This window comes from Phenylobacterium sp. (assembly GCF_041919955.1).
In the GTDB taxonomy this organism is placed as follows: Bacteria; Pseudomonadota; Alphaproteobacteria; order Caulobacterales; family Caulobacteraceae; genus Phenylobacterium.
This window is the reverse complement of the sequence record NZ_JAYRSU010000001.1, coordinates 167,260-221,805: the sequence shown is the minus strand read 5'-3', so window position 1 is coordinate 221,805 and position 54,546 is coordinate 167,260. Positions and strand designations below refer to the sequence as shown.

General features: G+C 68.5%; 58 protein-coding genes (2 of these 58 cut by a window edge). 27 read left to right on the top strand and 31 right to left on the bottom strand.

Translation table 11 applies throughout. The annotated features are described in order from the left end of the window. The 3 genes in view from ACE3T2_RS01065 to ACE3T2_RS01055 are tightly spaced (at most 46 nt apart) and all read left to right on the top strand, a layout consistent with a single transcriptional unit that may run on beyond the window. Positions 1–1,375 carry the 3' portion of a hypothetical protein gene (locus ACE3T2_RS01065; protein ID WP_374653776.1) on the top strand. Its footprint begins 44 nt before the window's first position, so only the last 1,375 of its 1,419 coding nucleotides appear in the window; its start codon lies off the left edge, out of view; it ends in the stop codon at positions 1,373–1,375. Beyond that, on the top strand, positions 1,375–2,262 hold the full coding sequence (locus ACE3T2_RS01060) for an esterase/lipase family protein (RefSeq protein ID WP_374653774.1): 888 nt from the start codon (positions 1,375–1,377) through the stop codon (positions 2,260–2,262). The genes ACE3T2_RS01065 and ACE3T2_RS01060 overlap by 1 nt, the downstream gene beginning before the upstream one ends. 46 nt (positions 2,263–2,308) lie before the next feature. Beyond that, positions 2,309–3,520, top strand: a complete 1,212-nt coding sequence (locus ACE3T2_RS01055; RefSeq protein WP_374653772.1) for a TIGR03862 family flavoprotein — start codon at positions 2,309–2,311, stop codon at positions 3,518–3,520. Here the strand turns inward: ACE3T2_RS01055 and ACE3T2_RS01050 are convergent. The 10 genes from ACE3T2_RS01050 to flgB all read right to left on the bottom strand — a co-directional run bounded on the left by ACE3T2_RS01050 (position 3,517) and on the right by flgB (position 12,377). Continuing rightward, positions 3,517–4,440: a mechanosensitive ion channel family protein gene (locus ACE3T2_RS01050; protein WP_374653770.1), complete on the bottom strand. Its 924-nt coding sequence runs from the start codon at positions 4,438–4,440 to the stop codon at positions 3,517–3,519. The two genes, ACE3T2_RS01055 and ACE3T2_RS01050, sit on opposite strands and share 4 nt — an antisense overlap. Before the next feature lie 50 nt (positions 4,441–4,490). Continuing rightward, positions 4,491–6,557: a cell cycle histidine kinase CckA gene (gene cckA, locus ACE3T2_RS01045; protein WP_374654049.1), complete on the bottom strand. Its 2,067-nt coding sequence runs from the start codon at positions 6,555–6,557 to the stop codon at positions 4,491–4,493. Positions 6,558–6,636: 79 nt separating this feature from the next. Beyond that, entirely contained in the window at positions 6,637–7,725 is a 1,089-nt protein-coding gene (gene flhB, locus ACE3T2_RS01040; protein WP_374653768.1) for a flagellar biosynthesis protein FlhB, read from the bottom strand. Positions 7,726–7,728: 3 nt separating this feature from the next. Next, positions 7,729–8,484 (bottom strand): flagellar biosynthetic protein FliR, encoded by a 756-nt coding sequence (fliR, locus tag ACE3T2_RS01035; protein WP_374653766.1) that lies wholly within the window; start codon positions 8,482–8,484, stop codon positions 7,729–7,731. A 19-nt stretch (positions 8,485–8,503) separates the two neighbouring features. Next, positions 8,504–8,767 (bottom strand): flagellar biosynthesis protein FliQ, encoded by a 264-nt coding sequence (gene fliQ, locus ACE3T2_RS01030; protein WP_183773444.1) that lies wholly within the window; start codon positions 8,765–8,767, stop codon positions 8,504–8,506. 77 nt (positions 8,768–8,844) lie between these two features. After that, the gene (locus ACE3T2_RS01025; RefSeq protein WP_374653764.1) at positions 8,845–10,389 is read right to left on the bottom strand and encodes a glycine betaine ABC transporter substrate-binding protein; all 1,545 of its coding nucleotides are present in this window, start codon (positions 10,387–10,389) and stop codon (positions 8,845–8,847) included. Further along, complete coding sequence (locus ACE3T2_RS01020) at positions 10,386–11,153, bottom strand: ATP-binding cassette domain-containing protein (protein ID WP_374653762.1); 768 nt, start codon at positions 11,151–11,153, stop codon at positions 10,386–10,388. Before ACE3T2_RS01020 ends, ACE3T2_RS01025 begins: the two co-directional genes overlap by 4 nt. A gap of 57 nt (positions 11,154–11,210) precedes the next feature. Next, on the bottom strand, positions 11,211–11,519 hold the full coding sequence (gene fliE, locus ACE3T2_RS01015) for a flagellar hook-basal body complex protein FliE (RefSeq protein ID WP_374653760.1): 309 nt from the start codon (positions 11,517–11,519) through the stop codon (positions 11,211–11,213). An 11-nt stretch (positions 11,520–11,530) separates the two neighbouring features. Continuing rightward, on the bottom strand, positions 11,531–11,950 hold the full coding sequence (gene flgC / locus ACE3T2_RS01010; RefSeq protein ID WP_374653758.1) for a flagellar basal body rod protein FlgC: 420 nt from the start codon (positions 11,948–11,950) through the stop codon (positions 11,531–11,533). 10 nt (positions 11,951–11,960) lie between these two features. Beyond that, entirely contained in the window at positions 11,961–12,377 is a 417-nt protein-coding gene (gene flgB, locus ACE3T2_RS01005; protein WP_374653756.1) for a flagellar basal body rod protein FlgB, read from the bottom strand. A 105-nt stretch (positions 12,378–12,482) separates the two neighbouring features. Between flgB and ACE3T2_RS01000 the strand changes: the two genes are divergently transcribed. Then, complete coding sequence (locus ACE3T2_RS01000) at positions 12,483–12,764, top strand: flagellar biosynthetic protein FliO (protein WP_374653754.1); 282 nt, start codon at positions 12,483–12,485, stop codon at positions 12,762–12,764. Next, positions 12,757–13,554, top strand: a complete 798-nt coding sequence (gene fliP, locus ACE3T2_RS00995) for a flagellar type III secretion system pore protein FliP (protein ID WP_374653752.1) — start codon at positions 12,757–12,759, stop codon at positions 13,552–13,554. The genes ACE3T2_RS01000 and fliP overlap by 8 nt, the downstream gene beginning before the upstream one ends. Here fliP and ACE3T2_RS00990 read toward each other — a convergent pair. The 6 genes from ACE3T2_RS00990 to ACE3T2_RS00965 all read right to left on the bottom strand — a co-directional run bounded on the left by ACE3T2_RS00990 (position 13,551) and on the right by ACE3T2_RS00965 (position 20,335). Then, positions 13,551–14,354 carry a transporter gene (locus ACE3T2_RS00990; RefSeq protein ID WP_374653750.1) on the bottom strand — a complete coding sequence of 268 codons (804 nt, stop codon included), beginning with the start codon at positions 14,352–14,354 and terminating at the stop codon, positions 13,551–13,553. The two genes, fliP and ACE3T2_RS00990, sit on opposite strands and share 4 nt — an antisense overlap. Before the next feature lie 10 nt (positions 14,355–14,364). Then, positions 14,365–17,307 (bottom strand): endoglucanase, encoded by a 2,943-nt coding sequence (locus tag ACE3T2_RS00985; RefSeq protein WP_374653748.1) that lies wholly within the window; start codon positions 17,305–17,307, stop codon positions 14,365–14,367. Between the two features lie 4 nt (positions 17,308–17,311). Continuing rightward, positions 17,312–18,127 (bottom strand): MotE family protein, encoded by an 816-nt coding sequence (locus ACE3T2_RS00980; RefSeq protein WP_374653746.1) that lies wholly within the window; start codon positions 18,125–18,127, stop codon positions 17,312–17,314. Beyond that, positions 18,127–18,630, bottom strand: coding sequence for a DUF6468 domain-containing protein (locus ACE3T2_RS00975; RefSeq protein WP_374653744.1), 504 nt, complete (start codon positions 18,628–18,630; stop codon positions 18,127–18,129). Before ACE3T2_RS00975 ends, ACE3T2_RS00980 begins: the two co-directional genes overlap by 1 nt. After that, positions 18,627–19,619, bottom strand: coding sequence for a flagellar motor switch protein FliM (gene fliM / locus ACE3T2_RS00970; protein ID WP_374654047.1), 993 nt, complete (start codon positions 19,617–19,619; stop codon positions 18,627–18,629). Before fliM ends, ACE3T2_RS00975 begins: the two co-directional genes overlap by 4 nt. A gap of 131 nt (positions 19,620–19,750) precedes the next feature. Beyond that, positions 19,751–20,335 (bottom strand): flagellar basal body-associated FliL family protein, encoded by a 585-nt coding sequence (locus ACE3T2_RS00965; RefSeq protein WP_374653742.1) that lies wholly within the window; start codon positions 20,333–20,335, stop codon positions 19,751–19,753. 218 nt (positions 20,336–20,553) lie between these two features. On the opposite strand from ACE3T2_RS00965, the gene flgF reads away from it, so the two are divergent. Genes flgF through ACE3T2_RS00940 form a run of 5 tightly spaced genes read left to right on the top strand, consistent with a single transcriptional unit; the run spans position 20,554 to position 24,112 of the window. After that, positions 20,554–21,291 (top strand): flagellar basal-body rod protein FlgF, encoded by a 738-nt coding sequence (gene flgF, locus ACE3T2_RS00960; RefSeq protein WP_374653740.1) that lies wholly within the window; start codon positions 20,554–20,556, stop codon positions 21,289–21,291. Positions 21,292–21,305: 14 nt separating this feature from the next. After that, the gene (gene flgG / locus ACE3T2_RS00955) at positions 21,306–22,094 is read left to right on the top strand and encodes a flagellar basal-body rod protein FlgG (protein WP_374653738.1); all 789 of its coding nucleotides are present in this window, start codon (positions 21,306–21,308) and stop codon (positions 22,092–22,094) included. Between the two features lie 5 nt (positions 22,095–22,099). Further along, positions 22,100–22,840 carry a flagellar basal body P-ring formation chaperone FlgA gene (gene flgA, locus ACE3T2_RS00950; RefSeq protein ID WP_374654045.1) on the top strand — a complete coding sequence of 247 codons (741 nt, stop codon included), beginning with the start codon at positions 22,100–22,102 and terminating at the stop codon, positions 22,838–22,840. A gap of 12 nt (positions 22,841–22,852) precedes the next feature. After that, a complete protein-coding gene (flgH, locus tag ACE3T2_RS00945) occupies positions 22,853–23,584 on the top strand; it encodes a flagellar basal body L-ring protein FlgH (protein ID WP_374653736.1) in 732 nt (243 codons plus the stop codon). 21 nt (positions 23,585–23,605) lie between these two features. Further along, on the top strand, positions 23,606–24,112 hold the full coding sequence (locus tag ACE3T2_RS00940) for a hypothetical protein (protein WP_374653734.1): 507 nt from the start codon (positions 23,606–23,608) through the stop codon (positions 24,110–24,112). Between the two features lie 3 nt (positions 24,113–24,115). Here ACE3T2_RS00940 and dxs read toward each other — a convergent pair whose 3' ends face one another. From dxs to ACE3T2_RS00915, 5 genes are all read right to left on the bottom strand, one after another. Continuing rightward, positions 24,116–26,032, bottom strand: a complete 1,917-nt coding sequence (gene dxs, locus ACE3T2_RS00935; RefSeq protein ID WP_374653732.1) for a 1-deoxy-D-xylulose-5-phosphate synthase — start codon at positions 26,030–26,032, stop codon at positions 24,116–24,118. 19 nt (positions 26,033–26,051) lie between these two features. Then, complete coding sequence (locus ACE3T2_RS00930; RefSeq protein ID WP_374653730.1) at positions 26,052–26,930, bottom strand: polyprenyl synthetase family protein; 879 nt, start codon at positions 26,928–26,930, stop codon at positions 26,052–26,054. A gap of 1 nt (position 26,931) precedes the next feature. Next, on the bottom strand, positions 26,932–27,174 hold the full coding sequence (locus ACE3T2_RS00925) for an exodeoxyribonuclease VII small subunit (RefSeq protein WP_312162449.1): 243 nt from the start codon (positions 27,172–27,174) through the stop codon (positions 26,932–26,934). A 67-nt stretch (positions 27,175–27,241) separates the two neighbouring features. Then, positions 27,242–27,859, bottom strand: a complete 618-nt coding sequence (locus tag ACE3T2_RS00920) for a histidine phosphatase family protein (RefSeq protein ID WP_374653728.1) — start codon at positions 27,857–27,859, stop codon at positions 27,242–27,244. Between the two features lie 36 nt (positions 27,860–27,895). Beyond that, positions 27,896–28,819, bottom strand: a complete 924-nt coding sequence (locus ACE3T2_RS00915; RefSeq protein WP_374653726.1) for a histone deacetylase family protein — start codon at positions 28,817–28,819, stop codon at positions 27,896–27,898. 33 nt (positions 28,820–28,852) lie between these two features. Between ACE3T2_RS00915 and ACE3T2_RS00910 the strand changes: the two genes are divergently transcribed. The 3 genes from ACE3T2_RS00910 (at position 28,853) to ACE3T2_RS00900 (ending at position 30,537) form a co-directional block, all read left to right on the top strand. Further along, the gene (locus ACE3T2_RS00910) at positions 28,853–29,392 is read left to right on the top strand and encodes an N-acetyltransferase family protein (RefSeq protein ID WP_374653724.1); all 540 of its coding nucleotides are present in this window, start codon (positions 28,853–28,855) and stop codon (positions 29,390–29,392) included. Positions 29,393–29,543: 151 nt separating this feature from the next. Beyond that, a complete protein-coding gene (locus ACE3T2_RS00905) occupies positions 29,544–30,038 on the top strand; it encodes a recombinase family protein (RefSeq protein ID WP_374653722.1) in 495 nt (164 codons plus the stop codon). 109 nt (positions 30,039–30,147) lie between these two features. Next, positions 30,148–30,537: a MerC domain-containing protein gene (locus ACE3T2_RS00900; protein ID WP_374653720.1), complete on the top strand. Its 390-nt coding sequence runs from the start codon at positions 30,148–30,150 to the stop codon at positions 30,535–30,537. Here the strand turns inward: ACE3T2_RS00900 and ACE3T2_RS00895 are convergent. Continuing rightward, positions 30,534–31,265, bottom strand: a complete 732-nt coding sequence (locus tag ACE3T2_RS00895; RefSeq protein WP_374653718.1) for an ABC transporter ATP-binding protein — start codon at positions 31,263–31,265, stop codon at positions 30,534–30,536. The genes ACE3T2_RS00900 and ACE3T2_RS00895 overlap by 4 nt on opposite strands. 194 nt (positions 31,266–31,459) lie before the next feature. Between ACE3T2_RS00895 and ACE3T2_RS00890 the strand changes: the two genes are divergently transcribed. Both ACE3T2_RS00890 and ACE3T2_RS00885 read left to right on the top strand, forming a co-directional pair. Next, positions 31,460–32,635 (top strand): VWA domain-containing protein, encoded by a 1,176-nt coding sequence (locus ACE3T2_RS00890; protein ID WP_374653716.1) that lies wholly within the window; start codon positions 31,460–31,462, stop codon positions 32,633–32,635. Positions 32,636–32,759: 124 nt separating this feature from the next. Next, positions 32,760–33,413, top strand: a complete 654-nt coding sequence (locus tag ACE3T2_RS00885; RefSeq protein ID WP_374653714.1) for a TetR/AcrR family transcriptional regulator — start codon at positions 32,760–32,762, stop codon at positions 33,411–33,413. Here ACE3T2_RS00885 and ACE3T2_RS00880 read toward each other — a convergent pair. Both ACE3T2_RS00880 and ACE3T2_RS00875 read right to left on the bottom strand, forming a co-directional pair. Continuing rightward, positions 33,410–34,840 carry a UdgX family uracil-DNA binding protein gene (locus ACE3T2_RS00880; protein ID WP_374653712.1) on the bottom strand — a complete coding sequence of 477 codons (1,431 nt, stop codon included), beginning with the start codon at positions 34,838–34,840 and terminating at the stop codon, positions 33,410–33,412. The two genes, ACE3T2_RS00885 and ACE3T2_RS00880, sit on opposite strands and share 4 nt — an antisense overlap. Continuing rightward, complete coding sequence (locus ACE3T2_RS00875) at positions 34,840–36,060, bottom strand: putative DNA modification/repair radical SAM protein (protein WP_374653710.1); 1,221 nt, start codon at positions 36,058–36,060, stop codon at positions 34,840–34,842. The genes ACE3T2_RS00880 and ACE3T2_RS00875 overlap by 1 nt, the downstream gene beginning before the upstream one ends. Positions 36,061–36,137: 77 nt before the next feature. Between ACE3T2_RS00875 and ACE3T2_RS00870 the strand changes: the two genes are divergently transcribed. From ACE3T2_RS00870 to ACE3T2_RS00825, 10 genes are all read left to right on the top strand, one after another. Further along, on the top strand, positions 36,138–36,869 hold the full coding sequence (locus ACE3T2_RS00870) for a hypothetical protein (RefSeq protein ID WP_374653708.1): 732 nt from the start codon (positions 36,138–36,140) through the stop codon (positions 36,867–36,869). Between the two features lie 153 nt (positions 36,870–37,022). Beyond that, complete coding sequence (locus ACE3T2_RS00865; protein WP_374653706.1) at positions 37,023–38,138, top strand: hypothetical protein; 1,116 nt, start codon at positions 37,023–37,025, stop codon at positions 38,136–38,138. Between the two features lie 77 nt (positions 38,139–38,215). Continuing rightward, on the top strand, positions 38,216–38,686 hold the full coding sequence (locus ACE3T2_RS00860) for a (2Fe-2S)-binding protein (protein ID WP_374653704.1): 471 nt from the start codon (positions 38,216–38,218) through the stop codon (positions 38,684–38,686). Continuing rightward, positions 38,683–40,932, top strand: coding sequence for a molybdopterin cofactor-binding domain-containing protein (locus tag ACE3T2_RS00855; protein WP_374653702.1), 2,250 nt, complete (start codon positions 38,683–38,685; stop codon positions 40,930–40,932). Before ACE3T2_RS00860 ends, ACE3T2_RS00855 begins: the two co-directional genes overlap by 4 nt. 286 nt (positions 40,933–41,218) lie before the next feature. Next, complete coding sequence (locus tag ACE3T2_RS00850) at positions 41,219–42,472, top strand: papain-like cysteine protease family protein (protein ID WP_374653700.1); 1,254 nt, start codon at positions 41,219–41,221, stop codon at positions 42,470–42,472. 14 nt (positions 42,473–42,486) lie between these two features. Continuing rightward, the gene (locus ACE3T2_RS00845) at positions 42,487–43,113 is read left to right on the top strand and encodes a hypothetical protein (RefSeq protein WP_374653698.1); all 627 of its coding nucleotides are present in this window, start codon (positions 42,487–42,489) and stop codon (positions 43,111–43,113) included. 234 nt (positions 43,114–43,347) lie between these two features. Further along, on the top strand, positions 43,348–45,609 hold the full coding sequence (locus ACE3T2_RS00840; RefSeq protein ID WP_374653696.1) for a TonB-dependent receptor: 2,262 nt from the start codon (positions 43,348–43,350) through the stop codon (positions 45,607–45,609). A 130-nt stretch (positions 45,610–45,739) separates the two neighbouring features. Next, the gene (locus ACE3T2_RS00835) at positions 45,740–47,074 is read left to right on the top strand and encodes an MFS transporter (protein WP_374653694.1); all 1,335 of its coding nucleotides are present in this window, start codon (positions 45,740–45,742) and stop codon (positions 47,072–47,074) included. 27 nt (positions 47,075–47,101) lie between these two features. Then, entirely contained in the window at positions 47,102–47,317 is a 216-nt protein-coding gene (locus ACE3T2_RS00830; RefSeq protein WP_374653692.1) for a hypothetical protein, read from the top strand. Between the two features lie 96 nt (positions 47,318–47,413). After that, entirely contained in the window at positions 47,414–47,881 is a 468-nt protein-coding gene (locus ACE3T2_RS00825; protein ID WP_374653690.1) for a carboxymuconolactone decarboxylase family protein, read from the top strand. Here ACE3T2_RS00825 and ACE3T2_RS00820 read toward each other — a convergent pair. The 7 genes from ACE3T2_RS00820 to pcaF all read right to left on the bottom strand — a co-directional run bounded on the left by ACE3T2_RS00820 (position 47,878) and on the right by pcaF (position 53,841). Then, positions 47,878–48,954, bottom strand: a complete 1,077-nt coding sequence (locus ACE3T2_RS00820; RefSeq protein ID WP_374653688.1) for a Glu/Leu/Phe/Val dehydrogenase dimerization domain-containing protein — start codon at positions 48,952–48,954, stop codon at positions 47,878–47,880. The two genes, ACE3T2_RS00825 and ACE3T2_RS00820, sit on opposite strands and share 4 nt — an antisense overlap. 62 nt (positions 48,955–49,016) lie before the next feature. Continuing rightward, positions 49,017–50,054, bottom strand: coding sequence for a lysophospholipase (locus ACE3T2_RS00815; RefSeq protein WP_374653686.1), 1,038 nt, complete (start codon positions 50,052–50,054; stop codon positions 49,017–49,019). Then, positions 50,051–50,635, bottom strand: coding sequence for a uracil-DNA glycosylase family protein (locus ACE3T2_RS00810; RefSeq protein WP_374653684.1), 585 nt, complete (start codon positions 50,633–50,635; stop codon positions 50,051–50,053). The genes ACE3T2_RS00815 and ACE3T2_RS00810 overlap by 4 nt, the downstream gene beginning before the upstream one ends. Before the next feature lie 16 nt (positions 50,636–50,651). Then, entirely contained in the window at positions 50,652–50,942 is a 291-nt protein-coding gene (locus tag ACE3T2_RS00805) for a DUF3253 domain-containing protein (RefSeq protein ID WP_374653682.1), read from the bottom strand. Positions 50,943–50,944: 2 nt separating this feature from the next. Then, positions 50,945–52,093, bottom strand: coding sequence for an acyl-CoA dehydrogenase family protein (locus ACE3T2_RS00800; RefSeq protein ID WP_374653680.1), 1,149 nt, complete (start codon positions 52,091–52,093; stop codon positions 50,945–50,947). 12 nt (positions 52,094–52,105) lie between these two features. Then, entirely contained in the window at positions 52,106–52,621 is a 516-nt protein-coding gene (locus ACE3T2_RS00795) for a hypothetical protein (RefSeq protein WP_374653678.1), read from the bottom strand. 11 nt (positions 52,622–52,632) lie between these two features. Further along, complete coding sequence (gene pcaF, locus ACE3T2_RS00790) at positions 52,633–53,841, bottom strand: 3-oxoadipyl-CoA thiolase (protein WP_374653676.1); 1,209 nt, start codon at positions 53,839–53,841, stop codon at positions 52,633–52,635. A 96-nt stretch (positions 53,842–53,937) separates the two neighbouring features. Here pcaF and ACE3T2_RS00785 point away from each other — a divergent pair, with 96 nt between their 5' ends. Then, positions 53,938–54,396: a PaaI family thioesterase gene (locus ACE3T2_RS00785; protein ID WP_374653674.1), complete on the top strand. Its 459-nt coding sequence runs from the start codon at positions 53,938–53,940 to the stop codon at positions 54,394–54,396. Positions 54,397–54,427: 31 nt separating this feature from the next. Next, a protein-coding gene (locus ACE3T2_RS00780) for a hypothetical protein (RefSeq protein WP_374653672.1) crosses the window boundary here: on the top strand, positions 54,428–54,546 show its beginning. 127 nt of this gene lie beyond the right edge of the window; the window shows 119 of its 246 coding nt (coding positions 1–119); it begins with the start codon at positions 54,428–54,430; the stop codon falls past the right edge of the window.

Below are 54,546 nucleotides of genomic sequence, written 5' to 3'. Positions count from 1 at the left end.
CGCGGGCCTGGAGACCGTCGGCCGTGAGTTCAATGTGCGTTTCCGGTTGTTCGGCGGCGCAGCATCTCGTCTGGCCATGGCGCTCTGGCACGACCGGCGCCTGTCGCGGACCCTGGTCGACCTGACCCCGTTCGCCAGCGACGTGGACCTGGAGCATTCCGGTGACGACGCTCGCACAGCCGAGATCCAGGCGGCCATCGACGCCTATGTCGTCGATGCGCCCTGGTGCCGCTGGTCCCTGGTCGGCCATCAGACCGCAGCGGTCCTGCGCGCCCGGCGTGCGCGGAGCACCCAAGTCCCCCTGCGCAACATCGTCTTCGAGTCCTGGCGTCCGTCCGAAGTCGACGACCAGGCGGTGGAAGACCTGCGGTCGCTGAGCGTCAGCATCCAGCCCCATCCGCGCTTCGCCGAAACCGAGGCCCGTCGGTCCGAGACCGACCTCGAGATCTTCGGCCTGCTGCTCGCCCTCAACGCCGCGACCGACCTTGCCTTCGCCGCCGACGCTCCCGTGAATGTCGACACCAATGCGGCGGCGCTCCTGCTCGGGCGATACATCCGCAGCGACGACGCCGCGGTCCTGGCCCGCCAGCCGCACCTGCGCCGGCGGCTGTACTATCTCACCGCCGCCCTGGTCGCCCGCAGCCCGCGAACGGACGGACCTCTCGGCCGCATCCTAACCTTGCTGAACGAGGCCGCGCCCATTGCGCAGCTGCCGCCGCGCGGGGAGGCGATGGTCGTGTCGGCCGCCTTGAAGGGCGATAGCTTCCGCGCCCCGCGGACGGCGGGGATGAGCCTCACCAGCGACCTCGGCGCGGATTTCGAGGCCGCCTACACGATCGACCCGGCCTTCGAGGTCCATGGCGTTTCACAGGCCGTACCGCTTCAAGCAGGGCCAGCGCCGTCCAGCGGCCTTGATCTCCTCGGCCGCCCCCGCGAGTTCCTGCACCTGGCCTGGCGCGCCGGGGGCGAGACGGCCGGCGTCACCACCGCCTTCGCCTTGGATCGAGCCAACGCACTGCATCAGGGCTTTGCGGTCGGCGGGCCGCTGCCCGCCGGCGGACGCTGGCTGCGCATGGACATCGGCGGCTTCCTGGCGTCGGAGAGCGCGCAGGCGATCCGCATCGGCGTCCTGCAAGGCGACGCCATCGACGAGGCCGACCCGGAAGAGGCCAAGGCGCCGTCGGCGATCGGTCCGGGCCCTTCCGCAGCGCGCCCCGAGAGCCGCGCCGCCGTCGTCCTCGAGGGTATGGAAGTCCAGGGCGAAATATCGCCCCAGCGCTACGCCGCCGACGAGCAATGGGGCGGGTTCAGCGCGTATGACGAGGGGCTGGCCGAACAACAGCCGCAAGTCCAGAACCTGATCGGAGAGGTGTGATGGACAAGCCGCCCCGCCTCGTCTTCCGGCGCACGCAGGATGCGCCGCACATCCTGGTCTTCGCCCACGGCATCACCCAGACAGCACGAGGCCTCTATGGCTTCGCCGATCTGGTCGCTGCTCATGCGCCGGAGGTCGACATCGCGATCTTCGACTATGATTGGAAGCAGCCGTTGGCCACCAGCGGCGCGCAGCTGGCCGCCCAGCTCGCCGACCTGCGTCGCCACCGCCACATCACTCTGGTCGGCTACAGCATGGGAGGCCTGATCGCCCGACTTGCGGTGGCCGATCACGCGCCGGCCAAGGTCCGTACGGTCCTCACGCTCGCTACGCCCAACCGTGGCGCCCTGACCCCCGCCCAGCTCGGTCCCCTCGCCCAGGACACGGTCGAAGGCGGCAAACGGTTGGTCTCACCCATCGCCCACTGCCCGGGCGTGCGGCAACTGGCCGAGGTCGATCCGATCATGCGCGGGCGGAGTCTGCGCGCCGACGTCCAGGCTGCGGTCCAGGACAAGCGCTACGGCAGCGTCCCGGCGCTGTACTTCCACCCGAACCGCTATTGGCGCGAGGCCAAGACTCCGATGCGCAAGGCGGGCCTGGCCATGGGTGCGATCAAGAAAATGCCCCGTCCTCACGACGGCATCGTCGCCGAGCCGTCGAACGATCTCGTCGCCCGCGCCCGCGGCGATTTCGCGGAGTTCCATCACGCCCGATATGACGGCGCCTCGCCCGCGCGATGTCATGCGATCCACGCCGAGGCGCTGGATCTCGACCACATCAGTATCTTGCAGTCCGAAGCCATAGCCGAGGTAGTGGCCGATCTCGCCCGCGCGCCCGATTGGGCGGCCTTCGGGCTGGGTCCGAGCCTCCAGGTTTTCGTCGGCTGACGACCGCAGGCTGGACATTTGCCGGCAACCGGCGTCTCAGGCGGACATGACCAACGCGCCCTCATCCGTCGCGATCATCGGCGGCGGCCCGGCCGGCCTGATCGCCGCCGAGGTCCTCAGCGCCGCCGGGCGGACGGTGAGCGTCTACGACCGCATGCCCAGCCTGGGCCGCAAGTTCCTGATGGCCGGCCGTGGCGGATTGAACCTCACCCACTCCGAGCCGCTCGACGCGTTCGTCTCGCGCTATGGTCCGGCCGCCGAGCAGCTCGCGCCGATGATCGAAGCGTTCAGCCCCAGCGACCTCACCGCCTGGGCCCAGGGACTAGGCCAAGAGACCTTCGTCGGCTCCAGCGGCCGGGTCTTTCCGCGCAGCCTGAAGGCCTCGCCGCTGCTGCGCGCATGGCTGGCGCGGCTGGCCGGCCAGGGCGTGACCTTCCACCTGCGTCACGATTGGCGCGGTTGGAGCGCCGACGGCGCGTTGTCGTTCGGGACGCCGGACGGCGCAGTCTCGGCAAGCGCCGACGCCGTGATCCTGGCCCTGGGCGGCGCAAGTTGGCCGAAGCTGGGGTCGAACGGCGACTGGTCGGCGATGCTGGCCCAGCGCGGTGTCGAGGTCGCGCCGTTCGCCCCGGCCAACAGCGGCTTCGACGCCGCCTGGAGCTCCGTCTTCGCCGGGCGCTTCGCCGGCCAGCCGCTGAAGAACATCGCCCTGAGCTTCCAGGGTCGAACCGTGCGCGGCGAGGCGATGATCGCCGCCTACGGCCTGGAGGGCGGCGCGGTCTACGCCCTGTCCTCGGCCCTGCGGGCGAGGATCGAGGCCGGTGACGAGGCGGTGGTCGAGATCGACCTTGCTCCAGACCTGACCCGCGCCAAGCTGACCGACCGCCTGCATCGCGCCGCGCCCGGCCAGTCCAGCGCCAGCCTGCTGCGCAAGGCCGCTGGCCTCTCGCCCATCGAGGCCAACCTGCTGCGCGAGGCCTGCGGCATGGCCCTGCCCCGGGACCCTGGAGCGCTTGCCCGGGCGATCAAGGCGGCTCCGGTCAGGCTGACCGCACCGCGGCCCCTCGCTCGCGCCATCTCCACCGCCGGCGGACTGGCCTGGTCCGAGGTCGACGGGGGCCTCAGGCTGCACAAGATCCCTGGCGTCCAGGCGGTCGGCGAGATGCTGGACTGGGAAGCCCCGACCGGCGGCTACCTGCTGCAGGCCTGCTTCGCCACCGGAGTCTGGGCGGCGCGCGCGCTGCTCGCCGGAGCCTAGTCCGGCGCCTTCAGCCGGTCGCGCAGGGTCGGGCGCTTGCGCTTGGCCTGCGTCCTGGCCGGTTCCTTAGGCTTTGGCAGGGTCGGCAGGTTGGTCTCTGCCCCATCGGCGATGAGCCGCCCGGCCAGCATCAGGTCGGCCTTGACGGTCGCGACGTCGCCGGCCTCGGCCCATGCACGGACCGTCAGCTCGACGAACACTTCCGACATGGAGGTGACCTCCACCACCGGCGGCGGGTCGGGCAGCACCAGCGGGTTGGCCGCTGCGCGGGCTTGGAGGGCGGTCATCAGCGCGTTCAGGTCGCGCTTGACGTCGACCTTCACAATAGCGTCGGCGCGGCGGCGGCTGTGATAGCTGAGGTTCACGATCACATCGCCGAAAATCTTGCCATTGGGCAGCACGACCTTGAGGTTGTCCGGAGTCGTCAGCTCGGTAATGAACAGGTCCAGGGAACGGACCGTGCCAGTGCGGCCCGAGACCTCGATCACGTCGCCCACGCGATAAGGGCGGAACAGCAGCAGCATGACGCCGGCGGCGACATTGCTGAGCGTGCCTTGCAGGGCCAGGCCGATGGCCAGCGAGGCTGCGCCCAGCACCGCCAGGATCGACGTCGCCTGAACCCCCAGCTGCTGGAGCACGGCGATCAGGCCGACGATCATCACCAGGTAGCGCGCCGCCGACCCGGCGAAGCCCTGAAGCGTCACGTCCGGCGGTCCGCCGCCATGCACCCGCGCGATCAGCCTGCGCACCAGGCGCGAGGCCCAGCTCGCCGCCCACCAGGTGACGGTGAGGATGATCACCGCCACGACGAGGTTCACGGCGAGGTCGCCGGCCGCGTCGATGAATTTGTGAAGGACGTTCTCGTCCGACGTGACCGTCTGGTTCAGACGGGTTGCGATCTCGCGTTCAAGTCCCTGCATGTCCGACGCTTAGCATTGACGCCCCCGCCCAGGCCAATCCGCGCCAAACGCTACGCGGCCTTTTGAAGTTCCTGCTTTACCCGTTCGGCCAGGGTTTTGATGTCGATCGGCTTGGGCAGAAACGAAACGTTCTCCTCGCCTTCCAGCAGGTTGGAGAACTCCGCCTCGGCATAGCCCGAGATGAACATCACCGGCGCGCCGGCCAGGTATTGCCGCGCGTGCTTGAGCAGATCCGGGCCCTGCATGCCAGGCATGACGACGTCGGAGATCATCAGGTCGATCTCACCGGCGTGCTGCTCGGCCAGTTCCAGCGCCTCCTCGCCCGAGCCCGCCTCGATCACCTCGTAGCCGCGAGCACGCAGCAACTTGGCGGCGACGCCGCGCACCGCGTCCTCGTCCTCGACGAACAGGATGCGGCCGGCGCCTGACAGATCGCGGGCCTTGGGCGGCGCCTTGGCGGTCATGGGCGTCGGCGCGGGGGCCGTGGCGCTGGGCACGTGCACCGGAAGGAAGATTCGGAAAGCGGCGCCCTCGCCCGGCTTGGAGGCGACGCTGATCCACCCGTCCGACTGCTTGACGATGCCGTAGACTGTCGCCAGGCCCAGCCCCGTCCCCTCGCCCACCGGCTTGGTGGTGAAGAACGGGTCGAAGATCTTGTCCATCACCTCCGGGGGGATGCCAGGACCGTCGTCCGAGACCTCGATCAGGGCGTGATCGCCGCGCGCCGCCGGATAGCCGGCCGCATGCGCCTCATCCTCGGTCAGGCGCGCCAGACGGATGCGCACCACGCCCCCGCCATGGGCGCGGACGGCGTCGCGCGCGTTGACGGCGAGGTTCATCACCGCGGTCTCGATCTGGCTGCGGTCGGCGCGCACGTGCGGCAGATTGCGGCCGTACTCGGTCTCGAGCTTCACATCCTCGTAGAGCACGCGGCGCAGCAGCACCTCGGACTCGCTGATCAGTTCGCCCAGGTCCAGGGTCTCGCGCTGGACGGTCTGCTTGCGCGAGAAGGCCAGCAGCTTGCGCACAAGGTCCGCGGCGCGCGTCGAGGTCGAACGGATCTCGTTCAGCCCCTCGTAGGACGGATCGCCCACCGGATGGCGCTGAGCAAGCACGTCGAGCTGGAAGAAGATCGCAGTGAGCAGGTTGTTGAAGTCGTGGGCGACGCCGCCGGCCAACTGGCCGATCGCCTGCATCTTCTGGCTTTGCGACAGCTGCAGCTCGATCTGCTTCTGCTCGGAGACGTCGACCAGATAGGCCACCCAGCGGCCGCTGCTCTTGGAGAGGTACAGGTGCGCGATGCGCGCGCGGTCATGAGCCAGTCGGACCTCCAGCGCGCCCACATGGCCCTCGGCCAGCTTCAAGGCGGCGTCGGCCCGCGAGGCCGCATCTATGAGATCGCCGAAAACGCCGCCGGCCGCGCCGCCGCCGGCCACAGCCGACAGGGCCGGGTTGGCCTCGAGAATGGTCGCCGTGAACGGGTCCTCGCCATCCAGCAGCGCCGCGCCGAAGGGCGAGGCCGCGGCGAAGGCGTCCAATACCTTGGGCGGCGGCGGACTGGCGTTATTGAAGGCCTGCAGCACTTCGGCCGCCGCGGACGGCAGGGCCAGCTGGGCAGGCTCGTTCAGGCGCACCAGGAACCGGCGCTCGCCCAGCGGCGCGACGGTGGCCGAATGCTCCGATCCGTTGTTGCGGATCGAGGCCTGAGCCGTCTCCCCGCGGCGCGCGGCGGTCAGCGCCGAGAACAGACTGGCCGCAGAGGGACCGCCCTTGGGCAGGCGCGCAGCAGCGCCCAGCAGCGCCCGCCAGGCGGCGTTGGCCGCATGAATGCGGCCGTCCGCGGCGGCGATGGCGGCAGGTTCGGCCAGGGCGTCGACCACCTGGTCCGCGCCGGGCTCGCTGGCGACGACCGTCTCGGTCGAGCTGCGCAGGGCGAAGAGTCCCAGACACGCGACGCCGAACAGGCCGATCAGCAGCATGACGCCAGCCCGCGTGGCGGGGCCGGCGTTGAACGCCGGCACGGCCGCGAAGCCGACCGCAGCCAGGAAGCAAAGCACCGCCATGCCCGTGATCGGGTCGAAGCGGCGGGCGCGATCCTGCGACTTCGGCTTTGCCATGGGGCGGTCCCGGTTGATCTCGAACGACGAGGCGCAAGCCTCCGGCGAATCAGTCACTGAAATCTTCTCACGGGAAATCTTAGTGGTGACGGGCCTTTGCGGCCACGCGCGCGCTGTTCTGCATGATGAAGCCGATCAGCTTGGCCACGGCTTCGTAGTGCGCAGGCGGAATGAACTCGTCGAGATCGACCGCCGCATAGAGGGCCCGCGCAAGGGGCGGATCCTCGATTACCGGCACGTCGTTCTCCTCGGCGATGGCCCGGATCTTGAGCGCCAGGGCGTCCATGCCCTTGGCCACGCATTGCGGGGCGGCGGTGTCGCCGGCCTCATAGCGCAGGGCCACGGCGTAGTGGGTCGGGTTCATGATCACCATGGTGGCGTCCGGCACCGCCGCCATCATCCGACGGCGCGAGCGCTGGATGGCGATCTGCCGTCGCTTGGCCTTGATGTGCGGGTCGCCTTCCGAGTTCTTGAACTCTTCCTTCTGCTCCTCCTTGGTCATGCGCATGCGCTTGAGGAAGCGCGCGCGCTGCCAGAACCAGTCGAGTCCGGCGATGGCCAGCATCAAGGCGGCGACGGCGAAGACCAGCTTGCGCAGGATCTCGACCATCAGCGGCAGCATGGCGGCCGGGTCCAGGGCGGCCAGTTCCTTCAACGGGTGCAGATAGGGCTTCATCACCACCCAGCCGACCCAGCCGACCATCACCACCTTCAGGAGGGACTTCACGAACTGCATCAGGCCGTCCGGCCCGAGAATCCGCTGAAAGCCGCTCATCGGCGAGACCTTCTTCCAGTCCGGCTTGATCTTCTCCGGACTGAACAGCAGGCCGGTCTGCACCAGGTTGCCGCCAGCGCCCATCAGGGCGGCGACCGCCAGCACGGTCAGCAGCAGCGGCGCTGCGGCGTGGGCCGCGCGGCTGGCCACGTCGACCGCGCCCTGCCCTTCCAGGTCGAAGGCGTCGGGATGGGCGATGAACGGCAACAGTTCGGCGGCGAGATTCCTCGACATCCAGCCCCCGGCGATGGCGATCACCGCGGCGGCTCCGACAAATGAAGCCAGCATTGCCAGATCGGGGGTCTTGGCGACGTCCCCTTTCTCTCGCGCCTTCTGGAGCTTCTGGGGTGTCGCCTCTTCTGTTTTTGACGCTGCGTCCTGTTCGTCGGCCATGGCCTAGCCCAGGAACTGCGAGACCAGCTCGCGGTAGCGATTGAGCCAAACCATGCCGATGACGCCGAGGCTGAGGGCGAAGATCGACAAGCCCAGCAGCACGATCAGCGGTGTGACGACGAAGAACACCTGGAACTGGGGCATCACCCGTCCGACCAGGCCCGCGGCGACGTTGAAGATCACCGAGAACACCACGACCGGCGCGGCGAGTTGCAAGCCCAACCGGAACGAGCCCGCGACGGTCTGGATCGCCAGCTGCGCGCCGTCCGAGATCTGGATCGGTCGGCTGAACGGAAAGATCGAATAGGATTTCACGATCGCGGCCAGAAACATGTGGTGCAGGTCCGTCGCCATGATCAGGGTGATCCCGATCAAGCCAAGGAAGGTGCCGAGCGTGGTCGAGGGCTGCGCCTGACCCGGGGCCGCGGTCTGCGCGAAGGAGAGGGTCGTCTGGATCGAGATGATCTCGCCCGCCGTCGCCAGGGACGAGAGCAGCATGCGCAGGATCGCCCCGATCATCAGGCCGATCATCAGCTCCTTGACGACTGCTCCGGCGACGCCGGAGACGTCGCCTGGCACCGGCATGCCCTTGGCCACCACAGGCATCAGCATCAGGGCCATCAGGAAGGCGAAGGACAGACGAATGCGCGGCGGCACGCTGGTGTCGCCGAAGCCGGGCAGCAGCATGACGATCGCGCCCACCCGGGCGAAGATCAGCCCGGCGGCGTAGACCTGAGAGGCGGCGGCGTAGCTTTCCATGGGTGGGCGCGCGGCCCCGTCACATCGCCGCGATGCGGGCGGCGATCTGGCGCATGAAGCCGCTCATCAGCGCGCCCATCAGGGGCAGGAACAGCAGCAGCGACAGGAAGATCGCCACGATCTTCGGCGCATAGACCAGGGTCGCTTCCTGAATCTGGGTCAGGGCCTGCATCAGGCCGACGCCGACGCCGACCACCAGGCCTACGATCAGCACCGGCGCGCAGAGCTGGATGGTGAGCCAGATGGCGTCGCGACCGACGTCCAGAACTTCGGCGCCGCTCATCGGAAGGCCTTTCGAGGTACGCGTGAACCGCTGGAAACCAGCTAGGTCAAAATTGCCCAGTTATGGTTAACGAAGCGCTACTTCCCGGCGGCGAGCGCCCTGGCCGCCTCCCCCGGCGTCACCTTGTCTCGGTCGCGGTCGACGCTGAAATTGGCCGCGCGCATGGCCTCGACCGAGATCGAGTCGACCAGCGGCCGCAGCGCCGCCAGCAGGCGCTCGTCCCCCGCCCGCTTAGGCGAGATGAGGATCACCGCGTCGTAAGGCGGCAGCGCGCCCTTCGGATCCGACAGCACCACCAGCTTGTCGGCGGAGATCCGGCCGTCCGACGAGAAAGCCGATATCACGTCGGCCTCCCCGCCGGACAGAGCGCGGTACATGAAGGTCGGTTGAAACGAGCGCTCGGCCTTGAAATGGAAGCCGTAGGCGGCGTCGACCGCCTTCCATTCCGGTCGCGACAGGAATTCCAGGTCCGAGCCAAGCGTCAGGCGCGGCGCCTGGCGGGCGAGGTCGGCGAGGCTGGCGACGCCCAGCGCCTTGGCCCGGTCGGCGCGCATGGCGAAGGCGTAGGCGTTCTCGAAGCCCAGCGAGCCCAGCACGACGACGCCGTCGCGGCGCTTCAGCTCCGACGTCAGCTCAGCCAGCACCGCCGCTCGGCCCGGATTGTCCTGCCGCTTCAGCACATTGGTCCAGAGCGTGCCGGAGTAGTCGACATAGGCGTCGATCTCGCCGGCCGCGAGCGCGCGGTAGGCCACGGCCGAGCCCAGGTCTTCCTTGCGCGAGACCCGCGCCCCGCGGTCTTCCAGGCGCTGGGCCATCAACTCGGCCAGGATGTACTGCTCCGAGAAGTTCTTGGCGCCGACCACGTAGCTGGCCGGCTTGCCGATCGCCGCCAGCGGGCTGATCGCGGCCAGAGCGCCGACCGCCAGCAAGGCCCCGCCCGCCAAGATCAGGCCTCGACGACGCCTTGCCGCGCCCGTCTCGATCAGGCCCAGCAGTTGGTCGACCGCGAGGGCCAGCACCGCAGAGGCCGCGCAGCCGAACAGCACGAACACCCAATTCTCGGTCTGGAGCCCTGCGAAAATGTAGTTGCCCAGGCTGGTCTGGCCGACCGGCGTCGAAAGCGTCGCCGCCCCGATGGTCCAGACCGCCGCAGTGCGCACGCCGGCCATGATCACCGGCATGGCCAACGGCAGCTCGACCTGGAGCAGCTTTTGACGCGCGGTCATGCCAACACCGTCGGCGGCCTCACGCACCGCCGGATCGACGCCGAGGATGCCTGTGGTCGCGGTCCGCAGGATCGGCAGCATCGAGTAGAGGGTCAGGGCCAGCAGCGACGGCAAGAAGCCGAGCGCCGAGAAGCCTTTCCCCAGCAAGGCCTGACTGGCCGCCGAGAGGCCCAGCAGCACCGGATAGAACAGCGCCAGCAGCGCCAGGCTCGGGATGGTCTGGATGAAGCCGGCGAAGGCGAGCAGCGGCCAACGCAGGCGCGGACTACGGCTGGCGGCCACCGCCAGCGGCAGGCTGACGGCGATCCCCAACGCCAGGGCGCTGGCGCTCAGCAGGACGTGCCAGGCCAGATAATCGGGAAGCAGGGCCAGGGCCTGGGCGATCTTCGGGTTCATGCCCCGCCCCCTAGCCGCGCGCGCAGCCGCTCGGCCTGGCGGCGCGGCGCCTCCAGCAGTTCGCGCACGGCGTCCGGCCGCCCCGGCGCCAGAAGTTCGCGTGGAGCCCCGTCAGCGAGAATGACGCCGGCCTCCAGCACCACGATCCGGTCGGCCAGCAGCACCGCCTCGGCCATGTCGTGGGTGACCATGACGGTGGTGAGCGCCAGCCTGTCGTGCAGGGCGCGGTAATCGGCGCCGAGCGCGTCGCGGGTCAGGGGATCGAGCGCGCCGAACGGTTCGTCCATCAGCATCAGCCTGGGCTCGGCGGCCAGGGCGCGGGCCACCCCGACGCGCTGGCGCTGGCCGCCGGAGAGCTGAGCCGGCGCGCGACGCGCCACCTCGCGCGGCAGGGCGACGAGGTCCAGCAACTCGTCGACCCGCGCGGCGATCCTGGCTGGCGCCCAGCCCAGCAGGCGCGGCGTGACACCGATGTTCTCGGCGACACTGAGGTGGGGAAACAGCCCAACCTCCTGGAAAACGTAGCCGATCTTCCGGCGCAGCTCGTGCGGCGGCGGGCCGCGCGCATCCAGGCCCTCCACGCGGATCGCTCCGGAGTCGGGCGGGACGAGGCCGTTGATGGTCTTCAGCAGCGTGGTCTTGCCGGATCCCGACGCGCCGACGAGGGCCACGAACTCCCCCGCCGCGATGGCGAGGTCTACGCCGGCGAGGGCGACATGCGCCCCAAAGCGCTTCTCGATGGCCGAAAGCTCGATCGCCGACATGCCGCTAGGCGTAACACGGGCAGGTGGAAGTGGAACCCCTGTCTCGCCGGCGCGCCGTCAGATCGGCATGCGCATGATTTCCTGGTAGGCGTTGATCACCTGGTCACGGACGGCCATCACCGTCTCCAGGCTGGCCTCGGCGGCCGAGATCGCCGTGACGACGTCGATCAGCTCGGCCTTGCCGGCCGCCTGGGCGGCGATCTGATACTCGGCCTTCTTAGTGTTCTGCAGCACGTCGCCCATGGCCGACTTCAGCACCGAACCGAAGTCCAGCCCCTGCTCGTCCTGGGCCGGGGAGGCGGGACGCGCGATCGCGGTGTTCTGGGTCGCGGCATAGGCCTTGGCGGCGGCGAGCGCGGTCATCATGGCCTAGGCGCCTACTTTTTCAGGATGTCGAGAGTGCGCTGCTCCATGGCCCGCGCGGTCTCGATGACGTTCAGGTTGGCCTCGTAGGCGCGCTGCGCCTCCTTCATGTCGAGCGCCTCGACGAGGGTGTCGACGTTGGGCAGCTTCACATAGCCCTTGGCGTCGGCCGAGGGGTGGCTGGGGTCGTAGACGCTGCGGAAATCCTTGCGGTCGGGCTCGACGCGGGCGACCCGCACGCCCTGGCCGGCGTCGGTCTTGTAGGGCGTGAACACCGGGATCTGGCGGCGATAGGGGTCGCCGCCCGGCTGGCGCGACACCGAATTGGCGTTGGCCATGTTCTCCGCGATGACCCGCATCCGCGCCTGCTGGGCGCGCAGGGCGGTTGCGGCGATGGCGAGCGGCGCGGTCGAGGTGGATTTGATGTCGGCCATCTAGCGTCTCCTAGCCGCGACCGGGCGCGCGGGAGGCCAGGCGCAGCATGTTGAGCGACTTCTGATAGAAACCGATGGCCGCGTCGTAGTTCATGCGCGCCTCGGTCATCTTCATCATCTCCTCCTCCAGCACGACGGAATTGCCGTCGAGCGTGGTCTCGGAGTCCTTGGCCTTGACCGCCTTGTAGGGCGTGCGGCGCTGCGAGGCGGGCGTCATGTGGCCCGGCTGCGTCACCGCCTGCGCCGAGGCGCCTGCCGCTTGCGCCGCCTGGACTTTCGCTTCGAAGGTGAAGGGCTTGAGGTCGCCCGGCGTGTAGCCTGGCGTGTCGGAGTTGGCGACGTTTTGCGAGATCAGACGCTGGCGCTCGTTGAGGTGGCCAAGCCGCCCCTTGAGCATCGCGAACAGAGGAATCTCGTTCAGGTCCATGATCCGATATGGTGAACAAACAGGGTTAACCGCGCCTTAAGACCCTTGGGCGCACTCCATGGCGGACGGCGCAGTGCGCCACGCCATTCCCTTTCGAATCCACCGATGGAACTGCCTGAATTCCTCCGCGCCGTCTTCGCCCTGGCGCTGACCCTGGGGCTCGTCGGCCTTGGAGCCGTGGCGCTGCGCAGGTTCGGGCCGGACGCCCTGGCGCGCTTCGTACCGATGAAGAAGGAGCGGCGCCTGGCGGTGGTCGAGACCCTCATCCTCGACCCGTCGCGCCGCCTGGTGGTGGTCTCGTTCGACGGCGAAGAGAAGCTGCTGCTGCTCGGCGAGGGGCAGGTCCTGCCCACCGAGGGCAAGCCCGGAACGGACGCCCATGCGTAAGGTTTTCAAGGCCATCTTCCAGGATCGCGCCGATGACTGGCGCAGGGCCCTGCGCCTCTCGGCCGCCGCGACGCTGGTCAGCCTGATTTTCCCGGCCGTGGCCCTAGCCCAGGCGATCAACGTCAACCTCGGCACCGGGGCGGGCCTGTCCGAGCGCGTCGTCCAGATGGTCGGCCTGCTGACGGTGCTGTCGCTGGCGCCGTCGATCGTGATCATGACAACGTCGTTCGTGCGGATCGTCGTCGTGCTGGGGCTGCTGCGCACGGCGCTGGGCCTCCAGCAGAGCCCGCCCAACGCGGTGATCATCAGCCTGGCCCTGTTCCTGACCGCCATCGTCATGGGCCCGACCTTCCAGAAGTCCTACGAAGACGGCATCAAGCCGCTGATGGACCAGCAGATGGAACTGCCCGCGGCCTTCGACGCCACGGCCGCGCCGGTGAAGACCTTCATGCTGAGCCAGGTCGACCAGGAGGACCTCGCGCTCTTCATCCGGCTGTCGAAGATCCAGCGACCGGCCACGGCCCAGGAAACGCCGCTGACGGTCGTGACCCCGGCCTTCATGATCTCGGAGCTCAAGCGCGCCTTCGAGATCGGCTTCCTGCTCTTCATCCCCTTCCTGGTCATCGACCTGGTCGTGGCCAGCGTGCTGATGAGCATGGGTATGATGATGCTGCCGCCGGTGGTGGTGTCCCTGCCGTTCAAACTGATCTTCTTCGTGCTGGTCGACGGCTGGCGGCTGGTGGCCGGCAGCCTGGTCGAGAGCTTCCAGCGCGGCGCCGGCGGCGGCTAGAAGCGGCGCGCGATCCCAGCGCCGATCTCAAGATCCGGCGTGTCGCGGGTCAGGCCGCCATAGACGCCGATGTCGAACTGCAAACCGTCAACCGGCGTCCATGCCAGGGTCAGGTCGACGGACGCCTGGCGGCTGTCGCCTGAAGGATCATCGTCGAGGCCGCCCCAGAGTTCGAACGCCACGTTCATCGGACCGAGCGAGCGGCTGACGCCGGCCGCCAACGACCAGGAAAGATGCGTCCCCTCGCCGTCGGCGTCGCGCACCACGTCGACCTGCGGCGCCAGACCGAGGGAGACCTCGTCGGTCAGGGGCGCGGAGATCGGCACGATCAGGCCGCCCTGCCAGCCCCCGGCCCCGATCCCGCGCTTGCCGGTCGGGGCGCTGACATAGGGCTGCAAGGCCACCGACAGGCCCGAGCCGTCCGGATTGCGCAGCGAGCGGCGCAGCGTGAGGCTGAGGTCGCCGACGCCGGAGGTTCTCGACGTCGCTCCGCCGTCGCGGGCCCGGACCTGGGCGTAAGGCGTCCAGGCGATCTGGCCCTCCAGGTTCGGCGTCAGGCCAAGGCGCAGTTCGAGGGCGCCGACCGCATAGGTCTCGCTGGATCCGGGGCCCGAACGCTGGAAGCTGGCGTCGACCGCGCCCATTTCGGCCTGGAACACCCCGACGTCGATGACGCAAGGCGGCGAGCCCTTGCCGGGCCGGTCGGCGCAGAAGTCGCGCAGGCTGCTGCGCTCCTGGGCATGGGCGCCGGCGGCCATGGCCAGGGCGCCGAACACGATCATGCCGAACGCCGGCCGCACCAGGTCTCGCCTATCCTTTGGCCGCGGTCGCCGCAGCGGCCTGCTTGGCCGCCGGCTTCGGCGCGGGCTTAGCCGCCTGGGCCGGCGGCGTGGCCGGACCGACTGGGGCGGGCTTTTCGCGGAAGCGGACCTTCATCTTGGCGACCCAGCCGGCGAAGGCCTCGTTGTCGGCGGTGACGCGGCCGAAGTCGCCCACGCTGAGCTGGCCCTGCTGCACGCCGGTCAGGGCCACGCGAAGGGCGTCGGGGTTTCGGGCCTGGTCGTAGAAGCCCGAATAGCGCTGCTGCAGCCGCGCCAGAGAGGCGTCGTCGCCCGCAAGGCTGTACGCCACGCCGGTGCGCAGCAGCTTGCCCTCGTCCTCGGAGCTGAGCGGGCCGGCCTGCTTCCAGCGCTCGCCTAAGCTCTTTTCCAGCAGGGCCGCGGCCGGGCCCCAGTTCTTCTGCTTCCAGTAGATCTCAGCGCGCAGGTCCTGGGCGTCACGGCTGTTGTCCCGGTCCAGCACTTCCAACGCATGGTCGTAGCGGCCAAGGCCGCTGAGGGCGCGGGCCTCGACGACGCGGCGCTCGGCGTTCAGCGCGGTGGGCAGGATGGTCGTGCGCGAGGAATTGATGGCGATCAGCGCCTGCTCGGGCTTTCGGTCCATCAGGTAGATCAGCGCGAGGTCCGTGGCGACCTGGGCGCGCGGCACCCCGTCCAGGCGGTTGTCGGCCTGATATTTCAACAGATCGGCCGCCTGGTCCAGCAGATCGACGTCGACCAGGCGGCGAACCAGCTTGCGCACCATCAGGTCGCCGTCGGCGCCGAGCGGCGTCAGCTCGCGGAAGTCGTAGAACATCGCCACGGCCTGGACCGGCTCCAGCCCGTCGGCGGCGCCGTCCAGGAAGAGAGCCCGGAAGGCGGCGGCGAGGTCGGACTGGAGCTGCACCGACTCCGGCAAATCCGGCAACCGGGAGCCCGCGCCGCGCAGCGCCTCCAGCGCCTCGCGATAGCGGCCCTGGCTGAGATAGAGGTGGCCGAGCGCGCGGATCGTCTCCAGCTCGGTCGCGTCACCGCGCCAGCGATAGCGCAAGGCCGCAAAGGTGTTGGCGGCCTCGACCGGAGTGATCTTGGCAAGCTCCAGCCGGATCTTGGTCGCCTTCAGCGTGGCCGGGGTCGAGACCGACTCGATCGGCGCCTTGGCCACCGCCGCATAGATGCGCAGGGCGCGGTCCTTGTAGCCCATCGCCTCGACTACCTGGGCCTGGACCAATCGCGTGGCCAACTCCTCCGGCGGGTCGGTCTTGTCCATCAGGGCCAGCTTGATGCGCGCCTCGGCCCCGTTGACGTCGCCCAGGGCCAGGGCGGCGAGCGCGTCGGAGCGCGCGAACCGCGCCTTCCAGACCGGCGAGAACTGGTTGAAGGCCTCGGCCCCGGCGCCGAACTGGCTGCGCGCCTCCGGCCATTGGGCGAGTTGCGCGGCCGCATACGAGCGCCACAGCGACACCGACGGATCGTCCGAGAGGATCGGGACCGAGAAATCGGCCTGAGCCTCCTTGTAGCGTCGCGCCATCACCCGGGCGATGCCGCGCAGGGCGCGGAATTCCGGATCCTCCAGCACCTGCGGATTGCGGCGCGCGGCCTCGTTCAGCACGCCGATCGCTTCGTAGGACAGCTCCGAGCCGACCAGGAAGCGGGCAAGCGACATGCGCGCAGCCATGGGCGCGTCCCGGCCGGTCGCGGCCTCGTCGTTGGCGGCCGACAACAGGGCGTTGTAGCGGGCGAGGAAGCCACCCGAGCCGGTCTTCGGCCAGTTCTGGTAGTCGATCAGGCCCGGCATGCCGGCGGCCTGGGGCGCGCCGAGCATCGCCTCGGCCCGTTCCGTTGTCGCCGAGGCCGGCGAGAGCGTCAGACCCGAGGGACGCCCGATCTGGACGAGGTCGCCGTCCTGGCTCACCGCCAGGTCCTCGATATAGGATTCCGCCGCCAGGCCCTGGGCCGAGGGCAGCAGCGCCATCTGCACGAACTCGCGCCGCGAGGGCAGGCCCTTGGCAGGCCCCAGCGCCGTCACCACCGACAGAGTGTCGCCGACAACCGGATCGCCGACCCGCAGCACCTTGGTCGCGCCCGCAACGGCGGCCTTGAGGCCCGCTGGCCCGCCGGCCTGGTCGCGCACGACGCGGATCTGGCTGGCCGCCTCGACCTGGGCGCCGGGCCCGAGGATCACCGTCCAGGTCGCCCCTTGCGACTGGGCGAAGACGGGGGTGCCCGGCGGCGAGTCGATGCGCACCGCGGCGTAGTCGGTCCCGCGCACCGCGCCCATCCGGGTCAGCTGGCGCAGGCCGCGCGGGGCCTTGGAGACATCGATCGTCGCTGGCGCGTCGAACACCACCCAGACCGCCTCGCCCCGACGGAAGACCGCCGCCCCTGCCGGGTTGGCCCACGGGAAGACCAGCTGCACCTGGCCGGCGCCGATCCTGGTCTCCATGCGGACGACACCGCCCGCCGGGATCGGGTTGGGGCGCGGCGGTTGAGGCGCCGCTTCGGCGGGCGCCGCCGCCTGCGTGATCTCGGCCGGCTTGGCAGGGGCCGGCGGCTTCTCGAAGAGATTGATGAAGGTGGCGCCGTCGGCGCTGCCGATCTTGGCGTCGGCGTTGTCGGCGAGGGTCAGGACCACTTCGAGGCCGCCGCCTGCGCGGCGCGTCTCGGCGGACTTCAGCCATTTCGGCGGCGCGACCTTCAGTTGGGTGACGTCAGGCGCGGCGCTTTGGTTCAGGCGCAGCACCAGGGTCTGGCCATCGCGCCGGACCACGGCGCGACCGGCGATCTCGATGCGCGAGAAATCCTTGGCCTGCGCGACGCGGACCTGTCCGCGAGGCGCGGTCTCCAGCGCCGGAGCGGCCAGACCTGCAGGCGCGGCGACGCTGGCGATGGTGATCGCCGCGACGCTCGACCGCAGGGCCTGGCGCAGTTTCATCGGATCAGCCGGCCTTGGCCGGCGGGGTCGCAGGTTTCGGGACGGGCGGCGCGGCGGCCTGGGCGCCGGGCTTGGCCGCGCCGGCGGCCGGCAGCGGCCCTGCGGCGGCCTGAGCCGCAGCGGCGACCTTCTTGACCTCGGCGAAGCGGCTGGCCAGCGCCTCGGTCAGCTTCTTGGCCTCGACCGGCGGCATGTTGGCGAGGATCGGCGAGAGCGCCCGCTCCTTCATCTTGGCGGCCACCGGCAGGCGCACCGCGTCGTCCAGCAGCACCATGCGCGGCGCGGCGTCCTTGGGCTTCATCAGCTCGAACACCTTCACCAGGCGATCGATCTCGGCCTGCTCCTTGGCGTCGGCGTCGACCATCAGCTTGGCGATGTCGCCTTTCATGCCGGTCAGGGCCTGGAGCTTGGCGTCGAGCTTGGCCTCGGCGGCGGCCAGCAACGCAAGCTGCACGTCCAGGTCCTGCTCGCGCTTGTCGAGCTGGCCGCGGCGCGCGCCCAGACTCTGCAGCACCTGCAGCTCGGCCGGCGACAGCCCTGCTTCCTTGGCCAGTTCGGCCGCGGTCGGCGCGCAGACCGCGGCGGGCTTGGCGGCGGCCGGCAGGGTCGGAACCTTGGCGGCGGTGTCCTTGGCCTCGCCTGTCGAGGCCTTCTCGTCCGATTTGGCTGCGGACTTCACGCCCTTGGCCGCCTCTTCAGCGAAGGCGCGGGCGCCCGAGACCATGTCGGGCAGGGTCTGAGCGCCGGACAGCGCATTGACGCCGATCACGCCGGCGATAGCGACGCCCACCAGCGGCAGGATGCGGGGCATGTTCTGCATCAGCGGACTCCAGCCCGGGCGCGCAGCGGCGCGCGCTCTAAGGGCGCATCGAAGAGGTCGTCGTCAAAGGTCGGACGGGCGCGGGGCGCGACCGGCTCCCGGCGCGGCGTTTCGCGCTGCGGACGCGGCTCGCGTGCGGCCGAAAGCAGCGAGCCGAGGCGCTGGGTCACCCGCTCCACATCGGTTTCCGAAACCGGCTCGGCGGCGCGGCCGGCGAAGCTGGGGGCGCCCTGGAGCTGGCGATCCAGCTTGGCGGTGAGGGCCCGGGCCTTCTCGATCCGGTCGGCCAAGGCGTCATGCGCCTCGTCAGTGGCCGCGCGCAGGTCGGCCAGACCCTGCTCGGCCCGGCTGGCGGCGGCGTCAAGGTCGGCGACCGCGCGAGCGAAGCCCTCGTGGCTTTCACGCAGGGCCTTAAGCCGCGCATTGAGGCGATAGCCCATGACGAGGGCGACGGTCAGCAGACCGGCCAGCATCAGGTTCATTCCGATGGCGATGGCGCTCATTTGAACCTCGCAATGGCTTTCTTGGCGTGCGGCGACAGGGGCGCGTCGACCCGCACGGCGATGTGGTGGTTGCGGCGGCCCATGCGGCCGCGGGTCAACGGAATGGCGCCGGCGCGCAGCTCGATCTGACTGTCGGGCGTGGCGTTGAGCAGCAGGGTGTCGCCGACTTTCAGTTCAAGCACCTGGCGCAGGGGCAGCTGCTGTTCGTCGAGCACGGCGCGCACGTCCATCTGCGTGGTCCAGAGTTCGGTCGCCAGATGGCTTTCCCAGATGTTGTCGCGGCCGAACTTCTCGCCCATGAACTGCTGGAGCAGCATCTTGCGGATGGGCTCGAGCGTCGCGTACGGCAGCAGCAGTTCGATGCGCCCGCCGCGGTCTTCCATGTCGATGCGCAGCTTCACCAGGATGGCCGCATTGGCCGGCCGCGCGATGGCGGCGAAACGCGGATTGGTCTCCAGCCGGTCGAGGGTGAAGCTGACGGGGGTCAGCGGCTCGAAGGCGGCGCGCGCGTCGGCCAGCACCACCTCGACCATCCGCTGGACCAACACGCGTTCGATGGTGGTGTAGGGACGCCCCTCGATGCGCATGGCCGCGGTGCCGCGGCGACCGCCCAGCAACACGTCGACGATCGAGTAGATCAGGTTGGAGTCGACCGTCAGCAGGCCGTAATTCTCGAGCTCCTCGGCCTTGAAGACCGACAGGATGGCCGGTAGCGGGATCGAGTTCAGATAGTCGCCGAAGCGGATCGACGAGATGTTGTCGAGGCTGACCTCGACGTTGTCGGAGGTGAAGTTGCGCAGGCTGGTGGTCATCAGCCGCACCAGGCGGTCGAAGACGATCTCCAGCATCGGCAGGCGTTCGTACGAGACGAGCGCCGAATTGATGATCGCGCGGATGCCCGAGCGCTCGGCCGCTTCCTCGTCCGACAGATCGAAGCCGAGCAGGCTGTCGATCTCGTCCTGGTTCAGGATACGCTCGGCGCCGAGCATCCCCTCGATCTTGGAATCGTCGGGGTTGTCCCACGTAGCCGGATCGTCGGGATTAATCCCGCCCTGCATCCCGCCGATGATCTTGGGTTCGTCGTCTTCCATGCGTCACGCGTCGACCAGGCCCTGGGGGCCTAGTTGATCAACATCTCCTCGATCAGGACGGCGTTCACCTTGGCGGGGGCGATGACCATGTTCACCCGGCGCTGGATCTCCATGCGCAACTGGTAGGATCCCTGCGACCCTTGCAGATCCTCGGGGCGCAGTTCGCGCAGGAAGGTCTGGAACATGTCCTGGAGCCTGGGCATGTTCGGCTCCAGGGCGTCGACCGTCTCCTGGTCCGGGACCTCCAGGGTCAGCTTGAGCTTCAGGAAGGTCGCGCGGCCATCGGCCGTCTGCATGTTCACGACCACGCTGGGGATGGTGTAGAACAGCACGCCGTCGGGTCCCTCGCGAACCTCGCCGACCGGCTTGTCGCCTTCGCCCTTCTTCTTCTCGTCCTTCTTTTCCTTTTTCTTTTCGCCCTTGCCGGCGGCCGCCTCGGGCTTCGGCTTGAGCAGGAAGAACGCGCCCGCCCCGCCGCCGCCCAGCACCAGGACGGCCGCCGCGGCGGCGATGATCAGGATCTTCGGGGACAGCTTCTTCTTGGGCGCGCCCTCGCCGTCTTCGCCTTCGGCGGAGTCGGCTTCCGGAGCCTCCTTGACCTTGTCCTTGGCCACGCGCGCGCGCTCCTTAGAATCTATCCCTGTCTCATGGCCCAGGCATGGTTAAGGACAAGTTTTTAACAGGTGTTAACGGGCGCGATTTTCGTGCCGGGCAAAATCCGCCGGGCGACCGCCGTTAACTTTATTTCCCGTTGATTTTGCTGGATTTTCATACTGGCCCGATCCTTGCAGCCAAAACCGCCGACGAAAACGCCGCAGGTTAAGGCTTCGCCATGGACAACGCCCTCTACGTCGGACTCTCGCGCCAGATGACCTTGCGCCGGGAACTCGACATCGTGGCCAACAACATCGCGAACATGGACACCACCGGGTTCAAGGTCGAGAACCTGATGGTCGAGACCCAGCCCCAGGCGCCGGCCCAGACGGCCAGCGCGCCGCGGCCGGTGAAGTTCGTGATCGACCGCAGCGTCGGCCGCGACTTCGGCCAGGGCGTGCTGCGCTCGACCGGCGCGACCTTCGACCTCGGCATCCAGGGCGACGGCTTCTTCCGGGTGCGGACCGCCGACGGCGAACAGTTCACCCGCGACGGCCGCTTCCACATGGACGGCGACGGCCGGCTGGTCACCGAGGACGGTGCGGCCCTGCTGGACGAGGGCGGCGGCGACATCGTGATCGACCCCAAGCTCGGCCCCGTGACGATCGCCAAGGACGGCGTGGTCAGCCAGGGCCAGGAGCGCCTGGGCAAGGTGGGATTGTCGAAATTCCCTGAGCTGTCGGTGCTGGAGAAGGTCGGCGAGAACCGCTTCCGCAACAGCTCGAACGCCCAGCCCGTCCCCGCCACGGAATCCGTGATCCAGCAAGGGATGCTGGAAGGATCCAACGTCAAGCCGATCTCGGAGATCACCCGGATGGTCGAGATCACCCGCGCCTATGAGTCGATCACCAAGATGATGGACTCGAACTCCGAACTGTCCCGCCGCTCGATCGAGCGGATGGGGAAGGTGAACTAAGGAAGAGCTGACCGATGCAAGCGCTCCGCACCGCCGCGACGGGCATGGCCGCCCAGCAGCTGAACGTCGATGTGATCTCCAACAACATCGCCAACATGAACACCGTCGGCTTCAAGAAGCAGCGGGCGGAGTTCCAGGACCTGCTCTACCAGACCATCGAGCGGGCCGGCGCGCAGTCGTCCGACCAGGGCAACGTGGTGCCGACGGGCGTGCAGGTAGGCGGCGGCGTCAAGGCCGGCTCGGTCTATCGCATCACCGAGCAGGGCAACATGACCGCCACCGGCGGCAAGTTCGACGTCGCCATCTCGGGCCGCGGATTCTTCCAGGTGATGATGCCCGACGGGGTCATCGCCTACACCCGCGCCGGCAACTTTTCGCCCAACAACCAGGGCCAGTTGGTGACCGAGGACGGCTATCTGATCGAGCCGGCCATCACCATCCCGCAGGACGCCACGGACATCTCGATCTCCAAGTCGGGCCAGGTCCAGGCGATCCGTCCGGGCCAGACCCAGCCGGAGATCGTCGGCAACATCGAGCTGGCCACCTTCGTCAACGAGGCCGGTCTGGACGCGATCGGCGACAACCTGCTCAAGGAAAGCGCCGCCTCGGGCGCGCCGACGACCGGAACGCCGGGCGTCGACGGCGCGGGCGTGCTGAATCAGGGCTACACCGAGGCCTCGAACGTCGATGCGGTGAGCGAAATCACCGCCCTGATCGTCGCCCAGCGCGCTTACGAGATGAACTCGAAGGTCATCACCTCGGCCGACGAGATGCTGCGCACCGCCAGCAACATCAGGTCCTGATCATGATGAAACGCCTGCTGATCGCCGCCGCCGCGGCCCTGATCGCCGCCCCCGCCCTGGCCGCCACGCCGGTCACGCTGAAGGCCGATCCGACCGACAGCGACGGGATGATCACTCTGGGCGACCTGTTCGACGGCGCGGGCGCCGCCGGCAAGGTCCCGGTCGCCGCCAAGCCGGGCGCCTCTGCGGTGCTGGATGCGGCCGCCGTGCAGGGCGCGGCCCGCCGAGCGGGCCTGGAATGGGCCAACGCCGAAGGCTTCCGACGCATCGTGGTGCGCGGCGCGCCGACCGCCGGGCCAGCCGCCGGCTCGGCCCGCGCCAATGTCGAGGTGCTGACCTACGCGCGCAGCCTCCCGGCCGGCGAGATCGTCCAGCCGCAGGATCTGGTCTGGGCCAAGGTCGCCGCGGCCCCGTCGGACGCCCCCGGCGACGCCGACGCGGTGATCGGCCTGGCGGCCCGCCGGCCGTTGCGGGCCGGCGCGGCGGTTTCCGCCCGCGACGTCTCCGCGCCCCAGGTCATCAAGGCCGGCGAGATGATCACCGTCACCTACGACAACGACGGCATATCGTTGGCGCTGCAGGCCAAGGCCATGGCCGGGGCGGCGCTCGGCGACAGCTTCGCCGTCCAGAACACCGCCTCGAAGAAGGTCATCCAGGCCGTGGCCAGCGGCCCCGGCCAGGCTCTGGTCGGCCCCGCCGCCGATCAGCTCAAGGCCCTGCCCCGCACCCAGTACGCGCTCCGTTAGGGAACAGCCCCCATGCGTATCTCGCTTCTCGCCGTCCTCGCCCTCAGCTCCCTGGCCGCCTGCTCCACCGTCAAGGAAGCCGTGAAGGGCCCAGAACTCGCCCCGGTCGGCTATCCGGCCGCCCTGGTCGGGCGCGAGCAGCCGACCTTCGTCTCGGCCCGCGAGCCCTCGCCGCAGCCGGCCTCGGCCAACTCGCTGTGGCGGACCGGCGCGCGCGCCTTCTTCATCGACCAGCGCGCCAACCGGGTCGGCGACATCCTGACCGTCCAGATCGACATCGACGACTCGGCCCAGACCAAGAACACATCGACCAGCAGCCGCACCTCCGGAATGAAGGCCGGCGTCGACAACTTCCTCGGCCTGGAATCGAGCCTGGGCAGATTTTTCCCGGGCGGGTTCGATCCCGCCAACGCGGTCAACACCAACTCGGCCACGAACAACACCGGCACTGGGGCGGTCACCCGCTCGGAGAAGATCTCTCTGACCATCGCGGCGGTCGTGACCAACGTGCTGCCCAACGGCAACATGGTGATCCAGGGCACCCAGGAGGTGCGCACCAACGCCGAACTGCGTCAGCTCACCGTCGCCGGCATCGTGCGGCCCGAGGACATCTCCTCGGCCAACACCATCAAGCACACACAGATCGCCGAGGCGCGGATCAGCTACGGCGGCCGCGGCGACATCAGCCGGGTGCAGAAGGTTCCGGGCGGCCAGTCGCTGGTCGAGCGGTTCCAGCCCTTCTAGGCAGATGCTAGCTTGGCCGGCATGAAGCTCGTCCTGCCGCTCGCCGCCCTCGCTCTGTCGCTCGCCACCGCCGCCGGCGCCCAGGACACGGATCACGTCTGGACCGTGGAGACGCCGAAGGACGGCGAGGCGGCCCTGCGCTTCGGGACGCCGAACACCGACGACCAGCCGCTCGCCTTCTTCTGCACACGCAAGTCGGGCCAGGTGAAGCTGCTGGCCGACCTCGCCAAACAGCTCGGCGTGCGCCAGATCGGGGAGACCTGGGTCGACCGGGCCGGCGTGCGCGAGCCCTGGCCGATGAGCGTGACCCTGGTTTCGCAAGGCGTCTCGCTCAGCCTGCGCGGACAGGGCAGCGCCAACGAGATCACCCACGGGACGACGGCGCAGGCGGAGTTCTCGACTCTTGCGCCTTTCGCCGCCGCCTTCCGCAAGAGCGGCGAGGTCACCCTGACCGCGATCGGCCAGACGCTTCAGCCGGCGCCCGCCCCCAAGGGCCAGGTCCGCAAGTTCCTGGGCTTCTGCAAATAGGGCCTAAGCCCGACGGCCAGCGGTCGAGACGTTGTCGACGCCGAGCGCGGCCAGGGCGCCGGCCATGATCCCCTCGGCGTCCAGGCCGGCCTGGGCGTACATCGCCTCGGGCTTGTCCTGGTCCTGGAAGACGTCGGGCAGCACCAGGGTGCGGACCTTCAGGCCGCGGTCGAGCGCGCCATGCTGGGCAAGCGCCTGAAGCACAAAAGCGCCGAAGCCGCCCATGGCGCCTTCTTCCACGGTGATCAGGGCCTCGTGCCCGCGCGCCAGCCGCAGCAGCATTTCGATGTCGAGCGGCTTGGCGAACCGGGCGTCGGCGACGGTGGCCGAAAGGCCGCGGGCGGCCAACATGTCGGCCGCCTTGAGGCTTTCGGAGAGCCGGGTGCCGAAGGAGAGGATGGCGACGGCCGACCCCTCGCGCACGATGCGGCCCTTGCCGATCTCCAGCGGGTCGGCGAGGTCCGGAATGGAGACGCCCAGGCCCTCGCCGCGCGGATAGCGGAAAGCGGAGGGGCGGTCGTCGATGGCCGCGGCGGTGGCGACCATCCGGGCCAGCTCGGCCTCGTCGGCGGCGGCCATCAGCACCATGCCCGGCAGGGCGCCCATGAAACCGATGTCGAAGGAGCCGGCGTGGGTGGCGCCGTCCGCGCCGACCAAGCCGGCGCGGTCCATGGCGAAGCGCACGGGCAGGCCCTGGATCGCCACGTCGTGGACGACCTGATCGTAGCCGCGCTGCAGGAAGGTCGAATAGATGGCGCAGAACGGCTTCATGCCGTCGGCGGCCAGGCCCGCGGCGAAGGTCACCGCGTGCTGCTCGGCGATGCCAACGTCGAACATGCGCTCGGGGAAGCGCTTGGCGAAGAGGTCCAGGCCGGTGCCCGAGTCCATCGCCGCGGTGATGGCGACGATCTTGGGATCGACCTCTGCCCGCTTGATCAGCTCCTGGGCGAAGACCTTGGTGTAGGTCGGCGCGACGGGGGCGCTCTTGGCTTGCTGGCCGGTGATGACGTCGAACTTCGCCACCGCATGCAGCTTGTCGGCTGCGCTCTCGGCCGGGGCGTAGCCCTTGCCCTTCTGCGTGACGACGTGGACCAAGACCGGCTTGTCCTTGATCTCCCGCACGTTCTTCAGCACCGGGACCAGAGCGTCCAGGTCATGGCCGTCGATCGGCCCGACATAATAGAAGCCCAGTTCCTCGAACATGGTGCCGCCGGTGACCATGCCGCGGGCGTATTCCTCGGCCTTGCGGGCCGCTTCCTGCAACGGCTTAGGCAGCACCTTGGCCACCGACTTGCCGAGGTTGCGCAGCGACTGGTAGCCGCCGCCAGAGACCACGCGGGCCAGATAGGCGCTCATCCCGCCCACAGGGGGCGCGATCGACATATCGTTGTCGTTGAGGATGACGGTCAGCTGGCCCGTGGTGGCGTGGGCGTTGTTCATCGCCTCGTAGGCCATGCCGGCGCTCATCGAGCCGTCGCCGATGACCGCGACCACGCTGTTGGACTTGCCGGCCGCGTCGCGCGCGGCGGCGAAGCCGAGGGCGGCGCTGATCGAGGTCGCCGCATGCGCGGCGCCGAACGGATCGTATTCGCTCTCGCTGCGCTTGGTGAAACCGGACAGGCCCCCGCCCTGGCGCAGGGTGCGGATGCGGTCGCGGCGCCCGGTCAGGATCTTGTGCGGATAGGCCTGGTGCCCCACGTCCCAGATCAGGATGTCGTCGGGCGTCTCATAGACGTGGTGCAGCGCCACAGTCAGTTCGACGACGCCCAGTCCGGCTCCGAAGTGCCCGCCGGTCTGGGACACCACGTCGATCATCTCGGCCCGCAGTTCATCAGCCAGCTGGCGCAGTTCAGGCGCACTGAAACCCCGCATGTCACGCGGGTATTTGACCTTGTCGAGCAGGGGTGTGACTGGCGCCATATTGTGGAGTTTTCTTGAATTAGCTCTGGCGATCTAGCACGAAATCGACGCTAGCCCGCAGGAAATCGGCGCGCGGACCGAACGGTTCCAGGTGCGCCTTGGTCTGTTCCTTCAGCACGGCGAGCCGCTCGCGGGCGGCCTGGGCCCCCAGCAGGGTCACGTAGTTGGCCTTGCCCCTCTCGGCGTCCTTACCAGCCTTCTTGCCCATGGCGGCGCTGTCCCCCTCGGCGTCGAGCAGATCGTCGACGATCTGGTAGGCCAGGCCGATGTCCTGGGCGAAGCCCATCAAGGCATGGCGCTCAGCCTCTCCGGCGTGGGCGATGATAAGGGGCAGCTCGAAGGACACGGCGATCAGAGCCCCGGTCTTCAGGCGCTGCATGCGCGCGACCGCACCCAGGTCGTCGCGCACGCCCAGCATGTCGATCATCTGGCCGCCGCACATGCCCCGCGCGCCCGCCGCCTGCGCGAGCTTCAGCACCATGTCGGCGCGGACGTTCCCGTCGTGATGGGTGTCAGGATCGGCCAGGATCTCGAAGGCCACGGTCTGCAGGGCGTCGCCGGCCAGGACGGCGGTCGCCTCGTCATAGGCCTTGTGTACGGTCGGCCGGCCGCGGCGCATGTCATCGTCGTCCATGCACGGCAGATCGTCGTGGATCAGGCTATAGGCCTGGATGCATTCCAGCGCGCAGGCTGCGCGGAGCACCGGCCTATCCTCCAGGTCGAACATCCGCCCGGTCTCGATGGCGAAGAAGGTGCGCAGCCGCTTGCCCGGGCCGAGCGCTGCGTAGCGCATGGCTTCCGTCAGCCGCTGCTCGGGCCCTTCGGCCCGCGGCAGGAGCTCGTCGAGCGCCACCGTCACCAGATCGGCGGCCTCGGCCACGCGCTGGGCCAGCGACATCTCAGTTGAACTCGGCCGGCTCGACGCCCGCCTGTCCGTTCTGGCCGACGACGATCTTCTCGACCCGCAGACGCGCCGCCTCCAGGCGTTTCTCGCAGTGGGCCTTCAGCAGCGCCCCGCGCTCATAGAGCTCAATGGACTGTTCCAGCGGCGCCTGGCCGGATTCAAGCTGGCCGACGATGCGTTCCAGCTCGGCCAGGGCCTGCTCGAAGGAGAGCGCGTCAATATCGGCGGCGTCGGCCATGCTTCAGGATTCCTCGAAAGCGGGCAAGTTAGTGACCGAGGGCGCCCCCGGCAATGCGGCAACGTCCCTAACGCCGCTCGTACCGCCGCGTGGACCAGTACTTCCAGCCCTGATTGGCGGTCAGACGCCAGCCCCGGCGGCGCAGGGCGCGGCCGACCATGAAGTTGAAGAAGCCGTGCGCAAGAACGACGACATCGTGCCCCTGGCCGGCGTACTCCACGATCATGTCGGCGGCCTGTTCGGCCCGCGCCTCGGCCTCGCGCCGCGTCTCCTGGCCTTCGTGATGGTTGAAGAACCACCACCAGAAGCGGGCGATGAAGCCCCAGACTTTGGGCGACATCCTCACGAAGCTCGGCCAATGCGGCGGCGGCAGCGGCGCCTCGACGAACAGGGCGTTGCGCGCGAACTCCCGGCCCGCGGCCAGGGCCAAGGCGCTCTCGATGGAGCGGTTGCGGACCGACGAGATGATCACGCCGGCGCGCGCGGTCTGCTCGACCAGGGCGAGCGGCGGCTTCTGGCCCGGCCGGATGCCGAGCTGCTCGTAGCGGCTCCAGTAATCCCGATAGCCGTGTGCGTTCAGCATCACCTTGCGGTGAATGTCCGGTTCGCCATGGCGCGCCAGAACGATCGCGCCAGGGCGTACGGCAGCGCCTTTCGGAAGGTCGGCGGTCAAAGCGTCGGCCATTTCGTCTGAAGGCCTGGGAAACTCCCGGCCTCGCCCTTACCCCTGCGAGAGAGCCTGAACATGCGCAAGCGCCGACTGGCCTAGAGCCTCTAGGTCGTACCCGCCCTCGAGCGAGGAAACAACCCGCCCGCGTCCGTGAGCGCGCGCAACTTCCAGGATCGCCCGGCTGGCCCAGGCGAAATCCTCGGCCTCCAGGTTCTGGCTGGAATCGCTGACCGGATCGCGCGCATGGGCGTCGAAGCCGGCCGAGACGATGATCAGGTCGGGGCGGAAGGCGTCGACGTGGTTCATCAGACCCGAGAATTCGCGCCGCCACGCCTCGCGCGTCGCGCCGGGGGCGACGACGGCGTTGCGCACGTTGGCGGGGACGCTTTCCGATGGATGGCCGGTGCCGGGCCACATGGGCCACTGCTGGACCGAGGCGAAGAAGAGGTCGTCGTGACCGCCGAGCGCGGCCTGGGTGCCGTTGCCGTGATGGACGTCGAAGTCGACCACGGCGACCCGGCGCAGGCCCGCCTCCTGGGCCGCGCGTGCGGCGACCGCCACGTTGGAGAAAATGCAAAAGCCCATCGGCAGGGCCGGTTCGGCATGATGCCCCGGCGGGCGCACGGCGCAGAAGGCCCGCTCGACCTGGCCGGCGGCCACGTCCCGTACCGCCTGGACAACGCCGCCCGCCGCGCGCAGGGCCGCCTGCAGGCTGCCAGGCGACATGTAGGTATCCTCGTCCAGCTTCAGCAGGCCGGCCCGGGGCGCCGCGTCGATCACCGCCTGGACATAGGCGCTACGGTGCGCCAGCAGCAGGTCGGCCTGGGCGATCGGCGGCGCCTCGCGCCGCTCGAGGACGAGGGTCGTATCGTCCAAAGCGCCCAGGACCGCGCTCAGCCGCTCCGGCCGCTCGTAGTGCCAGTCGCCCGGCCGGTGGTCGAGCATATCGGGATGGGTGTAGAGGGCGACGTCCATTGGAATCGTAGAATAAACACGCGAAGCTTCCGAATGCAGCAACCAGTGATACGCCGCGCGACGCTTTCCGACGCGTCCGCCCTGGCGGAAATCGGCGCCCAGACCTTCAGCGAGACCTTCGCCCATCTCTATCCCCCTGCCGATCTCGCCGGCTTTCTTGGCGAGGCCTACAGCCTGGAGCGCACGCGGCGGGACCTCGAAGACCCCGCCAAGGCCCAGTGGATCGTCGAAGCGGACGGTCAAGTCGTGGGCTACGCCCTGGCAGGCCCGTGCGAGCTTCCGCATGCGGACGTCACCGCGAACTGCGGCGAGCTCAAGCGGTTCTATCTCCTGAAGCCCTGGCAGGGCGGTGGGGTGGGCGGACGGCTGTTCGCCGAGGTGATGGCCTGGCTTGAGGCCGCAGGACCGCGCGACCTTTGGATCGGCGTGTGGTCCGAGAATTTCGGCGCCCAGCGATTCTACGGCCGTCACGGATTCGAGAAGGTCGGAGAGTACGGTTTCCGAGTCGGAGGGACCGTCGACCGCGAGTTCATTTTGAGGCGTGTCGCGCACGCTGATTCCACCTTCGGGTGAAAAATAGGCGAAGCCTTGCCAGCTTCGCTAAATCTCTCATCTCGCTTAGAGAAATATTGCTGCGAATTAACATCCCGGTCTTTGACGCTGCGGCCGGGTTTTGCCAGTTTCCCCCCCAATCATCGGCCTAGCTGGATTGGCGACGGGTGGGATGCTGAAGATCGGATATGTCCGCCTGCGCGACCCGCGCTCGACGGAGGATACGGCGAGCCTCAAGGCCGCTGGTTGTCACGTAGTTCGCGCCGAGGAACCGGCCGGGCTCGCGTTCGACGATTCGTCGGTCCTGAACTCCATCATCGACTTCATCGCGGAAGGCGACCAACTGGTCGTCACGCGGCTCGGCCATCTGGGCTCGTCAGCCCGCGACCTGCTGGACGTGCTCGACCGGCTCGAGTCCCGCGGCGCAAGCCTGATGATCGCCGACGCCGAGATTTGCAGCCTGGGTGAAGGCGGTCGAGCCCTGCGCGCAGCCCTCGGCGCCGTCGCAGCCGTCGAGCCGCCCTGGGCAGGACGCCGCCGCAAGGGCGCGCCCGCCGAGGACATCCGCGCGCTTCAGGCCGCCGGCGTCGGCCCCGTCGAGATCGCGCGCCGGCTCGGCGTCTCGCGCATGACCGTGTGGCGCAAGCTCAAGGAAGCTACCGCCTGATCGCCTGAAAAAGACGCCAGCGGCGCCCTTGCGATCATTACGTTATAATATTACATCCCTCCCGTCGCGACGACGGCGGCCGAGCGTGTCCGCGTATCTGGAGGGTCTTTTGAAAGCTGCCCCAAGCTCCCTTCTGGACGCCTCGGCCGTCAGTTTGTCAGGCCTCTGCCTGGCCCATTGCCTGGCCCTCCCCCTTGTCGCCGCCTCCTCCCCCCTGTTGGCGACCTGGGCGGAGGCTGAGTGGATCCACGCCGCGGCGGTGGCGCTCGCCGCGCCGATGTCGGCCCTGGCGCTCTGGCGGCGTGGCCAGTCGCGATGGGTGCTGGCGCTTTCCTTGCTGGGCCTGGCCATGCTGACGCTAGGCGCGTTGCATTGGCCCTCGGCGCGGCTGGAAACGCCGATCACGGTCACGGGCAGCCTGTTCCTGGCCGCCGCGCACGTCCTGAACTGGCGCCGCCGCCACGGTTGCCCCGCGACGCCCTGCCCCAAGGAGTCTTAGGCCGCCATCAGTTCATCGAACTGACCGATGTCGACGATCGGCGAGGCGACGCCGCGCTCGATCCTCATCACCTTGTTGCAATAGGCGCGGATGGTCGTCGGATCATGCGACGCCAGAACCAGCACGCCGGCCCGATTGACCAGTTCCAGCAGGCGCTGGTGGGCGTGACATCGGAAATCGGCGTCGCCGACCGCGATCCATTCGTCCATCAGCAGCACGTCGGCTTCGACCGACGTCGCCACCGCGAAGGCCAGACGCGCCTGCATGCCCGCCGAGTAGGTCTTCAACGGCATGCGCAGGAACTCGCCCAGGCGCGAAAACTCGATGATGCCGGGCAGCCGCTCCTCGATCTCCCGACGCGACAGCCCGGCGATCAGCCCGCGCAGGCGGATGTTGTCGAGACCCGTCGCAGTCGGGTCGATGCCCAGGCTGAGGTCCAGGAGCGAAGCGATCCGGCCATGGACGCTGACCAGCCCCTCGTCGGGCTCGTAGGCGCCACAGAGCGTGCGCAGCAGGGTGGTTTTTCCCGAACCGTTGTGGCCGACCAAACCCAGCCGGTCACCCGCCTCAAGCGAAAAGCTGACATCGTGGAGCGCCGTCACCACCTTGCCGCCGCGGCCGAACGCACCGCCCACCGCGGCCTTGGCCAGGTGCTTCTTCAAGGATCGACCGTCCGCCCCGAACACTGGAAACCGCAGGGTCAGGTTCTGAACGCGGACCGAAATCATGCAGGGCTCACACGCCGACGGGACGCCTGCCGCGGGCTTCGCCCGCCGGCCGGTGATTACCCATAATACGACTCATTATTACTTGTTAAGTAAAAACTGTATTCCATGACGTAAGGGCGTGCTGGACAACCGCCGTTCGCGCCTCCATCTTTGCAAGTCAAACGACTGTTCGTCTCGCGACTGGAAGCCCCGCCATGTTCATGCGCTTTTTCACCGAGCTGCGCGAAGCCAAGGTGCCGGTGACGCTGAAGGAGTACCTCATGCTGATGGAGGCGCTCGACAAGGTGGTGATCGATCGGTCGGTGGAAGACTTCTATTTCCTCTCGCGCTCGGCGCTGGTGAAGGACGAGAAGAACCTCGACAAGTTCGACCAGGTGTTCGGCCATGTGTTCAAGGGCCTGGACAAGGTCGAGGGGATCGGCACGGCCGACATCCCCGCCGAATGGCTGCGCAAGATCTCCGAGAAGTTCCTCACCGAGGAGGAGAAGGCCCAGATCGAGGCCATGGGCGGCTTCGACAAGCTGATGGAGGCCCTGGCCGAACGGCTGAAGGAGCAGAAGGAGCGTCACGAGGGCGGCGACAAGATGATCGGCACCGGCGGCACCTCGCCGTTCGGCGCCAACGGCTATCATCCCGAAGGCGTGCGCATCGGCCAGGACAAGGGTCGCCACGGCAAGGCGATCAAGGTCTGGGACAAGCGCGAGTACAAGAACCTCGACGACAGCGTCGAACTCGGCACCCGCAACATCAAGGTCGCCCTGCGCCGCCTGCGCAAATGGGTTCGCGACGGCGCCGCCGACGAGCTGGACATGCCGGGCACAATCCGCGGCACGGCCGAGAAGGGTTATCTCGACATCCAGATGCGCCCCGAGCGCCGCAACAAGATCAGCGTGCTGATTTTCTTCGACATCGGCGGCTCGATGGACAGCCACATCAAGGTCTGCGAGGAGCTGTTTTCGGCCGCGCGGTCCGAGTTCAAGAACATGGAGTTCTACTACTTCCACAACTGCCTCTATGAGAGCGTGTGGAAGGACAATCGCCGCCGTCACAACGAGAAGCTGAACACTTGGGACATTCTCCACAAGTACTCCAGCGACTACAAGGTGATCTTCGTGGGCGACGCGACCATGAGCCCCTACGAGATCACCTATCCGGGCGGCTCGGTCGAGCACTGGAATGAGGAAGCCGGCGCCGTCTGGATGGACCGGGTAGCCCAGATCTACGAGCACATGGTCTGGCTGAACCCGACCGCCGAGCGGCACTGGGACTACACGCCCTCGATCGAGGTGATGAAGCAACTGGTGAACGACCGGATGTTCCCGCTGACCCTCGAGGGACTTGAAAAGGCGATGAAGGAACTCGCGCGTTAGAGCCCCTCCCGCTCGCGGTGTTTCATCCAGCGGACTGGAAGGACTTCAAACCAAAGACGACGCGAGCCGCATCGCGGATCTCCCTTCGCCTGCTAAGGTGTCGGGACATTTGAGAGATTCGCCCGTGGACCCCGCCCAGGCCAACGAACCCGAAGAAACCAACGAAGCCGCCACCAAGGCCGCCGTGTTCTGCGCCGCCGAGCGGCTTTTCGCCCTGCATGGGTTCCAGAACGTCTCGGTGCGCGACATCACCGCCGACGCCGGCGTGAACCTCGCCTCGGTGAACTACCACTTCGGCTCCAAGGACGCGCTGCTGTTCGAAATCTTCCGTCGCCGCACGGCGGAACTGAACCGCGAACGCGCCCGGATGCTGCACGAGGCCAACGACCGCCACCAAGGCGACCCGCCTGTGCGCGAGATCCTGGAGGCGCTGTTCGCGCCGCCGCTGCGCTGGGGCTCGCCCGACAACGACCGGCGTATCTCGATCCAGTTCATCATTCGCTCGCGCAGCGAGGGCACCGCCGAGATGCGCGAGGCCCTGGCGAAGGACGTCAGCCACCTGGCCCGCTTCGCCGACGCCCTCATCAAGGCGCGCCCTGACCTGCCGCGAGAGACCGTCTACTGGCGGCTGCACTTCTGCCTCGGCATGGTCCACAACAACCGCTTCGCCGAGTTCGACCGCCTGCACGTCCTGTCGGACGGGGCGACCCGCGAGGGCGACACCGATGGGCTGCTCAAGCGCATGCTGGACTTCGCCGAAGCAGGCTTCCGCGCCTAGGCGGCCAGGCTCCACGCGAACTTCAGATCCTGGACGAAGGCCGCATAGGCCTGGTCGCGCGCGTCCTGATCCGGAACCCGGAGCAGGTATGACGGATGATAGGTCACCACGCCCTGCGCCTCGTCCGTCAGCTGGAACGCCTGACCGCGCGACTTTCCAATCGGCATGGCCTTGCCGAACACCCCCAGCGCGGCGTTGGCCCCCAGGCTGACGATCACCCGGGGGCGTACGATGCGCCGCTCGGCGTCCAGCCACCAACGACAGGCCGAGACATGAGAGGCAGAGGGGTTCTGGTGGATCCGCCGCTTGCCGCGCAATTCATGACGGAAGTGCTTCACCGCGTTGGTGACATAGGCCCGATCGCGTGGAACCTGCGCTTCCGCCAGGGCGCGGTCGAGCATCTGGCCGGCCGGTCCGACGAAGGGCCGCCCGACCAGATCCTCCTGGTCGCCGGGTTGCTCGCCCACCAGCATCAGCGGCGCGGCGGCGGGCCCCTCGCCCGCCACGCCCTGGGTGGCGTCGCGCCAGAGCTCGCAGCGGCGGCAGAAGTCGACCCCGGCGGCGATCTCCTCCAGGCTGGAGGGCGCGCCTTCCTCGAAGGACGCGTCGCGCGACAGGCGCTGGGCCTGACGCACGACCCGGCGGTTCGGCTCTGAGGGCGCTTGTCGGACCATGACGTCGGTGCGGCCTTCGGCGGATTGGATCAGTTCCGGAATGAGCCGCGCCTCCGGCAGGTTCCTCCAGTAGCGCTTGGGCATCTCGCGCTGCATGGTCGCAACCTTCAGCCGGGCCGGATTGAAGGTCGCTGCGTAATAGGTGCGCCAGTACTCTTCCAACGTATCCCCTGACGGGGCGTCGGCCGGATCGGCGCCAGCGGTGAGGCGAAGCTGCGCCTTGTCCCAGTGGATGCAGACGTCGGGCGTCAGGATCGACCAGTTCATATTCGCGAACCGCCGCGCGAAGAACGGAGCGACCTGCTCGGTCACCCGGTGGGCCGGCTCGAACCAGGCCACATAGGTCTCCTCGGCGGCGTCCTCGACCAGCCGCAGGCGGACGAAGGCCTTCATCTTGTGGGCCGCGCGCGACACGGCCTGCGCCATATGACGAGCCCGCGCGACGTCCGGGTCCGAGGCCAGCTCCATAAGGTTCGCCTCCCGCTCGAGCCGCCAGAGCAAGCGGTAAAGCAGGGCGAACCGCTCGCCCGAGCGGTGCAGCGCGACCTCCCGGGCGAGATCCACGAAAGCGCGCGGCGCGGTGAAGCTGGGCGGCGAAGGGGCCGGCGTCTTAGCCTCATCGCCGAACAGGTCGCCTTCGCCGTCGACGGTCCAGAGCACCTCGTCGGGCGCCTGGTGCTCGGCGCGCAGCCGCCGCGCGGCGGCCCGCCAACCGGCGAAGTCGATCTCCGAAGCCAGGCGCACGATACGCATCAGAAGAGGCTCAACTGCTGGGGCGCAACGCGGCGGCGCAGGTCGGCCGCATCGGTCAGGGCGCCTGGCCGCCAGTCGTCGACCACGATGAAGGGGCGCGACTTCGCCAGTCCCCGGCTCAGGCGCTTCACGTCCTCGAGGCGCAGGCGCTTGTGGCGGCGAAGTGCGATCAGCCGATCCACCGCCGTGACGCCCAGCCCCGGCGTACGCAGCATCCGCTCGCGGTCGGCGGTGTTGAGGTCGACAGGAAACTCGCCGCGGTTCCTCAGCGCCCAACCGAGCTTCGGATCGACCTGCAGGTCGAGGTTCTGGTCACCGCCTGCGATCTCGGACGCCGAGAAGCCGTAAAACCGCATCAGCCAGTCGGCCTGATAAAGCCGGTGCTCGCGCACCAGCGGTGGGCGTTCGGGCGGCAGGCGCTTGGTCGTGTCCGGGATCGGGCTGTAGGCCGAATAGTAGACGCGGCGCAGGCCGTAGGCGCCATAAAGCCCGGCGCTGCGGGCCAGGATTTCTCCGTCGCTGGCGCCGTCCGCGCCCACGATCATCTGGGTCGACTGGCCGGCGGGGGCGAAACTGGGCGGAGCCGCCCTGCGAGCCGGCTCGGAGACGTTTTCGATCCCCAGCCGTACTGCGCCCATCGCCTTGCGGATACGCCGCCCATCCTTCTCGGGCGCCAGGTCGCTGAGGCTCTCCTCGCGCGGCAGTTCTATGTTGATCGACACCCGGTCTGCATAGAGCGCGGCCTCGTTCACCAGCTCGGGCGAGGCCTCCGGGATCAGCTTCAGGTGCACATAACCGCGGAAATCATGGTCGAGGCGCAGCGAGCGCGCCACGCGCACCATCTCCTCCATGGTGTAGTCGGCGCTGCGCACGATCCCAGAGGAGAGGAACAGGCCCTCGATATAGTTGCGCTTGTAGAAGCCGAGCGTGAGGTCGACCACCTCCTGCGCCTTGAACCTGGCGCGCGGCGTGTTCGAGCTGACCCGGTTCACGCAATAGGCGCAATCATAGACGCAGAAGTTGGTGAGCAGGATCTTCAGCAGGCTGATGCAGCGCCCGTCCGGCGCATAGGCGTGACAGATGCCCATCCCCTCGGTCGATCCGACGCCCCGGCCGCCCATGGAGCCGCGCTTGGAGCTTCCCGACGAAGCACAGGAGGCGTCGTACTTCGCCGCGTCGAACAGGATGGAGAGCTTTTGCTTGAGATCGAGAACGGCCATGCGGCAAGCCTAATGTTCTCAATTTGTTCTTACAAGCCGCCTCGACGTGCGGCCTGTTTGCGCCCTAGCCTGCGGACATGGATCTTATCGACCCCTTCGCCCAGGCCAGCCCGCGCTTCCTGACCCGCTTGAAGTCGGGCGAACCGCACCAGGTGTTCTCCGGGTTCCTCTATCACGTGGAGGGCGACCACTACCTGATCCTCACCGCCCTGCACTGCCTGCTGCGGCCTGGCGCCTTCTACTTCAAGAACCGCGGGACCGAGGACAACTGGTCCGAGATCTACGGCTACACGCTGGAATGCGAAGCGCTGGACCTGAAGGTTCCGCTCTACGACGACAAGACGCCGCGCTTCCGCTGGCATCCCGATCCGCTCAACGCCTCGCTCGACGTCGCCGCCGTACCAGTGCGTCTGCCGGCGCGCCCGCAGGCGATCAACTGGGCCGGACGGTTCGGCGACTACGACGTCGTCACCGAGGGCCTGCCGCTGACAACCGGATCAGCCGGCATGATCTACGGCTTTCCCGGCGGGGCGGCGATCCTGAAGAGCGCCCCGATCGCGCGCGGGTTCACGCTCGCCAGCGACTACCGGATCAACCCCTTCGCGTTCCACGTCGACGGCATCGGCGGCGCGGGCTGCTCGGGCGGGCCGGTCGCGCTTAGGGCCGAGCGCGGCGACCGCACCCTGCTGCAATGGATCGGAATCTATGTGGCGACCTACGAGGCCGAGCGCCTCGGCCGCTGCATCCCGCTGGGCCCGGTCATGGAGGTCGTGGATGCGGCGGCGGGCGAGCCGGCGCTCTGGGGGTAAAGGGCGGCGTTCGGTCACACCCACCCTTAAGGGAACATTGGTATTCCAGGCGCATCGCGGACGGGATCACAAGCGGAGCCTGTTCATGACCGAGGCCGACAGGGAAACGCCGTTTCAGGGCGCGCCGACCGGCGCCTGGCGGGAGGCCGCGCGATGATCGACCGGACGCTTCGCCGCCTGACCGCCCTGGAACACAGCGCTTCGACCGCCCGAGTGCTCAACCTTGTCGCGGCGCACCGCAAGACGGAGGACGAGGAAGCCCTCGCGCAAGCGCCGTTCTTCCAGAACCGCGTCCTGAACCGCTGCATCATCGTCAAGCATCGGGTCCGCCTGAACGAGTACGAGCTGTTCGGACGGGTCAGGGCGAACGCTACCAAGATCATGGCGCCCATCGACGGCAGGGACCTGCGTCTCGGCGCGCGTTTTCTCATGATCGGCCAGAGAGATTTCGACGAGACGGCCGCCGAGATGTTCGGCGAGGCGTTGCGCCCCGGGCAGCCCGACCGTCAGGTTCTCGATCTGATCGACGATCTGCCTTCGCTGGATCCGTTCCTGCTGCGCGAACACCTGAAGCGTCACGGCTTCACGCCGGCGCGCGCCTACTTCGCGATCACCGACGCCGACATCCAGCGGATGTACGACTTCGTCCGCAGCGAGATTCTCGCTCTGGTCTCGATGTCGACCGGCGACGCCGCAGGCCAGTCCCACGCCGCACGCCTGGCGGACAAGCTGCTGTCCAATGCACCGGAAAGCGGCTTCGAGCCGTTGAAGGAGACGCTGAAGCTCAGCGACAAGGACTATCAGGACGGCGTCTTCGCGTGGCGCGGCTTCCTTTACTATAAATGGGTCTTGCACGACCTGACCCCGGCGCTGGGAGAAGTGCTGGTGCAGTTGGCGACCCTTCACCCGCGCGGTCCACGCGACCCCGAGGCGACCAGCTATATTCCGCCCGCGCGCAAGCGCCTGCAGACCGCCATCGGCCGCGCCGTGGCCGGCGTCAACGCCATGCTGGGGGTCTACGACAACGCATATCGCTCGCTCACTCATGACGGCCAGCCGACCGCCTTTCGCGACTTCCTGCTGGCCGCGCCCGACATGTTCATGAAGCTCGGCGAGCAGCTGGGAGCCGTCCAGCACATCGTCAGCTTCTGGCGCTACCGGTTCCCGCAGGAACGGGCCTCGGCCATCCCGCCCGACGAGCTGATGGACATCTTCCTCGACTTCGAGGACAGCCTCTCGTTCCTGCGGGCGAACGCGCAGGCTTCCTAACTCCAAAAACCGGTTGCGCAGCGGCCACGGTTGTCGTCCGGTAGCCGAACCGGGACTGCAAGGGAGGCTGGATCGGCATGTCGACGACGTTCAAGCTCAATGGCCGCGACGTGACCGTCGCGGGCCCCGACGATTCCCCGCTGCTCTGGGCGATCCGCGACGAGATTGGCCTGACCGGCACCAAGTTCGGATGCGGCATTGGCGGATGCGGCGCCTGCACGGTGCATCTCAACGGCGACGCCGTCCGTTCGTGCGTAACCCCGCTCAGCGCCATCGCCGGCCAATCGGTCGTCACGATCGAAGGCCTGGATCCGAAAGGCGTCCACCCGTTGCAGACCGCCTGGGTTGAAGCCCAGGCGCCGCAGTGCGGCTACTGCCAGTCCGGCCAGATCATGCAGGCCGCGGCGCTGCTCAAGTCCACGCCCAACCCGACCGACGAACAGATCAACGAGGCCATGAACGGCAACCTCTGCCGCTGCATGTCCTATGTACGCATCCGCAAGGCCATCAAGCTGGCCGCCGCCAAGACCGCGGGGGTGAAGGCATGAACGCGATCGCCCCCCTCTCCCGCCGCGGCTTCCTAATCTCGGCCGCCGCCGCCGGCGCGGCTATGAGCTTCTCCGTCGCCCCCGACGAGGCCGCCGCCGCGGGCGGCTATGAGCCGACCATCTGGTACTCGATCGGCCGCGACGGGACAGTCACCGTCAATGTCATCCGCGCCGAGATGGGCCAGCACGTGGGCACGGCGCTTGCCCGCATCGTCGCCGACGAATTGGAGGCCGACTGGTCGAAGGTGCGGATCAACCACGTCGACACGGCCGCCAAGTGGGGCCTGATGGTCACCGGCGGCTCGTGGTCGGTGTGGCAGAGCTACCCCCTCATGAGCCAGGCTGGGGCGGCCGGCCGCATGGTGCTGATCGAGGAAGGCGCCCGGCTGATGGGCGTCGATCCCAAGGCCTGCACGGCGCGGAACAGCATGGTCAGCGGCGGCGGCAAGTCGATCTCCTATGGCGACATCGTCGCCCGCGGAAATCCCAGCCGCAGCTTCACGGCCGACGAGTTGGGCAAGCTGCCGATCAAGAAGGCCGCAGACCGACGCCTGATCGGCAAGGCCTCGCCCCAACTCGACATCGCCGCCAAGGTCGACGGCTCGGGCAAGTACGGCCTCGACGCCAAGATCGAGGGCATGGTCTACGCTCGGCCGAAAATTCCCCCGACCCGCAACGGTTCAAAGGTGGTCAGCGTCGACGACAGCGCCGCCAAGGCGGTGCCCGGCTACCGCCAGCATCTGGTCCTGGACGACCCGTCGGGCACGGTCCCCGGCTGGGTGCTGGTCATCGCCGACAGCTTCGTCGCGGCCAACGCCGCCGCCGACCTGGTCAAGGTGCAATGGGCGGCCGGCGAGACGGTCAAGACCTCCGAGGCCGACGTCCAGAAGCGCGCGGCGACCCTGATCGCCGATCCCAAGGCCGGCTCGCTGGTGGTCGAGGACCCTGGCGTCGACGCCGCCTTCGCCGCAGCCAAGAGCAAGATCGAGCGGACCTACACCACCGCCAGCGCGCTCCACTTCCAGATGGAGCCGGTCAACGCCCTGGCTGTGGTCAAGGACGGAATCTACGAGATCCATACCGGCAACCAGTGGCAGTCGTTGGTTCTGCCCTGGCTCTCCAAGGCGCTGGGCCTCCCCGAGGACAAGATCGTTCTCAAGACCTACCTGCTGGGCGGCGGCTTCGGCCGGCGGCTGAACGGCGACTACGCAGTGCCCGCCGCCCTCGCGGCCAAGGCCCTGAACCGGCCGGTCAAGGTAGTCTTCACCCGCGCCGACGACAGCCAGTTCGACTCCTTCCGTTCGCCCTCGGTCCAGGTCGTGAAGATGGCCTTCGGCGACGGTGGCCGCGTCACCGCCATGGACCACGCCGCCTGCGCCGGCTGGCCAACCGAGATCATGGCGCCGTTCTTCATGCCCAAGGGCGCCAACGGCGTTCCGTTCGATCCCTTCGCAATCAACGGGGCCAATCACTGGTACAGCGTCGGCGCTCAGCGCGTGCGGGCGGTATCGAACGACTTGGCCAACAAGACCTTCCGTCCGGGCTGGCTGCGCTCGGTCGGGCCGGGCTGGACCAACTGGGCGGTCGAGAGCTTCATGGACGAAGCCGCCTACGCCGCCGGCAAGGACCCGCTGGCCTTCCGTCTGGCCCTGCTGGACGGGACCGGCCGCAACGCCGGCTCGGCGCCTAATGCGGTGGGCGGCGCCAAGCGGCAGGCCGCGGTGCTGCAGCGCCTGGCGAAGAAAGCCGGCTGGGGCCAACCGCTGCCCAAGGGCGCGGGCCTGGGCATCGCCACCACCTTCGGCCAGGAACGCGACATGCCGACCTGGATCGCCTGCGCCGCGCGGGTGAAGGTCGATCCCGCCTCGGGCGCGGTGAAGGTCGAGAAACTTACCCTCGTGGCCGACGCCGGCACCATCGTCTCGCCGCAAGGCGCCCTGGCCCAGATGGAAGGCGCGGCGCTGTGGGGCATGAGCCTGGCGCTGTTCGAGGGCACAGAAATCGAGAACGGCAATGTCCGCGACACCAACCTCGACGGCTATACGCCGCTGCGGATGGCGGACGTGCCCGACCTCGACATCGAGTTCGTCGAAAGCGCCGAGGTTCCGGTCGGCCTGGGCGAGCCGGCGACCACGGTCGTAGGCCCGGCGATCGGCAACGCCATCTTCGCGGCAATCGGCGCACGCGTGCGCCACCTGCCCATCCGGCCCGAGGCCGTGCTGGCGGCCCTGAAAACCAAGGCTTAGCGTTCCGGCGGACGCCCTCGTCCGCCGGACAATATCCCTTCAAATACAGCAGAGCATTCGCGAAAGCGAATGCTCACGCTCGTTCACCATGTTTCCGATTTTCTTCTATACATTCGCCCGAAGGTTGATAATCATCGACTTCAGTTCAGAGTGAAACATGGCGCCACTCGTCGGATGCTTAACAGCCGCGCGCCAATAGCAGCTTTTTATACTGACTTTCACAAACGCTCTTCTGAGCGCGAGAACTCCTGCGCGCCGGAAAGCTCTGAATGGGAGGCAACGTCAAATGGCCAGAGATCTGTTTGTGGCGTCCTGGGATAAGGGCGCGCCCGGCCCGTGGGTCGCGCGACACGGCCTGACGTCATCGGACTACCAGCACGCCTTCGACGAGTTCACCGCCCAGGGCTTCCGGCTCCGCTCGATCAGCGGCTACGAGTCCGGCGGTCAGGCCCGCTATGCGGCGATCTGGGACAAGCGCAAGGGCGGCGCCTGGGCCGCGCGTCACGGCCTGTCGTCCGCGGACTATCAGCGCACCTTCGACGATCTGGCGCGCCAGGGCTATCGCCCGAAGTTCATCAACGGCTACGCGGTCAGCGGCCAGGACCGCTATGCGGGCTATTGGGAAAAAGCAGACGGCCCGGCCTGGGTCGCCCGGCATGGCCTGACGTCGTCGGCCTACCAGCAGGCTTTCGACCAGTTCGTCGGCCAAGGCTATCGCCCGACCTGGATCAGCGTCTACGCCGTCGCCGGCCAGGACCGGTACGCCGCCATCTGGGAAAAGAGCGGCGGACCCGCCTGGGTCGCGCGGCATCACCAGAGCGAACAGGCCTTCCGCGACACCTGCGAGGACCTCGCCGCCCAGGGCTACGACCTGATCTGCGCCGGCGCAGCGGCCGTCGGCGGCAAGGACCTCTACGCCGGCCTCTGGGAGAAGAACGCCGTCGCCTCGGTCGCCCACCACGGCATGACGGCCCCGACCTATCAGCTCAAGTTCGAGCAACTGACCTCGCAGGGCTTCCAGCCCCGCTTCGTCACCGGCTGGGCCGGCGAGGATCCAGTCGACGTGGTGCTGCGCTTCACCATGCAGCAGCAGACCCAGGCCAACTGGTGCTGGGCCGCGACCGGGGCCAGCGTCGCGCGGTTCTACGACCCGAACACCACCTGGACCCAGTGCCTGATCGCCAATGGCCAGCTGGGCCGCAACGACTGCTGCGGGTCCGGCGCGTCTGGGGCCTGCAACGTCTACGGCTCACTGTCCGACGCCTTCCAGCGCACCGGGCACCTGGCCAGCTGGAACTCCGGAACCACCGCCTTCGCGGCCATCGAGTCCCAGATCCTGCAAGGCCGGCCGCTGGGCATCCGCGTCGCCTGGAGCGGCGGCGGGGCGCATTTCATCTGCGCCACCGGCACCGAGGACAACGGCCTGGTCTGGGTGTCGGACTGCGGCTCGGGGACCACCTCGCTGGTCGCCTACAACACCCTGGTCAACAGCTACAACGGGTCCGGAAGCTGGACCCACTCCTACTTCACCAAGCCCTAGGAGCGGAGACCGTCATGCCCCTGCATTTCGCCCGGCCGCCGGAGGCCTCGACCAACGCCCTGGAGGCCGCCCTGCCCGCTGTGGCCCGCCGCGCCTCCATCGCCACCCACGCCCCGGCCATCAATTCGGGGATCGTCAGCCACCTGCGCCGACGCCGCGGAGAAGCGCCAGCCGCCGCGCGCGAACCGATCGCCGCCCCGGTCCACGTGATCGGCCTCGACCAGATCGCCGCCCAGAAGGTCGCGACCACCACGCCGAAGCTCTGGACCTACATGCTGCACGCCGATGACGATGAGGCGCCCGCCGCCCTGGCCGACATCGATCTGCATAGCCACGCCTTCTCGGCCGTCAGCGAAGGCCCGCAGATCACCTCGCTCGGCCGCCGCATCCGCTCCGTCGAGGCCGACAGCGCGGCCAGCGACGAGCACTACGACGTCAGCATCATCCGCGTACCGGCTCTCTACCTGACCGCCATGTGGCTGAAGGGCCGCGACGGGCGCCCCGACGTCGTCATTCCTGAGGCCAGCCCCAAGTCGCCCCTGATCGCGGGCAAGCGCTACAGCCTCGAACAGTTCAACGCCGAACTGAAGCCCGTCGCAGAGCGCCTGCTCGCCGAAACCGACCCCGAGAAGGGCGGCTAGTCCCCACGCCGGCCCGCCCCTCTCCAGGGCCAGGCGGGCGGCGCCGTCGAGCCGCGGGTTCGACGGCGCCGCCAAGGCGACGCTTGCACACCTGCACGGATGAAGACCAAGGCTTAACCCATCTGGGAGATTTTGCGCGCGCCGTTCCAGCGCCGGGGCGGCCGATCGCGCCATTTCCGGCGACGATCGCCCTGCCGCCAGCCATGCGGCGCGGCGCGCCTGGAGTCGCTCTTAATGTCCCGTCTCGCCCTTACCGGAGGCGTCCTCGCCGCCCTGCTTCCCGCCCTGGCCTACGCCCAGGACGCCGCGCCACAGGTCGAGGAGTTGGTCGTCACCGGCGAGAAGGCGCCCCGCAGCTTGCAGGACACGGTCGCGAGCGTCGCCCTGATCGGCGCCCAGCGCATCGAGGCCGAGAACATCCAGTCGCTGACCGACATCGTCAACCGCACGGCCAACGTGGCCGAGACCCGCGGCGGCGAGGGCTTCACCATCCGCGGGATCAGCAATTCCAACGTCTCGGGCGGCGGCTCGGGCGCGCTGGCCAGCGTCTATGTCGACGGTGCGGCGATCCCCGAGCGCGGCATGATCTCGGGCGTGCTCGACATGTGGGACGTGCGCCAGGTCGAGATCCTGCGCGGCCCGCAATCGACGCTCCAGGGCCGCAACGCGTTGGCCGGCGCTGTCGTGATCAACACCCAGGACCCGAGTTGGGACTGGCAGGCGCGCGGCCGCGTCCTGCTGTCGGACCGCCAGGAGCAATCCTACGCCCTGGCGATCGGCGGGCCGATCGTCGCCGACCAGCTCGCCTTCCGCCTGTCGGTCCAGGACCGCGACGCCGATGGCTTCATCTACAACACCACCCGCAAGACCGACGAGGATCCGGTCCGCGCCACCACCTTCCGCGGCAAGCTGCTGTTCACCCCCTCGACCACGCCGGGTCTGACCGTGCGCGCCAGCGTCATCCATGACGAGCGCGAGGGCGGCTTCGTCTACAGCTACGCCCGCACCGACCGGCCCGACGCCTTCGAGAACCGCGTGGCGACGGGCGACTTCCCGAGCGACAACGACGTCACCACCAACCTGATCTCGCTGTCGGCCGACTACGCGCTCAGCGACCGGCTGAAGCTCTCCTCGGTCAGCGCCTGGAACAAGGTGAAGAGTCGCGGCCGCTACGACGTCGACGGCGGCCCGACCGATCTCGCCCACGCCGTCGAAGACGAGACCATCTCGACCGCCACCCAGGAGTTCCGCCTGAACTATGACGGCGATCGCTTGTCGGGCCTGGCCGGCCTCTATTTCAGCCGCCGCGAGCGCGACGACCGCATCGCCTCGCTGAGCAATGTCGCGACGCCGCGCACCACCCTGATCGGCGTGCTGATGAGCCCGCCCTTCGGCTTGCCGGCCGCCAACGCCAGCGCCGTGGCCAGCGCCTATGTCGCGGCCCTCCCGTCGGTCGCCATCGACTTCCGCGGCGACGCACCGGAGGAAGTGAAGACCGCCGCGATCTTCGCCGACGGCCGCTTCCGCCTGACCGACAAGGCCTCGATCCTCGCCGGCTTCCGCTATGATCGCGAGGAAAGCAGCTTGGCCGTGCGCCAGTCGACCCGCTTCGCCGGAACCTATCCGAACCCTGCCGCCTTCGGCGCCCTGGCCCCGGTGATCGCCGGCCTCAACCAGGTCGTTGCGCTCTATGTCGGCCAAGCCGGCGCGTCCCAGCCGGAGGTCTCGCGCGACTTCGACGCCTTCCTTCCTAAGCTGGGCGTAAAGTACGACGTCACCGACGACGCCTCGCTGAGCTTCGTGGCCCAGCGCGGCTATCGCTCGGGCGGGGCCAGCCTGAACATCGCCCACGCCCAGGTCGTAGCGTACGATCCGGAATACACCTGGAACTACGAACTGGCCCTGCGCACCGCGTGGCTGGACAAGACCCTGACGGTCAACGCCAACGCCTACTACGTGGACTGGAGCGACCAGCAGGTGCAGGTGAACCTGGGCTCCAGCATCTACGACACCCAAACCGAAAACGCCGGCGCCTCGCACCTCTACGGCGCCGAGGTCGAGGCCGCCTGGCGGCCCAGCGCCAAGTGGGGCCTCTACGGCTCGGCCGGCTACAGCCGCACCAAGTTCGACGACTTCACCGTGACCGCCGGCAGCCTGACCGCCGACCTGTCGGGGTCGGAATTCGCCTTCGCCCCGCGCTGGACCTGGGCGGTTGGCGGCGACTATCGCTGGGACAACGGCCTGTTCGCCAACCTGAACGCCAACTATCGCAGCAGCGCCTATGGCGTGACCGGCGTGGACCAGGCCGCCAGCCGCATCGACGCGCGCACCGTGGTCAACGCCAAGCTCGGCTACCAAGCCGACCACTGGACGATCTCGGCCTTCGGGAACAACCTGTTCGACGAGGCCTACGTCCAGTACGTCCAGCCGTCGGCCAGCCGGGCCATGTTCGGCGCGCCGCGTGTGGTCGGGGTAATCCTGGAGGCCAACTGGTAGCCTGCGGGTCAACAGCACTTCCCCTGCGGCGCCGGACTCTGGTACGACGTTCGGTATTAAATTTAGCCGTTAAAAAATTAGGGAGTCGCCCGCGCGACCCATTCGCGATCCGCGCGCGGGCGGAACGCTGTTGGAAGCAAGATTTGAGAAGGAGGACGCGGCCTCAGCCGCGTCCGAAGACGTCGTCGTCGAACAGAGCCTGGCGGAAAAGGAAGCCGCCTACGAGAAGTTCGTCTGGGACAATCTTAAGCGGAACTACATAGGCAACTACCTGCACGGCATGCTCGGCATGACCGGCTTTCGGCTCATAAACGCGCCGACCTTCCTGCCCGCCTATCTGCACATGATCTCGGGCTCGAACACCATCGTCGGCCTCGGGCTGGCGCTGCAGCAGGTCGGCAGCGTGATCTCGCCGATCTTCGGGGCGACCCAGATCGAGCACCGCACCAAGGTGATGCCCGCCGCTGTCTGGATGGGGGGCCTCGCCCGCGTCCAGATCGTCGGGATGGCGCTCGCCGGCTGGTTCATGGCGGGCCAGCCGCTGATCGTGGCCATGATGGTCCTGATGTTCCTGTTCGGGCTGTTCATGGGCACCCAGCGGGTGGTCTTCGGACTACTGATGGCCAAGGTCATCCCGCTCAGTCGCCGCGGGCGACTGCAGGCCTGGCGTAACGCCACCGGCGGCCTGATCGCCGCGGTGCTGGCCTGGGCGGCCGGGAAATATCTCATACAGGGCAACGTGTTCGGCAACGGCTACGCCACCACCTTCGCCCTGGCCGCCTTCCTGACCAGCATGGGCCTGTGGGCGCTGCAGATCCTGCTCAGGGAACCCGAGCCGCCCAACCTCCCGGCCCAGGCCCGCTTCCGCGACCGGGTGAAAGACTTCCCGCGGCTGATCATGTCCGACCCCGGCTACGCCTGGTTCCTGGTGGTGCAGATGGTCGCCACCGCCAGCCGGATCGCCACGCCCTTCTACATCATCTACGTCTCGTCCTCGATGTCGCTGGACGGCAAGACCCTCGGCCTGCTCAGCCTCGCCTTCCTGGGCGCAGACACCCTCTCGAACCTCGTTTGGGGCTATCTGGGCGACAAGACCGGCTTCCGCCTGGTGCTGGTCTTCTCGCTGGCCGCCTGGATCGCGGCGACAGCGCTGCTGATGGTCAACCACCACCCATGGGCGATCTTCCTGGCCTTCTTCGGCCTGGGCGCGGCGCAGTCGGGCTACATGATGGCGGCCCAGACCATGATCCTCGAGTTCGGCTCGCGGGCCGAGATGCCGATGCGCATCGCGATCTCCTCGACCGCCGAGGGGATCATGGCTTCGCTCGGTCCGCTGGTCGGCGGCTTCGTTGCCGACCATTTCGGCTACAACATCGTCTTCGGAGCCTCGATCGGCTTCCTGGTGGTGGGGCTGGCGATCCTTCTCACGGTTGTGAAGGAACCGCGTACGGCGCGGATGGCCTAGCTCGGAAGGCATGCTAGATCGATGGCCATGAAGCCCGAAAAGGAACCTGAGGTCATCGATCTGGCCGCCCGCCGCAAGGCGGTGCAGGCGCGCGAGGCCGCCGAGAAGGCTGCGCGGGACAAGGCGGCGCGCCTGGCGAGGTCCGGTGGCGCGGTGCTCGGCGGGCGCAAGCACGCCGGGCTGATCCTCGTCGTCGTGATCCTGATCGCGCTGGCGATCTATCTGGGGCCGCGCTTCCTCTAGCGCGACTTTTTTCACGCCGAATGTCACACAGGCCCGGGCCGGCGCGTCCTGTCATCGAAGCCGCGTGACGGCTCAACGATGCAAGAGGACCTCCCCATGTCTGCTCGCCTGAATCCCTACGCCGCCGCCCCGGACGTCATCTCGGCAATGGTCGCCTTCGAGAAGGCTGTCGTCTCCTCCGGCCTCGAGCACAGCCTGATCGAACTGGTGAAGATGCGCGCATCCCAGATCAACGGCTGCGCCTTCTGCCTGCACATGCACAGCCAGGACGCCCGCGCCCACGGGGAGACCGAAGAGCGCCTGCACATGCTGGCCGCATGGTGGGAAAGCTCGCTGTTCACCGCGCGGGAGAAGGCGGCCCTGACCTGGACCGACTCCCTGACCCTGATCTCCCAGACCCGCGCGCCTGACGCCGACTACGCCGTCCTGCGCGAGCAGTTCGACGAGGCCGAGACGGTGAAGCTGACCATGCTGATCGGCGCCATCAACGTCTGGAACCGCCTGGCCGTCGGCGTCCGCTCGGCCCACCCGCGCAAATGGGCGCCGGAGAAGGCGGCGGCCTAGGCCGCCAGCTTCGCCGCGACGGCCGCTTCGATGCGGGCCTTGGCCATTTCGTTCGCGACCTCGTGGGTCGGCCGGCCCTCGGCGATGGAGCGGTCCAGCACCTGCTCCAGCGTCTGGGTCAGGCCGACCAGCTTGGCGTCGACCCAGGTCGGGTCGAAGGCTTCGCCGCGCTCAAGGGCGCGGATCTCGGCCGCCACATTGATGATACCGCCGCCGTTGATCACATAGTCGGGCGCGTAAAGCATGCCGCGTTCGAACACCGCCCGGCCGACGGCGGGGTCGGAGAGCTGGTTGTTCGCGCCGCCTGCAATCACCTTGGCCTTCAGCTTCGGCAGGGTGCTTTCATTCACCGCGCCGCCCAGGGCGCAGGGCGCGAAGACGTCGGCTTCGGCCTCGAAGATCGCGCCCGGCGCCACGATCTGGGCGCCGGTGCGGGCGGCGACCTCGGCCAGGGCCTGCTCGTTGACGTCGGTCAGGATCAGCTTGGCGCCGGCCGCGTGCAGCTTGTCGGCCAGGTAAGCGCCGACATGGCCGACCCCCTGGATGGCGACGGTTACGCCGTCCAGATCGCGCTTGAGGGCGCGGCGGACCGCCAGGCGCACGCCGCGGAACACGCCCTCGGCGGTCACCGGCGAGGGATCGCCCGAGGCGGCCGGATGGCCTTCGAGGCCGGCGACGTAGCGGGTTTCCTTGCGGGCGTAGGACAGGTCGGTGGGCGAGACGCCGACGTCCTCGGCGGTCCAATAGCGGCCGCCCAGGGCCTCGACCGCACGGCCGAAAGCCTCGAACAGGGCCGGGGTCTTCATGGTGCGCGCATCGCCGATGATCACCGACTTGCCGCCGCCCAGTTCCAGGTCGGCCATGGCGTTCTTGTAGGACATGGCGCGCGACAGGCGCAGCGCGTCGTCCAGCGCGGCGGCGGCGGTCGGATAGGGCCACATGCGGCATCCGCCGGCGGCCGGGCCCCGCGCCGTCGAGTGAACAGCGATAATGGTCTTCAGGCCAGTTTTTTCGTCGTAGAACGAATGAACGCCTTCGTGTCCCTCAAACGCCGGGGAGTCGAACAAGGTCATGCCGCAATCACCACTATAGGCTGGAAGAGATTGCCGCAGGCTCTACGCCTGTCCAGACATGATCACAAGCCTGGAGCCGCCCTTGCCGCCGCGTCTGCGGCGATCGGCGCGTTGGGCAGGGTCGGCGAGCCCGGAATGCGCGGCGCGCCCGACGGCAGCGGCGCGGCCGGGTCGAGGATGAACGACAGCAGGTCGTCCCACACCACGGGCCCCTGATGGTCGCGGGTCATCAGGTGCCAGCCCTTGGCGTAGAAGGCCGAGCGGTCGGTCGGCTTCAGGCGCATTGCAGCCTCGAACGACGGCTCCTTGGGGATGATCTGGTCATTGGCGCCGTAGATGTACAGCACCGGGACCTGGATCCGGCCGGTCGATTTCCAGGCCTCGTCCATTAGCCCGACCAGGCCGTAGAGCGCATCCGACCGCGCGCCCCAGGTCATCAGCGGATCGCGGCCCATGGCGATCAGTTCTTCGCGGTTGTCGGTCGGCTTGACCCGCTTGGTCAGCCACCGCGGCGGCTCGTAGACCTTGCCGGCCGTGAAGTGCGCGGCCATCCACAGCATGGTCTTGTAGGGCAGCGGCTGGTTGGACCAGCCCCACACCGCCGGGGCCATGAGGATCACCCGGTCGGCGGCCGGCGGCCGGTCCGAGGCGAAGGCCTTGATCGCCACCGCCCCGCCCATGCTCTCACCCGCGACGATGATCGGCACGCCCGGATGACGGATCCGCGCCACGGTGGTCAGGGTCCGCAGATCCTCGACCATCAACTCGTCGCCGCCCCAGACGCCGCGATTAGGCGAGCGGCCAAAGCCGCGCTGGTCGATGGCGTAGGTCGTCACCCCGTTCTGCGCCCAGTGCGGCGCGGCGAGGTGGAAGGCGTTGGCGTAGTCGTTCATGCCGTGCAGGGCCACGACCACAGCCCGCGGCTGGCCCGCCGTCTCCCAGCGCGTCAGGCCCAGGCGGGCGCCGTCGAACGAGATGAAGGCGTCGCCCTCCACCCTCGGCCCCGAAAACCCGGCCGGCGGCGCGCCGGCCTGCTGCACCAGCAAGGGCGTGCAGGCGCTCAGCATCATGGCGGCGGCGATGGCGGCGAGGCGTTTCACGGCGCGAGCATCTCCTGAACCCTCTGGCGAAGATAAGGCGTCACCTCGGCCTCGAACCACGGATTTCGCTTCAACCAGCCGGTGTTGCGCCACGAGGGGTGCGGCAGCGGCAGGCAGGCCGGCGCATACTCCCGCCAGGCCCGCACCGTCTCGGTCATATTGCCCTTGGTCTTCCCGCCCAGCGCCCAGTCCTGGGCGTAACCGCCGACCAGCAGGGTCAGCTCGACCCTGGGCAACTGCGCCAGCAGCCTGGGCCGCCAGAGTTGAGCGCAGCGCGGCGGCGGCGGATAGTCCCCGCCCTTCGGATTGGTCCCAGGAAAGCAGAAGGCCATGGCCGCCACCCCGATCTCGGGCCGGCCGTAGAAAGTCGCCGCGTCGATCCCCATCCACTGTCGCAGGCGATCGCCCGAGGCGTCGGTGAACGGCAGGCCGCTCTCGTGCACGCGCCGCCCCGGCGCCTGGCCGCAGATCAGCAGTCGCACCTGCGGGCGCACGAACACCACCGGCCGCGGCTCATGCGGCAGCTCACCCGCGCAGGCGCGGCAGGCGGCGATCTCGTCGAGGAGCGCGGGCAGGCCCATGCCCGCCGATATGGCCTCAGGCGTCCGACGCGTCCACCGGCTGCGACACCGTAAGCTCGTCGCCCTCCATCGGCAGGCGCAGGCGATAGACGCCCTTGAACTTCTCCGGATCGGCAGGTTTTCCGTGCCGGGTGATCACAATCCTGCCCTGGCGGGCGAGGCCCCGGGCGGTGTTGCGCACGTGGCCGGTCAGCCGCCGCCAGTTCTCGTTGTCGGCGGCTCGCGCCACCTCCTCGGACGAGGCCGATTTGCCGGGAGCCAGCTTGCCCAGCACGTCCAGGATCACCGCTTCCATGTCGACAGCCATGATCAGCCTCCGCGCTTGAGGGTTTCGCGGGCGATGACCACCTGCTGAATCTGGCTGGTGCCTTCGTAGATCCGGAAGATGCGCACGTCGCGATAAAGGCGTTCGATGCCGTAGTCGGCGACATAGCCGGCGCCGCCGAAGATCTGCACCGCCCGGTCGGCGACCCGGCCGACCATTTCGGACGCGAAGTACTTGGCCGCGGCCGCCTCCATGGTGACGCTCTGCCCGGCGTCGCGCTTGCGCGCGGTCTCCATGGTCAGGGCCTTGGCCGCCAGGACCTCGGTCTTTGAGTCCGCGATCATGCCCTGGACGAGCTGGAAGTTCGAGATCGTCTGGCCGAACTGCTTGCGCTCGGTCGCGTAGGCCACACAGTCGGTGATCAGCCGCTCGGCCACGCCGATGCAGACCGACGAGATGTGCAGGCGGCCGCGGTCCAGCACCTGCATGGCGACCTTGAACCCTTCACCCTCGGCGCCCAGGCGGTTCTCCGCCGGCACACGGACGTTGTCGAACACCACGTCGCAGATGTGCGCGCCCTGCTGGCCCATCTTCTTCTCGGGCTTGCCGACCGACAGGCCCGGCAGGCTGCGCTCGACCAGGAAGGCGCTGACACCGCCGCCGCCCGGCTTGGTGGGATCGGTGCGGGCCATGACCGTGAACAGGTCGGCCTTGTTGGCGTTGGTGATGAACCGCTTGGAGCCGTTCAGCACATAGTGGTCGCCGTCGCGCACGGCGCGGGTCTGGACATTGGCGCTGTCCGAGCCGGCCTCGGGCTCGGTCAAGGCGAAGGATGTGATGATCTCGCCCGAGGCGATGCCCGGCAGGTACTTTTCCTTCTGGGCGTCGGTGCCGAACATCACCAGGCCCTGGCTGCCGATGCCGACATTGGTGCCGAAGGCCGAGCGGAAGGCCGGGCTGGTGCGGCCCAGTTCGACGCCCACCAGGCACTCGTCTTCCATGGAGAGGTCCAGGCCCCCGAATTCCTCGGGGATGGAGAGGCCGAACAGGCCCAGGCCCTTCATCTCCTCGATCACCTCGGCAGGAATGGCGTCGTCCTCGGCGACCTTGGCCTCGATCGGCCGCAGCCTTTCGCTGACGAACCGCCGGACGGTATCGATGAGCTGTTCGCGGGTTTCGAGGTCGAGGGCCATGAAAAGTCTCGGCTATTGGCAGACGTGCTTGTCCGCCGGGGTCTCGGCGAACTTGGAGAGGGTGACGCTGATAACCGGATCGGGCCAGACCTCATAGCCCACCGCCCCTGCAGGAACGGCGCAGATCGTGCTCATCTTCTTCATCAGCTTGCCGCCGCGCAGGGCGGTGATCTCGGCTTCATAGGCCAGCGGCCGGGTCAGGCCGTTCCAGATCTTCAGGATCGACTGGCGCTTCTCGACCGAGGCGTCGAGGGCGAAGGCGAGCTTGCCCGCCCCCGCCCCCTTGTAGGTTTCCTTGCCGTCGGCGGCGGCCATGCCGACGCGGCCGCTCTCCACGCCCTCCAGCTGCGGCTGGCCGGCCTGGTCTAGGACGATCAGGCCGCGCTGGCCGGTCATGACCTGCAGTCGTCCCTCAACGACCCTGGTCTCGGGGACCAGGCCTGCAGCCTTCACCGCCTCCAACGGGAGGACCGGCATCGGGGCGGTCGCGGCCCCGGCGAGGGCCGCGACAGCGACAGCGACCGCCAAGACTCGCACGATCAGACCTTGGCCAGGGCCAGGGCCGAACCCTGGCCGACGCCGACGCACATGGTGGCCAGGGCCCGCTCGCCGCCGTTCTGCTTCAGGGTGCGCGCCGCCGTCAGGGCGATGCGCGCGCCCGAGGCGCCCAGCGGGTGGCCGATGGCGATGGCGCCGCCGTGAGCGTTCACGTGCGCGGCGTCGTCCGCCAGACCCCAGGCCCGCGTGCAGGCCAGCGCCTGGGCCGCGAAGGCCTCGTTCAGCTCGATGGTGTCGAAGTCGCCGACCTTGATCCCCAGGCGCGCGGTCAGCTTCTCGACCGCCGGCACCGGGCCGACGCCCATGATCCGCGGCGCGACCCCGCCGGCTGCGCCGGCCTCGATCCGCGCCAGCGGCTCCAGGCCCAGCTTCTGCACCATGTCGGCGCTGGCCAGCAGCAGGGCCGCCGCGCCGTCGTTGACGCCGGAAGCGTTGCCCGCAGTGACCGTGCCGTCCTCACGTACGATCGGCTTGAGGGCCGACAGCGCGTCCAGGGTGGTGTCGGGGCGCGGGTGCTCGTCCTGGCTGACCACGATCTCGCCCTTGCGGTCCTTGATCGTCACCGGAGCGATCTCACCGTCGAAGAAGCCCTTGGCGCGGGCGGCGCCGACGCGGGCCTGGCTGCGCTGGGCGAAGGCGTCCTGATCCTCGCGGTTGATCTGGTAGTCGGTCGCGACGTTCTCGGCGGTCTCGGGCATGGCGTCGACGCCGTAGGCCTTCTTCAGGGCCGGGTTCACGAACCGCCAGCCGATGGTGGTGTCGTAGATCTCCGGGCTGCGCGAGAAGGCGGTATCGGGCTTGGCCATCACAAAGGGCGAGCGGCTCATGCTCTCCACCCCGCCGGCGACGATCAGGTCGGAATCGCCCGAGGCGATGGCCCGCGCGCCGGCGATCACCGCATCCAGGCCCGAGGCGCAGAGGCGATTGACGGTCAGGCCCGGCACGCTCTGCGGCATGCCGGCCAGCAGCAGCGCCATGCGCGCGACGTTCCGGTTGTCCTCGCCCGCCTGGTTGACGCAGCCGTAGATCACCTCGTCGACCTGTTCCCAGTCGAGCTTGGGATAGAGCGCCATCAGCGCCTTCAGCGGATGGGCGGCCAAGTCATCGGCCCGAACCTTCGACAGCGCACCGGCGTAACGGCCGATCGGCGTCCGCAGCCCGCCCACGAGATAGACAGTCCGGCCTTGCATCCTTGGTCCCCGCCACATAGTTCGCTGCACTGGATGGCCGCAAACTAGTGTTTGAAATGGCCGCGAGCAAACCCTTAGCGGGTGGAAGGGGACAGGATGGACGGCGGCGAAACGGCGAGCGAAGGCTGGAAGCCCAGGACCATCGAAGACGGCGAGTGGGCAGGCTGGACGCTCTTCACCGGCGACCCCTTCGAGGAACATGCGGGCCCGTTCTACTTCCGAATCGATACCGACGGCCGTCCGGTCTGCGCGATGCGAGCCGAGAAGCAGCACATGAACGGCGGCGGCTTCATGCACGGCGGGGCGATCATGACCTTCGCCGACTACTGCCTGTTCGTGATCGCCCGCGACGATCTGCAGGACAGCCACAGCGTCACCGCCCAATTCAACGGCGACTTCGTCGGCGCCGTGCCGCCCGGATCGCTGGTCGAATGCCGCGGCGAGGTGGTGAAGGCCGCCCGCAGCATGGTGTTCGTGCGCGGCGTGATCACGACTGATGATCAGCCGGTGATGAGCTTCTCGGCGATCGTCAAGAAGACCCGCCCGCGGGCGTGACCGGCTCGGGCAGATGCATTAGGAGGGCGCGATGAAGAAGCTCGACGCCGAGACCGCCAAGCGGCTCGCCCCCTCCGCCGTCATGGTCCTGGTCGCCGGGCCGGTGTTCCTGTTCATGGCGACCGACCTGATCCTGTTCGCGGCGATGAG

Coding starts and splice junctions, on each gene's coding strand:
- ACE3T2_RS01060 (WP_374653774.1), top strand. CDS start 1,375: ATGGACAAGCCGCCCCGCCTCGTCTTCCGGCGCACGCAGGATGCGCCG.
- ACE3T2_RS01055 (WP_374653772.1), top strand. CDS start 2,309: ATGACCAACGCGCCCTCATCCGTCGCGATCATCGGCGGCGGCCCGGCC.
- ACE3T2_RS01050 (WP_374653770.1), bottom strand. CDS start 4,440: ATGCAGGGACTTGAACGCGAGATCGCAACCCGTCTGAACCAGACGGTC.
- cckA (WP_374654049.1), bottom strand. CDS start 6,557: ATGGCAAAGCCGAAGTCGCAGGATCGCGCCCGCCGCTTCGACCCGATC.
- flhB (WP_374653768.1), bottom strand. CDS start 7,725: ATGGCCGACGAACAGGACGCAGCGTCAAAAACAGAAGAGGCGACACCC.
- fliR (WP_374653766.1), bottom strand. CDS start 8,484: ATGGAAAGCTACGCCGCCGCCTCTCAGGTCTACGCCGCCGGGCTGATC.
- fliQ (WP_183773444.1), bottom strand. CDS start 8,767: ATGAGCGGCGCCGAAGTTCTGGACGTCGGTCGCGACGCCATCTGGCTC.
- ACE3T2_RS01025 (WP_374653764.1), bottom strand. CDS start 10,389: ATGAACCCGAAGATCGCCCAGGCCCTGGCCCTGCTTCCCGATTATCTG.
- ACE3T2_RS01020 (WP_374653762.1), bottom strand. CDS start 11,153: ATGTCGGCGATCGAGCTTTCGGCCATCGAGAAGCGCTTTGGGGCGCAT.
- fliE (WP_374653760.1), bottom strand. CDS start 11,519: ATGATGACCGCGCTCGCCGCCGCCAAGGCCTATGCCGCGACCCAGAAC.
- flgC (WP_374653758.1), bottom strand. CDS start 11,950: ATGGCCGACATCAAATCCACCTCGACCGCGCCGCTCGCCATCGCCGCA.
- flgB (WP_374653756.1), bottom strand. CDS start 12,377: ATGGACCTGAACGAGATTCCTCTGTTCGCGATGCTCAAGGGGCGGCTT.
- ACE3T2_RS01000 (WP_374653754.1), top strand. CDS start 12,483: ATGGAACTGCCTGAATTCCTCCGCGCCGTCTTCGCCCTGGCGCTGACC.
- fliP (WP_374653752.1), top strand. CDS start 12,757: ATGCGTAAGGTTTTCAAGGCCATCTTCCAGGATCGCGCCGATGACTGG.
- ACE3T2_RS00985 (WP_374653748.1), bottom strand. CDS start 17,307: ATGAAACTGCGCCAGGCCCTGCGGTCGAGCGTCGCGGCGATCACCATC.
- ACE3T2_RS00980 (WP_374653746.1), bottom strand. CDS start 18,127: ATGCAGAACATGCCCCGCATCCTGCCGCTGGTGGGCGTCGCTATCGCC.
- ACE3T2_RS00975 (WP_374653744.1), bottom strand. CDS start 18,630: ATGAGCGCCATCGCCATCGGAATGAACCTGATGCTGGCCGGTCTGCTG.
- fliM (WP_374654047.1), bottom strand. CDS start 19,619: ATGCTCGGCGCCGAGCGTATCCTGAACCAGGACGAGATCGACAGCCTG.
- flgF (WP_374653740.1), top strand. CDS start 20,554: ATGGACAACGCCCTCTACGTCGGACTCTCGCGCCAGATGACCTTGCGC.
- flgG (WP_374653738.1), top strand. CDS start 21,306: ATGCAAGCGCTCCGCACCGCCGCGACGGGCATGGCCGCCCAGCAGCTG.
- flgA (WP_374654045.1), top strand. CDS start 22,100: ATGAAACGCCTGCTGATCGCCGCCGCCGCGGCCCTGATCGCCGCCCCC.
- flgH (WP_374653736.1), top strand. CDS start 22,853: ATGCGTATCTCGCTTCTCGCCGTCCTCGCCCTCAGCTCCCTGGCCGCC.
- ACE3T2_RS00940 (WP_374653734.1), top strand. CDS start 23,606: ATGAAGCTCGTCCTGCCGCTCGCCGCCCTCGCTCTGTCGCTCGCCACC.
- dxs (WP_374653732.1), bottom strand. CDS start 26,032: ATGGCGCCAGTCACACCCCTGCTCGACAAGGTCAAATACCCGCGTGAC.
- ACE3T2_RS00930 (WP_374653730.1), bottom strand. CDS start 26,930: ATGTCGCTGGCCCAGCGCGTGGCCGAGGCCGCCGATCTGGTGACGGTG.
- ACE3T2_RS00925 (WP_312162449.1), bottom strand. CDS start 27,174: ATGGCCGACGCCGCCGATATTGACGCGCTCTCCTTCGAGCAGGCCCTG.
- ACE3T2_RS00920 (WP_374653728.1), bottom strand. CDS start 27,859: ATGGCCGACGCTTTGACCGCCGACCTTCCGAAAGGCGCTGCCGTACGC.
- ACE3T2_RS00915 (WP_374653726.1), bottom strand. CDS start 28,819: ATGGACGTCGCCCTCTACACCCATCCCGATATGCTCGACCACCGGCCG.
- ACE3T2_RS00910 (WP_374653724.1), top strand. CDS start 28,853: ATGCAGCAACCAGTGATACGCCGCGCGACGCTTTCCGACGCGTCCGCC.
- ACE3T2_RS00905 (WP_374653722.1), top strand. CDS start 29,544: ATGCTGAAGATCGGATATGTCCGCCTGCGCGACCCGCGCTCGACGGAG.
- ACE3T2_RS00895 (WP_374653718.1), bottom strand. CDS start 31,265: ATGATTTCGGTCCGCGTTCAGAACCTGACCCTGCGGTTTCCAGTGTTC.
- ACE3T2_RS00890 (WP_374653716.1), top strand. CDS start 31,460: ATGTTCATGCGCTTTTTCACCGAGCTGCGCGAAGCCAAGGTGCCGGTG.
- ACE3T2_RS00880 (WP_374653712.1), bottom strand. CDS start 34,840: ATGCGTATCGTGCGCCTGGCTTCGGAGATCGACTTCGCCGGTTGGCGG.
- ACE3T2_RS00875 (WP_374653710.1), bottom strand. CDS start 36,060: ATGGCCGTTCTCGATCTCAAGCAAAAGCTCTCCATCCTGTTCGACGCG.
- ACE3T2_RS00870 (WP_374653708.1), top strand. CDS start 36,138: ATGGATCTTATCGACCCCTTCGCCCAGGCCAGCCCGCGCTTCCTGACC.
- ACE3T2_RS00865 (WP_374653706.1), top strand. CDS start 37,023: ATGATCGACCGGACGCTTCGCCGCCTGACCGCCCTGGAACACAGCGCT.
- ACE3T2_RS00860 (WP_374653704.1), top strand. CDS start 38,216: ATGTCGACGACGTTCAAGCTCAATGGCCGCGACGTGACCGTCGCGGGC.
- ACE3T2_RS00855 (WP_374653702.1), top strand. CDS start 38,683: ATGAACGCGATCGCCCCCCTCTCCCGCCGCGGCTTCCTAATCTCGGCC.
- ACE3T2_RS00850 (WP_374653700.1), top strand. CDS start 41,219: ATGGCCAGAGATCTGTTTGTGGCGTCCTGGGATAAGGGCGCGCCCGGC.
- ACE3T2_RS00845 (WP_374653698.1), top strand. CDS start 42,487: ATGCCCCTGCATTTCGCCCGGCCGCCGGAGGCCTCGACCAACGCCCTG.
- ACE3T2_RS00840 (WP_374653696.1), top strand. CDS start 43,348: ATGTCCCGTCTCGCCCTTACCGGAGGCGTCCTCGCCGCCCTGCTTCCC.
- ACE3T2_RS00830 (WP_374653692.1), top strand. CDS start 47,102: ATGAAGCCCGAAAAGGAACCTGAGGTCATCGATCTGGCCGCCCGCCGC.
- ACE3T2_RS00825 (WP_374653690.1), top strand. CDS start 47,414: ATGTCTGCTCGCCTGAATCCCTACGCCGCCGCCCCGGACGTCATCTCG.
- ACE3T2_RS00820 (WP_374653688.1), bottom strand. CDS start 48,954: ATGACCTTGTTCGACTCCCCGGCGTTTGAGGGACACGAAGGCGTTCAT.
- ACE3T2_RS00810 (WP_374653684.1), bottom strand. CDS start 50,635: ATGGGCCTGCCCGCGCTCCTCGACGAGATCGCCGCCTGCCGCGCCTGC.
- ACE3T2_RS00805 (WP_374653682.1), bottom strand. CDS start 50,942: ATGGCTGTCGACATGGAAGCGGTGATCCTGGACGTGCTGGGCAAGCTG.
- ACE3T2_RS00800 (WP_374653680.1), bottom strand. CDS start 52,093: ATGGCCCTCGACCTCGAAACCCGCGAACAGCTCATCGATACCGTCCGG.
- pcaF (WP_374653676.1), bottom strand. CDS start 53,841: ATGCAAGGCCGGACTGTCTATCTCGTGGGCGGGCTGCGGACGCCGATC.
- ACE3T2_RS00785 (WP_374653674.1), top strand. CDS start 53,938: ATGGACGGCGGCGAAACGGCGAGCGAAGGCTGGAAGCCCAGGACCATC.